This is a genomic window from Kitasatospora sp. NPDC001664, assembly GCF_053596675.1.
Map to the genome: position 1 here is coordinate 1 of NZ_JBSFGS010000037.1, position 54,380 is coordinate 54,380.

Here is a 54,380-nt window from a genome sequence, read left to right on the forward strand (position 1 = left end):
CGAGGAACCTGCGGTTCTCCCGGGCCATGACCTTGATGCTGGGGATGGCCTGCTCGAAGGCCTCGCCGAGAGCGCGGTCCGGCGGGAAGTTCGTCTTGCCGCCGAGCCAGTAGTCGTACATCCGCGCCGAGTGCGGGACATCGATGCGCAGGTCCACCCGCTCGATCGCCGGACCCTCCAGCCCGCGCTTCATCCACTCGATGTCGTCCGGCATCTCATCCACTCCTGTTCGACCCATTGCTTCGACCCCTGACGGGTTGTCAGGAGCGCATCCTAGTGGGCGCTTTCGAACAGCGGACACGGTGGTGACGAAGTGGTGGCCGGCGCTCGCCCCGGACCGGGGCCCCGAGCGGGTGGCTTCCTCTCCATCAAACGATTGATTGATGGCCCCGGTGCCCGTACGCTCACGGCCATGTCCCAGCACCGGAGTACGGCTGACACCAGCCGAGAGCGCATCATCGCGGCGGCGACCACGCTGTTCGCGGAGCACGGCTACGACGGCACCGCGACGCGGACCATCGCAGCGGCGGCCGGGTTGAACATCGCGACGGTGGCCTACCACGTCGGCAACAAGGCGGACCTGTACCGCGAAGTGATGCGGCTGGCGCACGAGGCGGAGCAGTCGGCCGTCGCGGACGCGCTGGCGGCGTTCGCGCGGGACGTGGCGGCTGACCCGGCCGCGGCCGCGGCGGCGTTCGCCGACCGGTACCTGGACTTCTGCCTGGAGCAACCGCACGTCCCGGCGCTGTGGATGCGGCGCTGGCTGGCGGACGCGGCCGAGTTCGCCGAACTGGAGGAGCTCTACGCCCGACCGCTGCTGGAGTCGGTGCGCGACGCCCTGACGGCGGCGCTGCCCGGGCTGGAGGAGGACCGGGCGGAGCTGACGGTGTGGACGGTGCTGTGGACCACGCACGGCTTCTGCCGGTCGGTGATCCGCCCGCAGGTGCCGCGCTTCCGGGCCCACCTGCGGGCCCTGGTGGTCAGGGAACTGGATCTGGGAGGGACACCGTGAGCGGCCCCGGGCCCATGAGCGGCCCCGGGTCCGGCCCCGGGTCCGGCCTCGGGCGCCGGGAGCTCGCGGCGTACGCGCTCGGGTCGGTGGGCACGGGCGTCTACTCGACGGTGCCGGGACTGCTGCTGCTCTACTTCATGACGGACGCGCTGGGCGTGCCGGCCGCGGTGGCGGGCCTGGTGGTCGCGCTGCCGAAGGTCTGGGACGCGGTGCTCAACCCGATGGTGGGAGCGGCCAGCGACCGCGAGGCACTGCGCACCGGCCGCCGGACGCGGATCCTGGCGGCGGGCACGGCGGCCCTGCCGGTGGCCTTCGCGGCGATGTTCCTGACGCCGATGACCGGCGCGGGCGCGGCGGCCTGGGTCGCGGTCGCCTTCGTCCTGGCGTCGAGCGCGTTCTCGCTGTTCCAGGTGCCGTACGTGGCGCTGCCGGCCGAGATGTCGGACCGGCCCGAGGTGCGGACCAGGATCATGGTCTGGCGGATCGTCTGCCTGACCGTCGGCATCCTGGTCGCGGGCGGGCTGGCCCCGGCGGTGGTCTCCCTGGCCGGCGGCGGCCGGGCCGGGTACGCGGTGATGGGCCTGGTGGTGGCGGCGCTGCTGCTGGTGACGCTGCTGGTGCCGACCCTGGGCGCACGCCGGGTGGTGTCCCGGCCCGGCCCCGAACCGCTGGGCCTGACGGGCGCGCTGCGCACCGCCAGGGGCAACCGGGCGTTCTTCGCGCTGCTCCTCGCCTTCGTGCTGCAGGCCGCCGCAGTGGCGATCATGCTGGCGGCCGCGCCGTACGCGGCCACCTACTGGCTCGGCGGGTACCGGCTGACCTCGGTGCTGTTCGTCTGCCTGGTGGCGCCCAGCGCGGTGGCGGTCCCGCTGTGGGGGAGGGCCGCCGCCCGCTGGGGGCGGCTGCGGTGCCTGACCGCGGCGACGGCGCTGTTCGTGGCGGCCGCCGCGGCGCTGTGGCCGGCCGCCGGCCGTGGTGGAGCGCAGGTCGGCGCGGTGCTGGCGCTGTGCGCGGTGCTGGGGGTGGCGTACGCCGCCCTACAGGTGCTGCCGCTGTCGCTGCTGCCGGACACCGTGCACGCGGATGCGGCCAGGACCGGGCGGCTGCAGTCCGGCGCGTTCACCGGACTGTGGACCGCCGGTGAGACGGCGGGCCTGGCCGCCGGGCCGGGCCTGTTCTCGCTCGCCCTGGCCGCCGCCGGCTTCGTCGCCTCCACCACCGACCATCCGGTGGCGCAGACCGACACCGCGCGGGCCGGTGTCCTGCTCGGCTTCAGCCTCGTCCCGGCAGTCCTGATGCTGCTCTCCCTCCCCGCGCTGCGCGCCTACGGCCGGCGCCGCTCCACCGTCACCACACCCCTGTCGACCCCCGAAACGGAGCACGTCGCATGACCGCCACCCACCCCGGCCTGCCGCAGAGCGGCCGTCCCACCGAGGAGCTGCTCGCCGAGCTGCGCGCGCTGACCGCCGCCGACCTGCCCACCCGGGGCGGGAAGACCACCGCGTACACCTACGACGCGGGCCGGCCCGAGGTCCGGGAGGCCGCGGCGCAGGCGTACCTGGCGATGCTGGAGGTCAACGGCCTGGACCCGACCGCCTTTCCGAGCATCGTGGTGCTGGAGCGGCAGGTGGTCGGCGCGACCGCGTCCCGGCTCGGCGGGGACGACACCACCCCGGGCATCTTCACCAGCGGCGGCACCGAGTCGATCATCCTGGCGGTGAAGGCGGCGCGGGACTCCCGGCCGGACGTCACCGAGCCCGAGATCGTGGTCCCCGCGACCGCGCACGCCGCCTTCCACAAGGCGGGCCGCTACCTGCGGGTCAAGGTGACGGTGGTGCCGGTCGACCCGACGACCTTCCGGGCGGTGCCGGAGGCGATGGCCGCCGCGTGCACCGACCGGACGGTGCTGGTGGTCGCCTCGGCGCCCTCGTACGCGCACGGCGTGGTCGACCCGGTGGGCCGGATCGCCGCCGACGCCGCCGGGCGCGGCATACCGTGCCACGTGGACGCGTGCGTGGGCGGCTGGCTGCTGCCCTGGCTCGCCGAGGCGGGCGCCGCGGTGCCGGCCTTCGACCTCTCGGTGCCCGGGGTGACCTCGCTCTCCTGCGACCTGCACAAGTTCGGCTACGCGCCGAAGGGTGCCTCGGTGGTGCTGTTCCGGGACCAGCCGATGCGGCTGGCCGCGTACTACGCCTGTGCCCAGTGGCCCGGGTACCCGGTGGTCAACTCGACGGTGCAGAGCAGCAAGGGAGCCGGTCCGCTCGCCGGTGCCTGGGCCACCCTGCAGGCCCTCGGGGCGGACGGCTACCGGGAGTTGGGGCGCGCCGCGCTGGCCGCCACCCGGCGGCTGGTGGCCGGGGTCACGGAGATCGAGGGCCTGCGGGTGCTCGGCGAGCCGGAGGCGACGCTGGTCGCCATCGGCGCCGACCCGGACGCCCCGCTGGACCTGTGGGAGCTGGCGGACGAGTCCCGGGCACGCGGGTACTTCCTGCAGCCGCAGCTGAGCGTGGACGGGCTGCCGGCCAGCCTGCACCTGACCCTCACCGGGGTCAGCGAGCAGGGGGTCGACGGGCTGCTGGAGGCGCTGCGCGAGAGTGCGGCGGCGGTGCGCGGACGGGGGCCGGTGGAGGCACCGCACGACCTCGTGGCGCTGCTCGACCAGCTGGACTTCGCGGAGCTCGACGACGCGACCTTCGCGGCGCTGCTCCCGGCCACCGGCCTCGACCTGTCCGGCGACGGCGCCGCCCGGATGGCGGGCGTCAACCGGCTGCTGGACGCGCTCGCGCCGGTCCGGCGCGACCAACTGACGACCCGTTTCCTGTCCGCGCTCTACAGCCCGCACCTGGGCGGCTGACGGCTCCGCGCGGGTGGGCGGCTCGCCGTCCGCCCGCCGCCGGCACGCGTCCGACGGCGGCCGGGTCGCTCGCCGGGACCGTGGACGACCCGATCGGGTTTCGCGCGGCGCCGAGCGGTCACACGCACGTCATGGGCAACTACGTGATCACCGTTCCGGGAACGGTTCCGCACCCGCTGGAAGGAGCGGCGCGCAGCCGGCTGCTGGCCGTCGTGCGCGGCGCTGACCCGAGCGAGGTCGGCGAAGCGGTACCCGAGCTCGACGTCCTGACCCTGGACGAGTCCGAAGGGACGTTCGTGCTACGGCTGGAGGTCGAGGCCGACGACCGCGCCGCCGCGGGCACGGCGGCGACGGACCTGGCGGAGCGTGCCTTCGCCGCCGCGGGCTACCCACCGGGCACGGTGAGCATCGGTGCTCCGGTGGTCACCGGCATCGACGTCGGCTGAGGGTGTCCGCGGCTCTCGCGTGAGTGCGCGCCGTGCGGGTAGGCGATGGCCCTCAGCGGTGTGCGGCAGGAGAGGGGAATCGAACCGATGGCGGTCAGAGGGGTAGGCAGGGGCAGACGGCGGCCGGCGGGCAGGGGTGTCGACACGGGTGAGGAGACGACGGCCGGCCACGCGCGGGACGCGGCGGATCACGGCACGGCGCGGCGAGTCGTCGCGGACGGGGAGAGCGCGGATCGGGAAGGCCGGGCACCGGGCCGCGGGCGTCGGTGGGCGGCGGTCGCGGCCCGGTGGCTCGTCCTCGTCGCCGCCTTCCTGGCTTCCGTCGCCTTCGCCGCGGCGCTGGCCCGCGTCACCTTGATTCCCGTGCCCGGGGCGGTCGGCCAGGTGCACAGCAACCTTCGGCCGGGCGACTCGCTGCGCCACTACCTGCTGCACGCCACCACGCTCGACGCAGCCCGGCAGGTGGGCGGGAACGTCCTGCTGGGCGCACCGTTCGGGCTGCTCCTGCCGGTGCTCTGGCCGAAGGCCCGCGGTCTGTTCCGGGTCCTGCTGCGCACGGCGGCGTTGATGCTGCTGGTCGAACTGGTCCAAGGAGCGCTCATCACCGGCCGCGCCTTCGACGTCGACGACATCATCCTGAACACGGCCGGTGCCGTCCTCGGCTACCTCCTGCTGGGACGCAGACTCGTCCGGGTCGTCCGGCGCGGCCGGACACCGGACGCCCCGGCTCCGCGACAGCCGGGTCGGCTCGTCCCTCGCAGGCAACCGGCCCGTGCCGCCGCCGAACCGGGCGCGGAGCCGGGGCTGGGTTAGGGCGGCACCGTCACGTGCGGCGGCGGGCCTCCAGCTGAGGGGGGCGAAGGTGTGGGCCTCCTCCGGCCGGAGGGCCTCCTCCGGCCGGAGGCCCCGCCGGTCGGTCCGCGACCCGGGTCCCACGGTGGGTCTCCACGTCGCTCGGGGCGCGGGCATCAGCGCTGTCGACGGTCCGTCAGGCGCGGCCGGTGCCTGGAGGCGGGTCGTCGGTCAGGGTGTGGAGGAGGGCGATGTCGTGGTGGTCGACCTCGCGGAGTGTGTAGCCGGTGCGGAAGGTCAGTTGCCGGGCGGCTGAGAGGCAGGGGATCGTGCGGCCCCGGAGGGTGCCGGTGGCGAAGGCCTCACGGGGGTAGTGGAAGTAGCCGTCGTGGAGGTCGGACTGGCGGCCTGCGCCGGTGGTGTCGAAGTGGACCGGGTGGAGGTCGACCCAGCGCCGGCCGGGGGCGGCGAGCTCGACCCGGGCGGGGCGTTGGTCGGTCTCGATCCGGTAGCCGTGGGCGGCCAGTGCCGTGATGGCGGCGGCCTCGCGGGTGGCGTCGAGGGCGAGGTCGAGGTCGCGGTGCTCGCGGGTCTGACGGCCCACCAGGACGTCGACGCCCCAGCCGCCGGCGACCCAGCACGGGGCCTCGGTGGAGTGCAGGGCGTCGAGCACGTCGAAGAGGTCGGTGATGTTCATCTCCGCCATCCGAACCGAGATGCGGCCTGCACGCAAGCGAGTTGTGGCAGGGCGGTGGCTCGCGCGATCCGTGGCGGGGTGATGCGGCGGTGCGCGGCGGCGGTGCGGCACCCGGGCTGTGGGGTCACCTCCCGAACGCGGGCAGCCGTCGTCGGTCCACCCCCAGGGTGGTGTCGAGCACCCGTGACACCGTGCGGGACCGGTTCCGGTGCGGAGGTTCCGAGTGAAGCGGCCCACGATCAAGCCGTCAAGACTTCACGCCGGACCTGATGAATCGTCAGAGAGTCGGCAGGTGACGCCATTTGAGCGTTCAAGAGCCGAACGACCGACGTCTTGACGTGATTGGTTCAGACCTCTAGGTTCCCGGCTCAGGCAAGCACCGAGGCGCACCCCCACTGGCGCCACCACCTCCCGGCCGGCCCCCACCGAAGGAGCAGACCCATGCCGCGCCACACCGTTCCCCGGAGGCTCCCCCACGTCCTCCTGGCCCTGCTCGCCCTCCTGATCGGCCTCCTCGTCCCCGCCGCCCAGCGGGCCCGAGCCGTGCCGCTCGCACCGGACTTCAAGGTCCTCGCGCTCTACAACGGCACCTGGGACGCCGCCCACATCGACTTCGTCAAGGAAGCCAACGACTGGTTCCCCAAGGCCGCGGCGGCCAACAACTTCAGCTACACCGCCAGCACCAACTGGGACCTGCTCGCCAACGGCGGCGTCGACGCGTACAGCGTCGTCCTCTTCCTCGACGACGCCCCCCAGAGCGCGGCCCAACGCGCCGGCTTCGAGCGCTACGTGCGGGGCGGCGGTGCCTGGCTCGGCTTTCACGTCTCCGCGTTCACCACCAACGCCTCCGCCTGGGACTGGTACTACAACCAGTTCCTCGGCAGCGGCAACTTCCGGTCCAACACCTGGGGACCCACCACCGCCGTCCTGCGCACCGAGAACCCCGCGCACCCGGCCGCGGCCTCCCTGCCCGCGACCTGGACCTCCGCGGTGAGCGAGTGGTACGCCTGGTCGAACAACCTGCGGGCGAACCCGAACATCAAGGTCCTGGCCTCCGTCGACGCCTCCGGCTTCCCGCTGGGCACCGACCCCAACCAGTCCTGGTACAGCGGGGACTACCCCATCGTGTGGACCAACACCCAGTACCGGATGCTGTACGCCAACTTCGGCCACAACGCGATGAACTACGCCACCAACACCCGCACTTCGTCCACCTTCGCCTCCGCCACCCAGAACCGCCTGCTGCTCGACGCCCTCAAGTGGCTCGGCAAGGCCCCCGTCGCCACCGACCCCTGGAACAGCCTGGCCTCCCGGGCCAACGGCCTGTGCGTGGACGCCCGGGCCGCCGCGACCGCCAACGGCACCGCGGTCCAGCAGTACACCTGCAACTCCACCACCGCCCAGCACTTCCGCCTCACCGCCACCGACAGCGGCTACGTGCGGCTGGCCGCACGCAACAACCCCGACCAGGTCGTCGACGTCACCGGCGTCTCCGCCGCCGACAACGCCCCGCTGCAACTGTGGACCTACGGCGGCGGCGCCAACCAGCAGTGGCGCCCGGTCACCGAAGCCGGTGGCGGTCAGCACTTCGTCGCCCGGCACAGCGGCAAGTGCCTCACCGTCGCCACCACCGCCGCGACCAACTCCGTCCAGCTCGTCCAGCGCACCTGCGACGACTCCGCCGCCCAGAGCTTCCGCCTCACCGCCCAGCCCTGACCGGCGGCCTCTCGGGGCCGGGCCGGGGCGGGTACACCACCGCTCCGGCCCGGCTGGTGCGCGCCGCTCAGCGGAACTCCGGGTCGGCCGTTGCCCGTTGGAGGCCGGGGCTCGGAGCCGGGCCGAGCACCCGGGCCAGCGCGGTGCGCGAGGATACGCCCAACTTGCGGTAGGCGTTGCCCAGATGGGACTCGACGGTGCGATGGCTGAGGAAGAGGCGCTCGGCGATCTGACGGGAGCGCAGTCCGGCGGCCGCCAGGTCGGCGACCTCGCGTTCGCGATCGCTGAGCGGGGAGCGGACGGTCGGGGGCCCGGGGGCGGCCGCCGGGTGCGGGCCGGGGACCGCGGTGAGGTGGGCACGTAACCGTCCGGCCTTCTCCAGGACCAGGGCCGCCCCGCAGGGCCGGGCGAGTGCCTCGGCCCGCTCCACCATGCCCAGTGCGGCGGCCGGGCCGCGCACGGCAGCCGTCACGGGCGCCGCGGCGATCAGGGTCCAGGCGTGCTGCACGGGCAGCCCACCGGTGCGGAATCCCTCCGCGGCGCGCTCGAACAGCTCCAGGGAGCGGGTGTGCTCCCCGCGTGCCGAGCAGAGCTGGGCGGCGGCCCGGTGCACGCAGGCCCACTGCAGCGGCAGGCCGAGCCGCTCGGCGTCCGCCTCCGCGTCGGCGAGCAGCTGCCCGGCGTGCTCCGCGTCGCCGTCGGCCAGAGCGGCGAGCGCCATCAGGGCGAGCAGCGAGGGCCGGAAGGCCGGCTGCACGTCCGGCAGGCCGGCGCCGCCACCGCCGTCCAGCAGCGTCCGCAGGCAGCCGGCGGCGTCCCCGCCGAGCAGTTGGGCATGGGCCAGCAGGCTGATCGCCGAGGTGGCCCACCAGCCCCGGCCCAGCGCGACGGTGTCCACCGCCCGCGCCGCGAGCGCGACCGCCTCGCCGGCGTGCTCCTGCCCCCGGGACCAGACCAGGGTCATGGCGCGCATCGCGGTCGCCAGCGTCACCACGTCCGGCGCGCCGACCGCCCGGGCCAGCTCCTCCGCCTCTGCGGCCCGCCGCTCCGCCGCGTCGAGCCGGCCCGCCCACTGGTCGATCATGGTCAGACCCAGCAACTGGTGCGCGCGGATGTGCTTCTGGGCACCGCCGGTCGCGGCGTCCAGGCCCCGCAGGAGGTGGCGCCGGGCGTCCGGGAAGCGTTCGAGGTACAGCTCCGCGCAGCCGAGCAGGGTGAGGGTGTCCGGCGTGTGGCCGGCGACCCCGTCCGGCAGCGCGTCCACCAGCGCGGCGCAGCGGGCCACTTCGGCCGCTCCCCGCGCGGTGTCGCCGGAGAAGACGTCGCAGAAGGCGATCAGTACGCGCAGGGCCGTCGACGCGGCGGGCCCGGCCTCGGTCCGCGAGCGGGCGGCCTCCCGCAGCAGCGGGCGGATCCGGTCGTGGGTGCCGCGCAGGACGTGCACCAGCCCGTACTCGTAGACCAGTTCGGTGGCCTCGACCGACAGCACGGCGGGCAGTGGCCGGGGCAGCAGGGCCATCCCGGTGCGGGCGATGGCCTCCGCTTCCTGGTAGCGGCAGAGCAGGCGTTCGGCGGCGGCGCAGAGCGCGTACGCGCGGGGCAGGAGCCGGGACGGCAGCCCCGGGCCCGGGGTGCGGTTGGGTGGGGTGGTCGGTTCGTGGTCCGGTGCGGAGGGTCGGTGGCCGCTCTCGGTGAGGAGGTGGTGGGCGAGGGCGCGTGCCTCGGTCAGGCGTCCGGCGGCGATCAGGGCCCGGCCGTGCGCGAGTTCCCATGCGGCGCGCTCCGGCAGCTCCTGCTCGATGCCGGGGGCGGGCAGGGTGTCCAGGGCGAGGCGGAGCCAGCGGGCCGCGAGTTCGGGGGCCCGGGTGAGGGCCTCGGCGGCTCCTTCGGCGAGGAGGCGGGCCGCCGCGGGCCCGTCGGTGTGTGCCAGGTACTCGGCGTGCCGGGCCCGTTCGAGGGCCGGGGCTCCGCGCTCGACGGCAATCCGCAGAGCCTGCCGGTGGGCGTCCAGCAGCTGGGGCAGCTCGCAGGAGGCGTGCACCACCCGGCCGACGGCCGGATGACGGAACGTCAGTTCCCGTCCCTGGTCCGCCGGGCGGACCAGGTCGGCGCGGAGCAGCTCGGCGCAGGCCGCGAGACCCTCCCGGGCATCGAGCCCGGCGATCCGGGCCGCGTCGGTCGGCCGGAACGTCCGGCCCAGGACGGAGGCGGCCCGCGCGGTGGCCCGGGCCGGTCCGCTCAGCCCGCCGACCTCGGCGAGCAGTGCCGCCGCCTCGCGCGGCAGGGCGTCCTCGTCGTGGCCCGCGCGGTCCGGCCACAGGGCGGGGTCGAAACGGGCCGCGACCAGCAGGCGCAGGTACCCGGGGAGCCCCCTCGACGCGGCGTGCAGGGCCGTCACGGTGTCGCTGCCGCTCCCGCTCGCGGCCCCGTACCGGTCGCCGAGCAGCGCTGCCACTGCCGGCCGGTCGAGAGGGCAGGCCTCCACTCGGAAGACCGTGTCGGTCCGCACGCCGAGGTCGAGTGCCTCCACCAGGGCCGGTGGGCTCTGCCGGGGCCGGTGCACCAGGACCAGTACGAAGGCGGCGCCGGTGGTGCCGGGCGCGACCGGTGCCGGGGGAGTGGTGCGGACGGATGCCGACGGTGCGGATGCCGGGGCCGCCGCGACCGAAGCCGCACGGGCCAGCCGGAGGACCAGTTCCACCGAGGCCGGATCGGCCAGGTGCAGGTCGTCGACCACCAACAGCCCTCCGGAGGCGCGCTGTTGGAGCAGTTCGCACCAGGCGTCGAGGTCGAGGGTGCCGGAGGCCACGGCCGGCCCGACCGTGTCGCGGAAGACCTGGTGGTCGCCCTCGCCCGAGCGGGTCGCCCGCGCCCAGAGCACCGGAATCCCGCGTCGTGCCGCCCGGTCGGCCAGCTCGCAGGCCAACTGGGTCTTGCCCGCGCCCGGTTCGCCGGTGATCTCGACCACGGCCCCCCGGCCGCGCTCCAGACCCTCCAGGGTGGCCACCATCTGCCTTAACTCGGCTTGCCTGCCGACGGTCTGACGGCCCGTCATCGACAACGCCACGACGAACACCCGTCCTCTCCGCGGCCACCGGCCGCTCCGGGCCGCCGCTCTCCCGGAGCGCCGCCTCCCCCTGCTCGATTCGTGCCCAACGTAGTGCGCGGCACTGACGGCGGTCCGGTGCGCCGTCCGTCCGCCCGGCCGTCTCCCCGGCCCAGGCTCCGTATCCGCTTGCGTAGTTCTACGGCTGCCCGGGGCCGGACCGCCGGGAAGACTGCCGTGTCGTCGGGCCGAGACCCGGTCCGACGATCCGTTCACCCCCGACTTGGGAGAGACCGTGAAGTTGCGATCCATGGCGACGGCGGCCGTACTCGGCGCCGTCGTCCTCACCGCGGTGCCCGCCGTGGCCATCCCCACCGCCGCGTACGCCTGTGACGGTTCCGTGCTGTGCCAGGACGAGGACCCGTACGACGACGGAAACGGCGGTGGCGGCTCGGGCGGTGGTGGCGGTGCTGGGGGCGGCGGTGAGTGGGGTGACCCCGGCGGCGACAGTGGCGGTGGGTCGGGCGGCGACTCGAGCGACCCGGGGGACGGCGGGGGCAGCGCGCCGGACGGCGGCGGGCCGGTGACGGAGGTTCCGGACGGCTCGATCGGCCAGCCGATCGACGCGACCCTTCCCCAGGTCGTGGTCACCGGATACGCCAACCTCCCGGTCACCCCTGCGGGCCCGGGCATTCCGGTGGCGTCGCCGAGCAGCGGTTCGGGCCCGCTGTTCACCATGTACCGGCAGGGCCGGGTGTGGGACGTCCGGGCGAGCAACTGCTACCGCAACCAGTCCAGTTCCGTCGAGGCCAAGTACAGCCGGGGGGTGACCTACACCGTCACCACCGAGACCAGCGCCAACATCTCCGGGACGGCACTCGAGACGATCACCGCCGCGCTGAACACCAAGCTCAACACCGCCATCACCGAGACCTACAACGAGGAGTTCACGCTCAAGCCGGGCGCGTCCTGGGCCGTGTACGTCGAGTACCAGACCAGCGTCTACGCGATCACCACGCACGACTTCTGGGGCAACTACTCGACCGAGTACGTCAACGTCACCCGGCCCACCGGCGTCGTGAGCGGCCGGGCCTGCTAGCGCCCGGCGTGGGTGGGGGATCGCGGCCCTGAGGGGTCGTCACCCCGGGTGGGAGCGGATCGCGCGAGAAGAACGGGCGCGGTCCGCTCCCACCGCGTCGGCGCGGGGGCCGTCGTCGAGGCGGAACCGGTCACGGTGTCCTCCCACCGGCTTCGGGCGGGCCGTGCCGGGCGAGTTCGGGTTCCAGGCCGTCGGCGAGCGGCGGGGGCACCGCCCGGCCGGTGTCGCGGCGCCAGCCGTCGAAGGCCCAGGCGGTCGCCGCGACCAGGGCCAGGCCGAGCAGCCAGCCGCCGAGCACGTCGCTGACCCAGTGCACGCCCAGGGCGATCCGGGTGAACCCCACCCCGACGACGCTGACCACCGCCGCCGTCCGGGCGGCCCGGAGCGCGCGTCGGCCGAGGACCGGGGTGAGGACCAGCAGCAGGACCGCGCAGCAGGTCGCGGCGGTCATCGCGTGGCCGGAGGGGAACGAGAAGCCCGGGGCGTGCGCCACCGGGTCGGGCAGCGCGGGGCGGGCCCGGGCGACGGCGGCCTTGACGGCCCAGCCGATCAGTCCGGAGGCGGTGACGGTGGCGGCGGCCCAGACGGCGAGCCGCCAGGCACGGCGGTGCAGCAGCCAGCCGACGGCGACCGCGACCAGCAGACGGAGCGTCAGCGGATCCCACACGCCCTCGCTGAGCACGCGCAGCGCGGTGCGGGCGGCGGGGTGGTCGCGCACGGCGGTGTGCAGACGCTCGGCGGCGGCCGCATCGAGGCGGTGCAGCGGTGGCCAGTTGGCCTCGATCAGCACCAGCAGCAGCGCGGTGGGCACCGCCGCGACGCCGAACGCGGCGACGGCGGCGAACAGGCGCTCGCCGAGCCGCAGGTCCGCGCTGTGCAGGTCCGCGCTGCGGAGGGACGGGCGGCGGTGGCGGAGCAGGCGGCGGATCACGGCAGGCTCCGTTCCGGGTCGGGCAGGACGGGGTCGGGGCGTCCGGTGCGGTCGGCCTCCAGCTGGGCGGCGAAGGCGAGGCCGAGGAACAGGGCGATCGCAGTCAGGTAGGACCAGACCAGGAGCGAGAAGACGGCGCTGAGCGGCCCGTAGACGGCGTCGAAGGAGCCGCTCAGGCGGAGGTAGAGGGTGAGCAGCCAGGTCGCGGTCAGCCAGAGCACCAGGTACGTCCCGGCCCCGAACGCGAGCCAGCTGTAGCCGGGTTGGTTGCGCCGCGGGGCCCGCCGGAAGATCACGGCGGCGGAGGTCAGGGTGAGCAGCAGGCCGACCGGCCAGCGCAGCAGCGTCCAGACGGCGGCGGTGCCGGGACCGAGGCCGAAGACCTCCTGGGCGGCGGCCGCGACCTGCGGGCCGGCGACCAGGACGAGGAAGCCGGTGCCCAGGGGCAGACCCGCTCCGGCGGCCATCAGCAGGCTGCGACCGTACTTGTGGTGGAACGGGCGGTCCCGTTCGATGCCGTAGATGCGGTTCGCGCCGCGCTCGATCTGGGACATCGCGGTGATCAGGTTGGTGAGGGCGAACAGCGCGCCGAACCAGAGCGCGACGGTGCCGCCGGGGTGCGCGCGGCTGCGGTCGAGCACGTCGCCGACCAGGTCGGCGCTGGACTCGGGGACCAGCCGCTCGATGCACGCGGCGACCAGACGGCCGACCGGGCCGCCGTGCAGGGAGGAGGCGAGGCCGACCACGGCGATGGCGAACGGCACCAGGGCCAGCACCACCTGGAAGGCGAGGGCGCGGGCGTGGCTGAAGCCGTCGGCGTAGCGGAAGCGCAGGAAGGCGTCACGGGCCAGCGGCCACCAGGCCCCCCGACGGAGCGTCAGTACGGCTTCGTCGGCGGACAGGTGCTCACGGCCGCGGCCGACCGGGCGGGCGGTTCCCATCAGTGCTCCTCCGTTCGGCTGGACCGGTGGTCGGCGGGAGCGCGGGTGGTCTCCTGCGCGCCCCCGGCGTTCTCCGTGGCGTGCGGGGCCGGGCCGGGCACCCGGACCGTCAGGGCGGCCGGACGGACCGTCAGGGCCAGGACGCGGCCGTCGCCGACCGGATCGCCGTCGCACTCGCGTGGACGGGGACGGTCGGCGGTGAGCTCGATCCGGCGGCCGCGGAGATGCTCTACCGGAGCGGTCGGCCCGGCGTCGCGGCGGGCACCGGTGAGCAGGGAGCGAGCGGCGGCGGCCCAGCCGCGCAGACCGTGCGGCTGCACCAGGACGAGGTCGAGCAGGCCGTCGTCGGGCACGGCGTCGGGCAGCAGACGGACGCCGCCCTGGAGGGTGCCGACGTTGCCGACCACGGCCATCCGGACGTGGCGCCGCACCGGGGTGCCGCCGTCGACGGAGACGGTCAGCGCGAAGTGACGGTCGGTCAGGTGCCGGACCGCGCCGAGCAGGTAGGCGGGCCAGCCGAGGCGCCGCTTCAGGCCCTGGCGGGTGGAGCCCATGACGGCGGCGTCCAGGCCCGTCCCGGCCATGGTGGCGGCGGTCCGGGCGGTCAGGCCGTCGCCCTCGACCCGGATCAGGTCGATCCGGCGGTCCGGTCCGCCGAGCCCGGCGGTCAGCGCCCCGGCCGGGTCGGTCGGCAGGCCGAGGTTGCGGGCCAGCAGGTTGCCGGTGCCGCACGGGACCACCAGCAGGGTGGCGTCCGTACCGGCGAGCGCGTCGGCGCAGGCCGTCACCGTGCCGTCGCCGCCGCAGGCCCCGACCAGCCGGGCCCCGTCGGCGACCGCCCGGGCCGCGGCGGCCCGGCCGGAGTCCTGCGCCGAGCCGGGAAGCAGGCGTGGTGGGAGGTGGCCGTGTGCCGTGACGGCGGCGGCGAGCTGGTCCAGGAGCGCGTCGTCCACGCCCACCGGGTTGTAGACCAGCGCGACGGGGCCGCCCGCGCGGTCGTCGGCCGGTGGGGCGGAGCGGTGCCCAGGGGCGTCGGGTACGGCGGAGCGCCGCTCACCGGCGGACAGGGCCCGCGACACCACCCAGAGCGCGGCCGCGCCGTTCAGCGCACCCGCCACCACGTCGGTGGGGTGGTGCATGCCCCGGTACAGCCGTGAGGCGGCCACCAGCAACGGCACGGTCCAGGCCACCGCGCACACCACGACCCGCCACCGCCCGCCCCCCGCCGCGCGCAGCGCCAGCAGCCCCAGGCCGCCGTACAGCGCGGTCGCGGCGCCGACGTGCCCGGACGGGAAGCTGGAGGTCGGCAGGGCGCCGTCGAGGCGGAGCACCTCCGGCCGGCTCCGGTCGACCAGGTGGGCGGCGGTCACGAAGACGGTGGCCTGGAGCGCCACCGCCCCCGCCAGCAGGGCCGCGCCCCGCCACTGACGCAGGATCAGCACCACGGCGGCGGCGACCGCCGTCACCGCGACGATCGCCGGAGTGAAGGCGAGCGTGGACAGCCAGGCGGAGGCGGTGGTCAGGGCGGGGGAGCGGTGGGCGGCCAGCCAGGCCACCACTCCTCGCTCGCCCGGGTCCCACCACCCGCCCGGCGGGTGGGTGATCACCAGCCCGGCCACGACCAGCACACCCGTCTGGACGGCTGCCGAGCAGGCCACCACGCCGGCCACCGTGCGGGCCGGTGCGCCGATCCGAGCGGAGCGCTCCTGAGTCCTCGTCATGGACGGCGTGTCCCCCGATCTGCGGTTTTCATCCGCTTCCGTTCGCGGCCGGCGTCGCCGGCGGGGTGACGGCGGCCACGGCCCGGCTCCTCGCCCGCCCGGGCGTCGATCGGGCGCGAGCGGGTAGCCGGAGATCCGTCAGCGCCACCAGCGCCCCCCGTCAGGACGGAGCAGACCCCGATGACCACCCAGATCGAAGCCGATCCCGCGACCCCCGTACCCGCCCCGGCCTCCTCGGCGGCCGCCCGCGGACCGCTGCTGCGCCGCCGCCTGGAAGGGCTGCTCGGAATCGCCGCGACCGAGGGGAACCTGCTCAGCCCGCTGCGCAACGGCGACGAGATCTTCCCGGCGATGCTGGAGGCCGTGGACGGCGCCCGGCACACCGTCGACCTGATGACCTTCGTCTACTGGCGCGGCGACATCGCCCGCCGGTTCGCCCGGGCACTGGCCCGCAAGGCGTCCGAGGGCGTGCGGGTGCGGCTCCTGCTGGACGGCTTCGGCAGCCGGCTGATCGAACCGGAACTGATCGACGAGATGGAGCGGTCGGGCGTCCGGATCTCCTGGTTCCGGCGGCCGGTGCGCCTGTCGCCGTTCAAGCAGAACCACCGCTGCCACCGCAAGGTCCTGGTGGTGGACGGCCGGACCGCGTTCACCGGGGGCGTCGGCATCGCCGAGGAGTGGTGCGGCGACGCCCGCCACCCGGGGGAGTGGCGGGACACCCACGTCCGGGTGGTCGGCCCGGCGGTGGACGGCATCGCCGCCGCCTTCGCGCAGAACTGGGCCGAGTGCGCCCCCGGCACGCTGTACGACGAGGCCGACCGGTTCGAGGCGCACGAGCAGCCGGGGGGTGCGGTGGTCCAGGTGGTGCGCGGATCGGCCGCGGTCGGCTGGCAGGACCTCCAGACCCTGATGCGGGTGGTGATCTCCTCCGCCGAACACCGGCTGCGCCTGGCCACGGCGTACTTCGCGCCCGACGACTACTTCGTCGACCTGCTCTGCGAGGCCGCCGGACGCGGCGTCGAGGTCGAACTGCTGGTGCCGGGGCGTCACATGGACAAGCGGGTCTGCCAGTTGGCGGGCGAGCGCCACTTCGGGCGGATGACCGCGTGCGGGGTGACGGTGTGGCAGTACGGGCCGACGATGATGCACGCCAAGGTGCTCACCATGGACGGTGAGATGTCGGTCATCGGCTCGGCCAACTTCAACCGCCGCTCGCTGGACCACGACGAGGAGGTGGTCCTCGCCGTGGTGGACCAGGAGTTCACCGCCCGGCTGGACCGGGACTTCGACCAGGACCTGAACCGCAGTGAGGCCGTCACCGCCACCCGCTGGCACCGCCGCGGCCCGGCCCGCCGTGCCCTGGAGGCGGCCACCGCGCCGATCCGGCACTTCCTCTGACGGGAGGGAGCGGTCCGTCGGCCGGACCGGTGTCCGGATCGGGCGGGAGGGTGAACCGGGGCATCGGTGCCGCGATCGGGGGCAGGAGGAAGGACGTCCGACCGGCCCGGCACGTTGGAGGTTCCGCCCATGATGCTCCTGCTGTTGCTCGCGTTGATCGCCGCCGCCGCCGTCGAGGTGGCCACCGCACCGTACGGGCGTCACCGCGGCGCCCACCGGCTCGTCCCGGTCGAGACCGAGCGCCGGGCCTTCCCCCGTCACCGGCGCCGGGCGGCAGCGTCGGAGGGGCCGGAGACCGGCGGGGCGTGATCGGCGGCCCGCTCCGATGTGTGCTTCCGCGCGGACGGGGCAGCCGCACCTCGAGACGGCGGCCGGGCGGCGAGCGCGGCCGCCCGGCCCGTCCCGAGGGGGAACGTTGAGAGCTTCGCGGACCGTTCTGCAGCGGCTGGACGTACGGGTGCTCAGCAGCCCGTACCCGGAGGTGGTCCTCGCGGGCCGGCTCGCCTACGACCCCGTCGACCCGTACGCCGTGTACTTCGGCGTGGCGGACGCCCACCCGTTCGGGGGCGGCGAGCCGCCGGTGTGCTGGACCTTCGGGCGTGACCTGCTGGAGCGCGGCCGCCGCGAAGCGGTCGGGGAGGGTGACGTACTGATCTCTCCCGCTGCGGACGGCTCGCTCCTGATCGAGCTGCACGGCTGCGCCGGGAGCGCGGTCCTCGCGGTGTCCGGAGCGCAGGTGGAGGCCTTCCTGGCCGACTGCTTCGCGCAGGTCCCGGCCGGCACCGAGAGCGCGCACCTCGACCTGGAGGAGTGCCTGGCCCGGCTGCGGGTCTGAGGGCGGTGGCCCGGGGTGCCCGATGTCCTCCTGCCGGATGCGACCGGTGCGCCCGGGCCCAGGCCCGTCAGGGGGAGTCGGGGTGACGGTCGGCGGTGGGGAGTTCGAGGGTCCAGGTCTGGCCCAGCAGGCCTTGGCCGAAGCCCTCGTGGGGCTTCTCGTCGGTGAGGCGGAAGCCGAAGTGCTGGTAGATCCGGCGGGCGGACAGCAGGTTGTCGGTGGTCCAGAGGGTCACCCGCCGGTAGGCGGAGGCGCGGGCGAAGTGCAGGGCGGTCTCGACCAGGCGGGTGCCGAGGCCGAGGCCCCGGGCGGTCGGGTCGACGAGCAGGACGCGGAGTCTGGCGGTGCCCGGCTGTCCGTCGCCGACGAGCATGACGCAGCCGGCCCGCTCGCCGTCGACCTCCGCGATCCAGGCCTCCTGCGGTGCCGAGGGCGGTGTCGTCGCGTAGTCCGCGACGATCCGGGCGACCAGGGTCTCGAAGGCGGTGCCCCAGCCGAACTGACGGTCGTACAGCTCGCCGTGGGCCATCACGATCCAGCCCAGGTCGCCCGGGTGGTCGGCTCGGCGGAGGGTGACCCGGGGGTCGCGGACCTGTTCCATGAAGACTCTCCGTCGCGGGATCGGCGTGCTCCGTTACTGACACGAGTGTGTCAGTGGCCCTAGACTAGGCCCGTGCCTCCGACCGCCGCAAACCCCTCCCCGCGTCAGACCGAGCTGCTGGAGGCCGCGTACCGCTACTCGCTCCGCCACGGTCTGAACGACCTGTCGCTGCGCCCGCTGGCCGAGGCGATCGGGTCCAGCACCCGGGTCCTGATGTTCCTGTTCGGGACCAAGGACGGGCTCGTGCGGGCGCTGCTGGAGCGGGCCCGCGAGGACGAGCTCGGGCTGCTGGCCGAACTCCGCCGGCCCGAGCGGCCGGTCGGCCTCGCCGAGGCCGCGCGCGGAGTGTGGAGCTGGCTCGCGGCGGAGGAGCACCGGCCGCTGCTGCGCCTGTGGGCCGAGGCGTACGCCCGCTCGCTGGTGAACCCCGACGGCCCGTGGGCGGGATTCGCGCGGAGCACCGTCACCGACTGGCTCGACGTGCTCGCCGACTGCCAGCCGACCGCCGAGCGGGACACCGAGGAGGGTGCCGTCCGCCGCACGCTGACGCTGGCGGTGCTGCGCGGAGCGCTGCTCGACCTGCTCGCCACTGGTGACGAGCAGCGGGTGGGCTCCGCCGTCCACCGGCAGCTGGGCCTGCTGCAGCGGGACTGACGGTGCGTCAGCCGCCGCTCCCGGGGCGGCCGGCGGCGGGGCCCACCCGGCCCCCGTCGCCGACGGGGGAGACGGCGGTGAGGTGGTCGAGCGTGCCGGTGACCCGGAGCAGGCGCTCCAGGCGGGCGGGGCGGTCGTCCAGGTGGAGCTGCACCGAGGCCGTGTCGGTCCGGCGGCGGATCATCAGCAGGACCGACAGGCCGGTGGAGTCGACGGTGTCGAGCCCGGCGCAGCGCAGGTGCAGGTGCTCCAGAGCCGGCCGCTCGGCGAGGCGGGCGGTGACCTGGTCGAGCAGCAGGTCGGCGCTGTCGTGGTCCAGGTCGCCGTGCAGCTCCATCCGGAGGACGTGGCCGGCGTCGACCGTGGTCAGGCGGAGCGGGGTGAGGGGCGAGCTGGTCATGCGGTCTTCCCGGTGGTGGCGGTCGGTTCGTGCGTCAGTCCCCGCAGACCGTGGCCGAGGATCCGGGTGGCGCGGGGAAAGTCCTTGAGCTCGTCGGCCAGCAGGACGAGGGCGGGGGGCAGGGCGGCGGCGGGCACACCCCTTCGTACCAGGATCCGGGTGGTCCAGGCGAGGAAGGCTCCGAACAGGTCCTGGTCGTCGAGGTAGAGCGCGGTGGCGAGGAAGTCGACGATGTGGGCGAGGTCCTCGGCGGTGCGCTCGCGCTGGAGGTCGCTGTAGGCGGCCACGGCCGGGAGGGCGGCCTCCAGGCCGGCGAGGACGGTGCGGACCAGCTCGGCCCTGCTCCGGGTGACCAGGGTGTACTCCTGGTCGGTCAGGTGCGGCAGGTCGTCCAGGGGTTGGTGGTCGGGCAGCGGGCGCGGCAGCGGCCGCGCGGCCAGCAGGTCCGCCGCCGCGCGGGCGTCCGGGGCCCAGGCGTCGGCGCCCAGCAGCTCGGCGTAGCGGCCGTCGGGGCCGAAGGCCGCGCCGCCGACCAGCACCGGGACGCCGACGGCCTGGCAGGCGGTGACGGCCGCGTGGGCGGCGGGCAGTCGGGTGGTGATCGAGCCGGACAGGGCGACCACGTCGGTCGGGGTGGTGTGGAGGTGGGCGATCAGCCGGGTGGAGGGCACCTGGGCGCCCAGGAAGTCGACCTGCCAGCCCCGCAGCCGGAGGACCTCGGCCAGCAGCCGGGCGGGCAGCGCGTGCCACTCGCCGTCCACGCAGGCCACGGTGACCCGGCCGCGCGCGGGGGTGGGCGGATCGGGGGTCCGCGCGGCGAGGGCGGCGACGGCGCGCTCGTTGACGGCGGTGGCGGCGTGCTCCTGGGCGACGCTGATGGTGTCGTCGGCCCACCGCTCGCCGATCCGGCGCTGCACCACCGCGATCACGTCCAGCAGCAGGTGCTCCGGGGCCAGGCCGTCGGCCAGGGCGCCCAGCACCAGCGCGGCGGCGGCGTCGGCGTCCTTGGCCAGTACGGCGTCGAGCAGGGCGTCGGCCAGCCGGTCCGGGCGCGGGGCGGCGGGCCGGGCGGAGGTGCTGGTGGTCACGCGGTGTACCGGCCCCGGGTGTGCCCGTCCACCGCGGTCAGGTGCCGGGCCGGCGGTGCGGCGATGACGACGACGGCCATGTCGTCGTGCCGGCGGTCGCCGAGCCACTGGGCGGCCAGCATCAGGACGTGCTCCACGACGCCCTCGGCCGGCATGCCCGCGCACCCGGCCAGCGCCCGCCGCAGGCGCTCCTCGCCGAACTGGGCGTCTCCCATCGGCCCGCCCCGGGCCTCGGTGATCCCGTCGGTGTACAGGACGCAGAACTCGCCCGGTGCGAGGGCGACTTCGGCGGTCCGGGCGACGACCCGGGGGAGCACCCCGACCAGGTTGCCGTGGGTGTCGGCCTCGTGGACGGTGCCGTCCGCCCGGACGATCAGCGGCGCGGGGTGTCCGCCGCTGGTCAGCCGCAGGTCCACCACGCCGCCCCGCCGGACGGCGGAGGCCAGCACCACCGTCGCGAAGCGGGTGTGGTGCGAGGTGAGCAGCGCGGTGTTCAACAGGTCGAGCATCCGCTCGTGGTCGTCGGCCAGCGGCAGCAGGGCGTGCAGGGTGTTGCGGATCTTCCCGGTCAGCACGGCGGCCTCCAGGCCCTTGCCGCAGACGTCCCCCATGGTGACCAGGGACGCCTCGCCCTCCACCACGGCGGGGTGCACGTCGTAGAAGTCCCCGCCGACCCGCTCGTGGTCGGCGGACGGCCGGTACCCGCCGGCGAAGTCCACCCCCGCGACCTGGTGCAGCACCGGCGGCAGCAGCTCGCGCATCAGGATCTCGCTGATCGCGGCCTGCTCCGAGTACAGCCGGGCGGCCGACATCGCCGCTCCGGAGCGGGCGGCGAACAGGCGGGCGAACACCTCCTCGGCCTCGGAGAACGCGGCGCTCTCCGAACGGCGCAGCAGCACCAGCGCGCCGGCCGGCACGCCGTGGCCCGGGAGCGGGGTGATGACGATCGAGCCGACCGGGCCGAAGCCCTCCGGGAGCATCCACTCCGGGGCCGAGGCCGGGTCGATCCAGCGCGAGGGGACGGGCGGGAAGCCGCGCAGGGCCTCGCCGAGGCCGGGCACCGCGTCGGGGTCCACCGCGTGCTGCGAGGCGACGGGGTCGCCGCCGCGCAGGCAGCTGACCACCGGGAGCCACGCACCCTTGGCGGGGGCGAGGACCAGGGCGGCGTCGGCGAGGTTCTCCGCGGCCAGCCGGGCGGTGGTGTTCATGCAGCGTTCGAGGTTGAGGGAGGAGAGTAGGGCGCTGGACGCCCTGGCGAGGAAAGCGGTCCGTTCCCGTTCCATCCGCAGCGCCTCCCGGGCGAGCCGGCGGTCGGTGTCGTCCACCAGCCACCAGGCCACCGTGCCGTCGGCCCGCACGCTCGGGTGGGCCTCGAAGGTGCGGCCGTCGATCGGACCGGAGGGCGGGCCCTCGGCGCCTCGACCTGCGGTCCGTCCTCCGGTCCCATCGACGGTCCGGCCCAGGGCGCGGTGCGCCTCGTAGAGCCAGGCGGGGACCGCGTCGGCCAGTGGCGTCCCCGGGGTGGAGAGCGGCAGCAGCAGGCCCGCGGCGTCGTTGCGCTGGGTCAGGGTGTCCTGCGCGTCGGCGACCAGGGCCGGGTACGGCGCGCCCGACCAGGGGAAGTGCCGGGTCTCGGTGGTCTGCGAGGGGATGGGTAGCAAGTGTCGAAGACCCGCTGGGCGGATCCCTCACCTCATCAAGTCGACGGAACAGTTGTCGTCCGGCAACAATCCCCCATCCCGGCGTCCGCTGGCAACCCGGGCCCCGCCCCGGGCGGAGGCACGGCAACATTTTCCGCTCGGCAACATTTTCGGTGTGGAAGAATGCGGGAATCGTCACGGAAGATCCCGACCTGAGGAGCCGAGGTGTTCAGGCGGTGCGCACGTCCGCAGCCGCGGCACCGTCCGCGACCGGCCCGGCCGCAGCGGCGCTGGCGGCCCGGAACGCGGTCAGCCCGGTCAGCAGCGCCCGGCGGTCGGAGGGCGACATGACGGCCAGGATCTCGCCCAGGGACGCCTCCCGCGCCGCGCGCAGGTCGGCCACGAAGCTCCGCCCGGCCGGGGTGAGGCGCAGCTCCAGCTCGCGCCGGCTGACCGGGCTGGCCCCGCGCTGGAGGAGCCCGACCGCCTCCAGGCGGTCGCACAGCCGGCTCACCGAGGACGGGCGCGAGGCCAGGATCTCGGTGAGGGTGCGCAGGTTGATCCCGTCGCTCTCCGCCAGGACGTAGAGCACCCGCAGCTGCGACACCGACACCGGGGTCGCGGCCAGGTCCCGGCCGCCGCCCCAGAGCACCTCCAGCAGCTCGGCGACCGACGACAGCGTGGTCGCCGCGTCGACGGGGCCCGGAAGCGGGGAGGCGGGGTTCATGGACCCATCCTGACACCCTCCCGGACGACAACGACATCCCGACGCCGTATCAACCGACCTTCAGAAGAACGAGGAGCACGAGTGACGACCGGCCCGGCCACCGCGGAGCGCGCCCTGCGCACCGCCGCCCCCTACGCACTGCTGGACGCCCTGCGCGACGTCCTGACGCGCCACTACCGCGTGCGGACGGCCGAACTGCTGCTCGCCGACTACAGCCTGACGGTCCTTCAGCGGGTGACGGACCTCCCGCTCACCGCCGCGCCGGTGTCGGTGCACACCAGCGCCCCGGGCCGGGCCTTCGGCTCCCAGCAGCCCTTCGCCGAGACCGGGCCCGACCGCACGCTCCTGCACCTGCCGGTCACCGTGCGGGGCGACCGCCTCGGCGTGCTCAGCCTCGACCTCGACCCCGGCCACCCGGCCCCGGAGCTGCGGGACGAGCTGCTGGAGATCGCCGAGATGCTCGGCCACCAGATGGTGGTCGCCGAACGCGACACCGACCTCTACCTGCAGGCCCGCCGCAAGGACCGCCTCACCCTGGCCGCCGAGATGCAGTGGCAGCTGCTGCCGGCCCGCGCCTGCGCCCGCGAGGAGTACGCGATCGGCGCGCAGCTCGAACCCGCGTACGCCATCCACGGCGACAACTTCGACTGGTCCGCCACCGAGGACCGCCTCACGCTGACCATCACCAACGGCATGGGCGAGGGCATCGACGCCTCCCTGCTCACCAACCTCGCGGTCAACGCCCTGCGCAACGCCCGCCGGGCCGGCATCGGCATCGCCGACCAGGCCGCGCTGGCCGACCAGGCCGTCTACGCCCAGCACCGCGGCGAGGCCCACCTGTCGGTCCTGCTGCTGGAGTTCCACCTCGACACCGGCCTGGTCGAGGTGGTCGACGCGGGCTCGCCGCAGCTGCACCGGCTGCGGGCCGGCGCCGTCGAGCACGTGCCGTTCGAGGCCCAGCTGCCCCTGGGGCTCGCCGACGACACCCCCTACGAGGCCCAGCACGTCGAAGTGCGGCCCGGCGACCGGCTGATCTTCGTCAGCGACGGCGTGCACGCGGTGGCCTCGCGGGCCGGAGAGATCTACGGCAAGGCGGCGCTCGCCCGGGCCATCCAGTCCACCAGGCTGCTGCCGGCGGCGGAGGTGCCCCGGGCGATCCTGACCGAACTCGCCGTCCACCGCGACGACGACCCGCAGGACGACGCGCTCATCGTCTGCCTCGACTGGTACGGGCGGCCCGCCGCGGCCGGCGAGGCGGACTCCGGCTGACCCCGGCCGCCTCTGGCCTGGTGCGGTCCGCCCCGGCCGGCCGCGGCAGGTGACGGCCGGTCAGGGCGCGCCCCGGAGAGGTCAGTAGGATGCCGGTCATGGCTCAGGAGACGACAGGCGGGGCGCCGATCCCCGCCGCCGGCGGGACGAGCGTCGTGCGGGCGCAGGCGGAGCTCGACTGGGAGACCGCGGCGGCCTTCACCGCCGAGGTCCAGGCCGTACTCGACTCCGGGGCCGGGCCGGTGGTCGTCGACCTGGCGGCGGTCCGGTTCATGGACTCCTCGGTCCTGCAGACCCTCCTGCTCGCCCGGCGGCGGATGACCGCCGAGGGCCGGGCCCTGGTGCTGGCCGGGCCGCTCCACCCCACGGTGCGGAGGCTGTTCGATGTCGTCGACCTCGGCGACCACCTCGCCTTCGCGGACGACCTGCCCGCCGCACTGGCCGCCGTCGAGGGTGCCGGGCGCGGCACCCACCACCCGAACGGGTGAGGCGGGGGAGCGTGCCGGTGCCGACAGGGCCGAAGCCGGGCGGACCGGTGCCCGCCGCAGGGTCGGTGCCCGCCGCCGGGGCGGTGGAGTCCGCGGCCCAGGCCCGCGCCCTGGTCGGCCGGGTGCTGCACGGCACCGTCGCGGCCGGGACCCAGGTGGAGGCCGACGCCCTGCTGGTCACCACCGAACTGGTCGTCAACGCCATCCGGCACGCCGGCGGGGTGACCGCCTTCGCCGCCGCCCTTGATCCCGGTGCGGAGGTCCTGCACGTCACCGTCGAGGACGCGGACCCCCGCCACCCGCGCGGCGCCGCCGCCGACCTGGACGACCCCACCCGGATCGGCGGCCGGGGCTGGCCCCTGGTGCGGCTGCTCGCCACCACGGTCGACGTGCGGGCCCTGCCCGGCTGCGGCAAACGCATCCACATCACCCTCACCTTGTGTCCCGGGCCGGACCGGAATGCCGGACGGGTCCGGGGGTAGGCGAGCCTCCGACCGCCCGCGGAGACCTCTCTCTCGCTGCTCCCGCGGGGACGCTCACCGATCCGAGGTCACCGCGATGCCGTCTCCCCGTCCGTCCCCGTTCGCCGACGACGGTGCCCGGGGCGACCGGAGAGCGTTTTCGGACCTTGCGGTGCGGACGGCCTCGCAGGCCCGGCGGGCCGTCAGCCGGGTGCTGGTCGGGGCCGGGCCGGTGCACGCCACGGCCGAGGCGGACGCCCACCTGGCCGCCACCGAGCTGGTCACCAACGCGATCCGCCACGCCGGGGGCGTCACCGGGTTCGAGACCCGGATCGAGGAGTGCGGCGGCCTGCTGCGGATCGCCGTGGAGGACGCCGACCCCCGCCACCCGCGCACCGACCGGGCTGCCCTGCACGACTTCGGCACCCTCGGCGGGCGGGGATGGGCGATCGTCCGGGAACTGGCCGCCACCTGCACCGTCCAGACCCTGCCGGCGGGTGGCAAGCGGATCACCGTCACCCTGCCGCTCACCGACCGCACCGCGACCTGACCCCCACCCGCGGTGGGTCGGGCCCGGTTCACGGCGGTGCGTGGCGACGTCCGCTTCGGGCGGCTGCGGAAGATCAGTGGGTTTGGGGATCGCAGATCGGAGAAGACGAGTGCCGACGCTGTCGTACCCCGAGTGAGGAGAAGCACATGGGCATCATCGCCTGGATTCTGATCGGACTGTTCGCGGGCCTCATCGCCAAGGCACTGATGCCGGGCAAGGACCCCGGGGGCATCATCGTCACGATCCTCCTCGGCATCGCGGGCGGCCTACTGGGCGGCTGGCTCGGCAAGGTCCTCTTCGGCGTCGACTCCATCGACGGCTTCTTCGACCTCTCCACCTGGACAGCGGCCGTCGCCGGATCGGTCATCCTCCTCATCGCCTACCGCCTGGTGACGGGCAACAAGCACCGCAGCCGCGCCTGAACCCCGCAGCCCGTCCGGCGGCCGCACCCCTCGTGGGAGGGGCGCGGTCGCCGGACATCCGCAGAGCGACGAGCACGCCACCGCCCCGACCCACCGGCTGCCCCAGGAAGGCCACCACCATGACCCACCGCCGCCTCATCGAGCAGATCCGCGCCAACGGCCACCACACCACCGACCAGGAGACCGAGAGCGTCCTCGCCGCCGTCCTCACCGCCCTCGGCGGCCAACTGGCCGGCGACGAACGCTGCGCCCTCGCCGCGGTCCTGCCCGAGCAGGACCGGGCCCTGTTCGCCGCCCAGATCCCCGCGCCCGAGGCGGTCGCCGGGCCCGCCTTCGTCGAAGCGGTCGCCCGCACCCTGAACACCACCCTCGCCACCGCCCGTTGGGACACCACCGCAGTCCTGGCCGCCCTCGCGGACCTCGCCGGAGAGCAGCTCACCGACCGCCTCCTCGCCCACCTCCCGCGCGGCTACGCCCTGCTCTTCGGCCGCGCCGACCTCGCGGCCGCCGCCTGACGGAGACGCCGACGGCCATCCCGTACGCCGCCGGCCGCCGGGGCCACCAGGTCGTGCGTGCCGGGGAGGTCGGCGACGTGGCCGACCGACTCGCACACGGCCGAGGAGCCCCGGCGACCGGCCGTTGGCCCTGGGGCGGCGGCGATCTGAGCCTTCGTCACCCGATGGTTGATCCACCGCGTCGGCGGGGCTAGGGTCTTCGACGGCATCGCGTGTCGGTCACCGTCCGGGTGAGGCATGGAGGTGTCGGGACATGCCTTCGGAGGCATTCCTTGTCCGTCGAGTTGAACCACACGATCGTCCACGCCCGGGACAACCGGGAGTCCGCTGACTTCTTCGCGGAGCTGCTCGATCTCGAGATTACCGCCGAGTGGGGCCCGTTCATCGCGGTGGCCCTGGGGAACGGCGTCACCCTGGACTTCGCCACCATCCCGGTCGAGAGCATCACGCCGCAGCACTACGCCTTCCTGGTGTCCGAGGAGGAGTTCGACGCGGCGTACGCGCGGATCCGGCAGCGCGGCACGGAGCACTACGCGGACCCCCATCGCAAGCAGCCCGGCGCGGTCAACCACAACGACGGTGGCCGCGGCGTGTACTTCATGGACCCGGCGGGTCACGCCATGGAACTGATCACGGTGCCGTACGGCGGCTGGGCCGCGTAGCCGCAGGACCTCGGCCCGGAGCGGGGTTGAGGGTCCGTCAGTGCGATGCCCGCCCTCAACCCCGCAGTGCCGGACGCGGTCGCCGTGGCGACGGTTCGCCCGCGCGGCCCCGCAGCGCCGGGTGCACCCATCTGGGCCCCGGGCGGTTCCGAATTCCCGGGTGAGGAGGCGCGGGTGGCGTTGCCTCGGACGGAGGCGGTCCTCATGCTCACGTTGGTCCTGATCGGCCTGCTCGGCGGCCTGATCACCGCGGTCTCGCCGTGCATCCTGCCGGTCCTTCCCGTGGTCTTCCTCGCGGGTGGCCCGGGCAGTGCGTCCCCACCACCGGCAGCCTCGAAGGACGCGGCGCCGACGGAAGCCGGGGCGGTCGTGACCGCCGCCACCGAAGCTCCGTCGGCGCCCCGCCGCAACCGCCGCCCGTACGCCGTCGTCGCCGGACTGGTCCTGAGCTTCAGCTTCTTCACCCTGCTCGGGGTCACGATCATCTCGGCCCTGGGCCTGCCACAGGACGTCCTGCGCTACACCGGGCTGGCACTGCTGGTCCTGATCGGCCTCGGGCTCGTCTTCCCGCCCGTCGAGCGGCTGCTGGAACGGCCCTTCTCCCGGATCCCGCAGCGCCGGGTCAACAGGGAGGGCAGCGCCTTCGTCCTCGGGCTGGGTCTCGGGCTGCTCTACGTGCCCTGCGCGGGCCCGGTGCTCGCCGCGATCACCGTCGCGGGCGCCCGCGGGGAGATCAGTGCCGGCATCGTCGCGCTGACCCTGGCCTTCGCCGTCGGCACCGCGATCCCGCTGTTGGTGTTCGCGCTCGCGGGCCGCCGGGTGTCCGAGCGGGTGGCCGCGTTCCGCACCCGCGCCCGCAAACTTCGGATCGCGGCGGGCTGCCTGATGATCGTGCTGGCCTTCGCCCTCGCCTTCGACGTCACCACCGCCCTGCAGCGGGCGCTGCCCGACTACACGGCGACCGTGCAGAAGCGGGTCGAGGACAACGACACCGCCCGGCAGAAGCTCTCCGGCCTGTTCGACGACTCCAACAAGGACCTCGCCCGCTGCGAGGACGGCGTCGACGAGCTCCGCTCCTGCGGCGCCGCCCCGCCGCTGGCCGGCATCGCCAAGTGGCTCAACACACCGGGCGGGGCACCCGTCGACCTGGCCGCGCTGCACGGGAAGGTGGTCCTGATCGACTTCTGGACCTACTCCTGCATCAACTGCCAGCGCAGCCTGCCCCACATCGAGGCCTGGGACCGCGCCTACCGCGACAAGGGCCTCGCCGTCATCGGCGTCCACTCACCGGAGTTCGCCTTCGAGAAGGACGCCGGCAACGTCGCCGACCAGGCCCGCAAACTCGGCGTCAGCTACCCCGTGGCGCTCGACAACGACCTGGACACCTGGGACAACTACCGCAACCGCTTCTGGCCCGCCAAGTACCTCGTCGACGCCCAGGGCACCGTCCGCTACTTCACCTTCGGCGAAGGCCGCTACGCCCAGACCGAGAACCTGATCCGCGACCTCCTCCGGCAGGCCGACCCCACGGTCCAACTGCCGCCGGCGACGGGCCAGACCAACGACGAGCTCGCGGCCGACCGCACACCGGAGACCTACCTCAGCACCACCGGCATCCGCGGCTACACCGGCACGCCCGGGCTGGTCCAGGACAAGGCGACCGTCTACGCCTTCCCCGCCGACGGCGTCCCGCCGGGCCGGCTCTCCCTCGCCGGGACCTGGACCACGGGCTACGAACGGTTCACCGCCGGCCCCGACGCCCGCCTCGCCTTCACCTACCGCGCCAAGAACGCCAACCTCGTCCTCGCCGGCGAAGGCACCGTCACCGTCCTGGTCGACGGCAAGCAGACCGGGACCCTCCAGATCCACGGGACCCCCACCCTCTACCGGCTCACCGACGACGCCACGGCCCGCCAGGCGCAGCTCGAACTCCGCCTGACCCCGGGCCTCCAGGCCTTCGCCTTCACCTTCGGCTAGAACGGATCGTCAGTACTGGCGGGACTGCTTCCACCACACGCCGCCGCTCGCGGTGGTGGCGAGGAGGTAGACGGTCGCGGCGTAGGCGACCAGGGTGGGGCCGTAGCGGGCGACGAAGCCGTTGACCTCGGCGCTCCAGCCGCCGGCCCACCCGCCGGTCGAGGCGACCGAGGACAGCCGGAGTCGGTGGGTGCCCTGCTCGCGGACGGCCATCTGACCCCAGACGCTGTTCGCCATCGCGATGGCGGGCTGGGCGTCGGTGAGTACGCCCGGCAGGATCTCCTGCCCCCACCAGCCGCCGTTGCCGTAGTGCTGGCGGATCACGTTGACCTGGTTGTCGGTGCCGCGCCAGGCCAGCAGGATGATGTTCGACGAGGGTGCAACGGAGAGGGCGGGCGAGGAGGGGCTCGTCGCGTTCGGGACCGCCACCGGGAGGTCCCAGAGGTTGTTCTGCCCGTTGAAGAAGACGCTGTAGACGTTCGCGCTGTCCTGCCCGCGGTAGGCGAGCAGGAGTCCGCGCGCGGGCAGCGCCGTCACGGCGACCGGCAGGTTGTTGGGCGTGCGCACGTCGTTGGGCACCTGGTACCAGGCGCTCGGGTTCAGCAGGTTGCCGGTGACCTGGATGTGGGAGTAGAAGACGAACCCGTTGGTCCCGGTGTGGAAGACCCGGAAGTAGGAGCTGTTCCCGCCGTGGGTGTCGAACACGACCACCGGGCTGACGTTCGTCTGGGCGCCGCCCATCTGGATGGGAGTCCCGTGGTTGATGGAGAGGTAGATGTTGTTGTTGCTCCATCCGCGCCAGACCTGGACCAGCGCGTTGCCGTTCGGATCGCGGGCCTCGGACATGTCCCCGTCCGAGTAGACCGGCGCGTTGTCCTCGATCTCCTGGCTCCAGCCGTTGCTCTCGCCGGGCTCCGCGGCGGACGCCGTCGAGCTCGCCAGGAGGACGGACGTGGCGGCGACGAGCGCGACCGGGAGCAGGCGCCAGGTCTTCGTACGGGTCTTCAAGGTGGATCCCCTCCAAGGGAGTTGCAGGCCGATCCGCCGCTTCGAGGCGGCCTCGGCCAGGTGGTGGCTGATGGTGCGTCAGCACCGCCGGCGGCTCCACTGTCGCGCCCGGACACCGGCGGGCACGTCAGTCAGGTGACCCAAGTCACCGGAATTCAGTCAGATCCCGCAGGTCAGACGGTCGCGACGGTGACTCCGCCCCAGCCTGGACCGGGGCCCGATCGTTCCGTTGTTCCGTCGTTCCCGGGCCACCACGGGGTAGCGTCCTCGGCATGGACCTTCACACCACCGTTGAGCGCGCCCAGCGCCTGAAGCAGCTGCACGCCGAGCACAAGCCGCTGGTGCTCCCCACCGTCTGGGACGCCTGGTCCGCGCGGACCGCGGCCGCGGCCGGTTTCCCGGCGCTGACGATCGGCAGTCATCCCCTCGCCGAGTCCCGCGGGGCGGAGGACCAGGAGGGGCAGAGCTTCGAGGAGGTGCTGGCGGCCGTCCGGCCGATCATCGCGGCGGTCGACGTCCCCGTCTCGGTGGACCTGGAGTCCGGCTACGGCCAGTCGCCGGCCGACCTGATCGCCGGGCTCGTCGAGGCGGGCGGGGCCGGCCTGAACGTCGAGGACACCGTCCACTCGGAGGGCGGGCGCGTGCGGAGCACCCGGGAGCACGCCGACTACATCGCCGGTCTGCGGGCGGCGGCCGACGACGCGGGCGTCCCGGTCTGGATCAACGGGCGCACCGACCTCTTCGTCCACGCGGAGAGCGCCAAGGCCGTCCTGGACGAGGCGATCGAGCGCCTGCTGGCGATGGAGCGGGCGGGCGCCGACAGCGTCTACCCCGTGCGCATCCAGGACGACGACGAGCTGCTCGCGGCGGTCACGGGCGCGGTGTCGGTCCCGGTGAACTCCACCGCCCACCCGGTCAGGCACGACATCGAACGCTTCCGCCGCCTGGGCGTCGGCCGGATCACCTACGGCCCGCTGCTCCAGCTGGCGCTGACGGACGCGATGAGGGGGATGCTCGGACCGTGGTCGTCCTGAGCCCGGCCGCCCGGGCGGTCCGCTGAATCCCGCTGCCCGCCGGTGGGGTGAGGGGCCGTCAGGCCGGGCACAACCCCACCGGTGGTGCCCGGCCCCGGAGCGGGGCCGAACGACGACGACAGCTGGGAGCAGGACATGCCGAGCACGGGATACCCGCCGAAGTCGCGGGTCTCGACCGCACAGACGCCGGTGGCACCGGCTCCGCCCGCCGGGGAGCAGGCCGCGCCGGCCGCCCCGGACCGGGTGGAGTCCGAGGCGGCGGGCACGCAGCCGGCCGCCGACGAGCGGGACTGAGGGTACGCGGCCGGCCCCGGCGGAGGGCTGCGGTTCTCAGGCCTTGAGGAAGTCGAGCAGGTCCTGGTTGAAGCGCTCCTTGTCGCCGGGGACGACCGCGATGCCGTGCGAGCCGCCCTCGTAGACCTTGAGCACGGCGCCGGGGACCAGGGCGGCGGTCTTGCGACCGGTGGCGTCGATCGGCACGACCTGGTCGTCGTCGCCGTGGACGACCAGCAGGGGGATGTCGAACTTCTTCAGGTCGTCGTGGAAGTCGGTGTAGCCGAAGGCGTCCACGCAGTCGACGCCGCCCTGGACGGTCTGGGCCATCGCCATGTACCAGAACGCGTCCTGGTTGCCCTGGGTCGCCTTGGTGCCGGGGCGGTTGGCGGACAGGAAGCCGACGGCGGTGTCCTTCCAGAACTGGGAACGCTCGTTCAGGATGCCCGCCTTGATGTCGTCGAAGACGGAGCCGGGCACGCCCTCGGGGTTGTCGGGGCCTTGGACCATCAGCGGCGGGATCGCCGAGAGCAGTACCGCGGACTTGATCCGCGAGGTGCCGTGGCGGCCGATGTAGCGGGCGAGTTCGCCGCCGCCCATCGAGTGCGCGACCAGTGTGACGTCCTGGAGGTCGAGCTCGGTGAGGAGGTCGTCGAGGTCGTCCGCGAAGGTGTCGAAGTCGTAGCCGTCGTAGACCGGGGTGGAGCGCCCGTGCCCGCGCCGGTCGTGGGCGATGCCGCGGAACCCGGCGTCGGCGACCGCCTTCAGCTGGTCCTGCCAGGCGTCGCCGTTCAGCGGCCAGCCGTGGATGAACACCACCGGGCGGCCACTGCCCCAGTCCTTGTAGAAGATCTCCACACCGTCACGTGTCGTGCAGTAGGGCATGACTGACTCCGAATCGGGATGTCGGGGAGGACCCACGGAAACGCGGTGCACCGACCTCGGACGTGCGCCCGGCCAGGGGGTCGGGGTCCGGCGGAAGGGCGGTCCGGTGCGCGTGCGGCGGTTCAGGCGGGACGGCACTCGGTGCACGCACCAGCCAAGCCCACCGGGCCGGGGTCCGCATCCGGCACACCGGAGCGCTCCACCGCCCGGGTGACGGCCGGGCCCGCTCACCGGTTCGGTGGGGAGGACACAACTGCCCGCCGGGCCCGCCTCGAACCGCGCCTGCGGGCCTACGCGTTCACCATCGGCCGGCGCATGCTTTGATGGGCCGATCCGCTGATCGGATGCATCGGACCGACCGGTGGCCACTGAGGGGATGCGGGACCGGAACGAGCCGTCGGCAGCGGCCGGCCCGGCCCACGGCACGGGGGAGCGGGAGATGAAGCGGCGCTGGGTCAAGGTGCTGGTGGTCGTGGTGGTCGTCCTCACGGCTCTGTTCGTCGCCGCGGACCGGATCGCCCTGCACTACGCGGAGAAGGAGGCCGTCGCGCTCGCGCAGGAGCGTTACGGCTACGGGGCGGGACCGACCGACGGCTTCACCGAGGTCTCGATCCACGGATTCCCGTTCCTCACCCAGGCCGCCGACCTCAGCCTCGACCACGTGACCGTGACCGCGGGGAACTTCACCCTCGACACCACGGCCGGCACCCAGGGCGACCACCTCACCGTGCGCAGGCTCGACCTGGACCTGTACGACCTGGCCGCGTCGTCGCTCACCGGGCGCAGCGCGGGCGCCAACCTGGTCACCGGCCGCCTCACCATCGGCTACGCGGACCTGTCCGGCGCGGTGTCCCGGCTGGTCGGTGCCGGCAGCGCCCTCACCGTCGCGCCGGCCACCGGTGCCGGCAGCGGGGAGGAGGCGGCCCTGCGCATCACCGGGACCTGGAACGGCCGGCCGGTGGACACGGCGGCGAGCGTGGCGGTCGCGGCCGACGAGCTCGAGCTGCGGGTCCCCGTGCTCGGCGGCCTGAGGTACGCCTGGCCGGTTCCCCTGCCCCAGAACATCAACCTCACGGCGGTCCGCTCCACCCCGGAGGGGCTCCAGCTGGAAGCCGTCGGACACCAGGTCGTCCTGGGACGGTGACCGCCGTCGCGGCGCGAGCGAGCCGGGCTGACCCGCCGTCACTTCGCCTGCGCCGCGCTCCCGTCCGCTCCGGGCGGGGGCGCGGCGGGTGAGCAGGCGTCAGGGGATGATCAGCGTCTGGCCCGGGTTGATCAGGTCCGGGTCGGGGATCCCGTTGGCGTCGGCGATCTGCTGGTACCGGTTCCCGTCGCCGTAGAAGCGCTGGGCGATGGCCGAGAGGCTGTCACCGGGCTGGACGGTGTAGGTCTGCTGCTGCACGGGCTCCGGCTCGGGCTCCCGGACGGGCTCCGGGGCCACCCGGTCGGCTCCGGCGACGCGGGTCCCCGTCTCCCACAGCGTCCCGCCCGCCTGGCTGGTGACCACGAGGTTGCCGTCCTCGGCGAGGCTGACGTAGGCGCTGTCGTGGCCGTCGGTGCCAGCCGCCCACCGGACCTGCCCGGCGCCGTCGTAGAGGACGAAGTTCCCGTCCCCCTGCATCCTCGCCTCGGCCCCGCCGCTGCCGTCGGTGGCGGAGGCCCACAGCACGGCGCTGGTGCTGAGGTCCGCCAGGACGAGGTTCCCGTCCTGCTGCAGGGTGAACCGGAACCGCCCGTTGCCGGACAGCAGCTCCTGGTCCACTGCGAGAACCTCGCCGGGCTTGAGGACTGAGGACATGGTGCACTCCACATGGTCGAGAGGAACTGGGCAGCCAAGCGATCACGGCCGCGGCCGTCCCCTGCCCGGCAGTGGCGCCCCCACACGCGGACCGGCCCGGGTTCACCCGCACGAGCGCCCTGGCCGCACCGGTTGACGATCCCGGCCCGGTGCCGGGCCACCGGGAGGGGTGTACTTGTCACGTCCCTGCCGAGGTACCACAGTGTGCTTCCATGAACACCATCAGTGGGGGCGGGGGGCCGGATTCGCTGACGCTGCCGCCGGAGTCGGTCGACGCGCTGGGGCAGCGGGTGTGGGAGATCGTCGCGGGGCACCTGGTGGCCGGTGGTGAGGGGGCTCCGGTGGCCTCGGCGGGCGCGGCGGCCGAGGCGGCACGGCTGGGCTCCGAAGCCCTGCCCGAGGCCGCGGCCGATGATCCGCTCGTGCTGGTGGACGAGGTGGGACGGCTGCTGCGAGAAGGCAACGCGCACCCGGACCACCCGGACTTCCTGGCGTTCGTGCCCTCCCCGGGGACGGTGACCGGGGTGCTGGCCTCGGCGCTGGCCACCGGGTTCGCGGTCCCCACCGGATGGCGGTTCAGCGGCGGGGTCTCCAGTGCGATCGAGTCGGCCGCGGTCCGGTGGCTGGTCGAGCTGCTGGGGCTCGCCCCGGGTACCTCCGGGCTGTTCGTGTCGGGCGGCTCGACCGCCAACCTGACCGCCCTGACGGCGGCCCGCGACGCGCTGGTGGGGACGGAGGCGCGCGGCGCGAGCGCCTACTTCTCGGACCAGACCCACTTCTCCGTCCCCCGGGCGCTGCACGTGCTGGGCATCGGCGAGGACCGGGTCCGGGTCCTGCCCGCCGACGCGCACCGCAGGATCCCGTTGGGGGTCCTCGCACGGCAGGTGGCCCGGGACCGCCGGGACGGCCTGCGGCCGTTCCTGGTGGTGGCCAACGCGGGCACCACGGCCACCGGCGACGTCGACCCGCTCCCCGAACTGGCCGCGTTCTGCCGCGCCGAGGGCCTGTGGCTGCACGTGGACGGCGCGTTCGGAGCCCCCGCCGCGCTGACCGCGCGCGGGCGCGGCGTGCTGGCGGGCCTGGAGGAGGCGGACTCGCTGAGCGTCGATCCGCACAAGTGGCTGTTCCAGCCCGCGGGGACGGGATGCGTGCTGCTGCGTGACCCCGCCCGGCTGACCCGGGCGTTCGGCATCGGGCTGCCCGGCTACCTGGACACGGGTGCCACCGGTCAGGAGGGGGACGGGGTGGACTACCTGCACTGGGGGGTGGAGCAGACCCGGGAGTTCCGGGCGCTGCGCCTGTGGCTGTCGCTGAAGGTGTTCGGGGCGGACGCGTTCCGCGCCGCCGTGCAGCGGGGCCTGGCGACGGCGGAGGACGTCGCCGCGTACATCGCCGCCCGTCCCGGCCTGGAGGTGGTGACGGGCCCGTCCCTGGCCGTCGTCACCTTCCGCGGGCTGCCGCCCTCCACCGGGCCCGGTCCGACCGGACAGGACGCCGACGCGGCGGTGGAGGCGGTCTGCCAGGACCTGCGCGCGGAGGGCACTGCCATGGTCGCCGCCGTGACGGTGGCCGGCCGCCGGGTGTTCCGGCTCTGCACGATCAACCCACGGGCGCGGCCCGAGGGCGTCCGGGCCGTGGTGGACCGGATCGCCGCGCTGTGGGCCGCCCGGACCGGAACCCCGCGACAGCGGTCGGGAGCCGTACGGTGAACCGCGCGCCCCGCGGCGGCCCGTACGCCGCCGAGCGCCTGGACGCCGACGCGCTGCGGGCCGAGGCGGTGCGGTCGACCGGTCTGGCGGACTTCGGCGCCCCCGGACACGGCCCGGCCCTAAACCTGCTCGTCTCCTCGCTGGAGTCGGAGGCCCGGCTCACCCCGGTCGGCCGCGCCGAGGCGCGGGAGACCCTGCTGCGCGCGCTCCGGACCCGGCTGCGGCTGCACGCCGTGCCCGTGCCACCCGTGCTGCCGCAGGCGCCACCCGTCGTTCTGATCGGCCTGCCGCGCACCGGCAGCACCCTGCTGCACCGTCTGCTGGCCCACCATCCGGCGCTGCGCGCACCCCGCCTGTGGGAGCTGCTGGCGCCGCTCACCCCGCCCGGTGCCGGAACGGCGGACCTGGTCGCGGACGCCGAACGGCACGTCGCCGAGCTGTCCCGCACCGCCCCCGAGCTGGCCCGCATCCACCCCACCGGGGCGAGGGAGCCGGAGGAGTGCGAGCACCTGATGAACACCGACTTCCGCAACAGCGTGCTGGGGATGCTCAGTTACCGGACCCCGTCCTACGCCCGCTGGCTCGCCGAGCAGGACCTGACGGCCACCTACGCCCTGCACCGGGCCCAGCTCGCCCACATCCTCGCCCGGCGCCCGGCCCCGGCCGGCTCCCGCCTCCTGCTGAAGAGCCCCTCCCACCTGTGGCACCTGCCCGCCCTCGACCGGGCCCACCCCGGCGCCCGGTACGTCGTCCTCGAACGCGACGTCGACGAGGCGGTCGGCTCGGTCTGCGGCCTCGTCGCCGCGGCCCGCCGCCGACGCAGCGACGCCGTCGACACCGTGGAGATCGGCCGGGAGATGACGGCGGCCACCCACGCCGCGCTGTCGAGGATGCACGCCTTCACCACCGACCCGTCGGTCGCCGACCGCTGCCTGACGGTCCGTTTCACGGACCTGGCGGCCGACCCCGACGGCACCGCCCGGCGCGTGCTGGAGCGGCTGGGGCTGACCGCCGACGGCGCCCTGCGCCGACGCTGGCACGAGCACCTCTCGTCCAACCCGCGCCCCGACCACGTCCACCCCCGCGAGTCCTGCGGCCTGCCGCCCGTCGGCCCACTCCCCACCGCACGGAGGCCACCCCATGACGACGGCCGCCCCGGGCCGCGGCCGCCCGCCCTATCCGTTCGACCGCGCCGACTGCCTCGCACCGATGCCGCACACCGACTTCCTGGCCCTGCCGGGCCTGGCCGCCGTCACCCTGCCGAGCGGCTGCCCGGCCCACCTCGCGGTCCGGCACGCCGACGTCGTCCGCGTCCTGACGGACCGTCGGTTCAGCCGCCGGGAGATGCTCACGGCCCCCGGCGGTCCCCGGTTCACCCTGGCGGACCGTGACGAGCCCAGCCTGCTCGGCCTCGACCCGCCGGACCACACCCGGGTGCGGCGGCTGTGCGCCCGGGCGTTCCGCCGCGACGCCGTCGACGCCCTCGCCCCCACGGTGGAGGCCCATGTGCGGCGCCTGCTGTCGGCCCTGTCGGCCGCCGCTCCCGAACCGGTCGACCTGCACGCCGCCTTCGCCCTCCCGCTGGCCGAGGCCGTCCTCGGCGACGTCCTCGGGGTCGCCGCCGCCCACCAGGCCGCGACCGCCGAGTGGGCCCGGCACAAGCTCTCGCTCACCTCACTGCCCCCGGAGCAGGCCCGGGCAGGTCACGAGGCGCTGCGCACCCACTTCGACCGGCTGCTGTCCGCCCCGCCGGACGAGGGCGCCCTCGTCCCCGGCGGACTGCTGGACCGCCTGCGGGACGCCCACACCGCAGGCGAGTTGAGCCGGCCCGAACTCCTCGCCACCACCGTCAACCTGTTCGTGGCCGGACACGCCACCACGGCCGCCACCCTCACCAACGGCGTGCTGGCCCTGCTCAACCACCCGGACCAGTGGCAGGCCCTGTGCACGGACCGCACCCTCCTCGGACCGGCCGTCGAGGAGATCCTGCGCTTCGACACCATCGCCGACGTCGGCCTGCCCCGCCTGGCCGTCGCGGACGTCACCCTCGGGGCCACCACGGTCAGGGCCGGCGAAGCCGTCGTCCCCTCCCACGCACACGCCGGACGCGACCCCGCCGTCTTCACCCGGCCCGACACCTTCGACATCACCCGTGCCCCGGGCCCGCACCTGGCCTTCGGACACGGCCCGCACCGCTGCATCGGCGCCGACCTCGCACGGCTGGAACTGCGGACCGCGATCGGCGCGCTCGCCGACCACGCCCCGCACCTGCGCCTCGCGGAAGCCGCCACCGACCTCCCCTTCCCGGGCGGGAACCTGATCGGCGGAGTGAGCCGCCTGCCGGTGCACTTGCACGCCCCGTGAGCTGACCTGGTCCGAACGTCGCGCGGCGTCCCGGTTCCTGAACCAGGGTCAGCAGTACGCCCGCCGGCGCTCCGTCCCGCTCAGAGCCCGCCCAAACGGGAATCGGGGTGCAGCGGCCAGGACCGCAGGGCCGCCACCTCGTAGACCGTCAGCTCGGTGCCCGTCGGCCGTGGCGTCCGCACCGGTGGACGCTCGGCCCGGAGCCGGTACCCCAGGCGGTACGCCGAGGCCGTGGCCACCAGTGCCGCACACACCGTCAGGAAGATCCCCACCCGTTCCCCCTCGGGGACAGAGTCCGTCGTCGGGGTCGGTCTTCCCCTGCGGCCGTCGCAGGAATCCCGAGGGCCAACTCCGATGATCAGCAGAGCAGTTCGGAGGCGGTCCGGCGGGACCTGGTCACGGCCGCGGCGGGGAGTCGCCGAGCAGGACGGCGATGCCGTCGAGCAGCCGGTCCAGGCCGAACGCGAAGAGCCGGTCCAGGTCGAAGTCGTAGCCGTCGACGGTGTACCGCTCCAGCAGCGGGAACCGGCCGCTCGCCAGCACCGCGCGCAGCGCCGTCTCCTGGGTGGCCATCCACTCCGCGGCGTCGAGGCCGGTGTCGGCCTCCGCCGCGTTCTCGCTCTCGACGTTCATCGCGATGCCGCGCACGTAGGTGAGCAGCGTCAGGTGGGCGGTGAAGACCGTCCACGGGTCGAGGCCGCGGCCGTCCAGGGCGGCGAGCACCCACTCGGTGAACGGCAGGGCGTTGACGGCGAGTTGAGGGCGGGTCATGGAGAGCGCGGGCGCCAGCCACTGATGCGCGCGGAAGGCGTCCCAGAGGGTCCTGGCAGCCACCGCGAGCGGCTCGCGCCAGCCCTCGGGCCGCTCGGCGGGGAGGGCGCGGTCGGCGAAGACGGCGTCGATCATCCGCACCAGCAGGTCGTCCTTGTCCGCGACGTGCCGGTACAGCGCCATGGGGGAGACGGCGAGGTCGGCCGCGACCCGCCGCATGGAGAGCGCGGCGAGCCCCTCGGCGTCGGCGATCGCCACCGCGGCGGCCACGATCCGCTCCGCGGCGAGCGCGACCTCCGGTGCGGCCCGCCGGAGCCGGGCCGCGGGCGGGCGCAGCGCAGGTGGCCGCTCCGGGCCCACGACCACCGTGCCGACACCCGGGACGGCGCGGACCAGCCCGGCGTTCCGGAGCTCGGTGAGCACCTTGGTCGCGGTCGCCATCGCCACCCCCCACTGCCGGGTGATCTCCCGGGTGGAGGGCACCCGTTCGCCGGGAGCGAGCTCACCCAGCTCGATCCGGCGTCGCAGCTCCTCGACGATTCCTCGGTAACGCGCCCCGTCGTTCCGGTCCACCGCATCCCCTCCGCACTAGTGCACCTACGCTGCCCGTCAGCCTAGCCAGCGCCGCCCCGGGGCTGGTCCACCAATGCTCTCCGCACTAGTGCACTCCACTCAACTTGCCTTTTCTGCACGGCATTTCTCGCTTGCTACGACTAATGCGTACAGCGTACATTCCGAGTCATGGGGAACACTGACATCCTGATCTCCGGCGGCGGCATCGCCGGCCCGGCCCTCGCCCACTGGCTGCACGCGGCCGGTTTCACCGCCACCGTCGTCGAACGCGCGCCGGCCCCGCGCCCGGGCGGCCAGACGGTCGACCTGCGCGGCGCCGGACGCACCGTCATCACCCGGATGGGGCTGATGGACCGGGCCCGCGAGCTGAGTCTCGACCAGAAGGGCATCGCCACGGTCGACGCCGCAGGCCGGATCACCTCACGGCTGCCCGCCGACGCCTTCGGCGGCGAGGGCATCGTCTCCGAGATCGAGATCCTCCGCGGTGACCTCGCCGGCCTGCTCCACGAGTCCACCGCGCCCTACACCGAGTACCTCTTCGACGACACCGTCACCGCCCTCGCCCAGGACGGCGACGGCGTCACCGTCGACTTCGAACGGGCCGGCACCCGGCGGTTCGCCGCGGTGATCGGCGCCGACGGACTGCACTCCGTCGTCCGCGGCCTGGCCTTCGGCCCGGAGTCCTCCTGCGTCCGGCCGCTGGACATCCAGCTCGCCTGGTTCACCGCCGAGACCGACCTCGACCTCGACGGCTGGTACCTGATGCACAACGCCCCCGGCGGACTGGTCGCCTCCGCCCGCCCGGGGCGGCTGCCCGGCGAGGTCAAGGCCGGCCTCGCCTTCCGATCGCCCCCGCTCACCTTCGACCGCCGCGACCTCGCCGCCCAGAAGGAGACCGTCGCCCGCCGCTTCGCCGACGTCGGCTGGCAGACACCCCGGCTGCTCGACGCGATGCACCGCTCCACCGACTTCCACCTGGACTCCCTCGGCCAGGTCCACCTCGACAGCTGGACCCGGGGCCGCGTCGCCCTGCTCGGCGACGCGGGCTACAGCCCCTCCCCGCTCACCGGCCTCGGTACCAGCCTCGCCCTGGTCGGCGCCTACGTCCTGGCGGGCGAACTCGCCGCTGCGCCCGGAGACATCGCCTCCGCCTTCCGCGGCTACGACCGGATCATGCGCCCGTACGTCGCCAAGGCGCAGCAGCTCCCGCCGGGCGGCGCCGGCGGCTTCGCCCCGAACAGCGCCCTGGCGATCCGCCTGCGGGCGATGTCGATGCGGTCGATGAACCGCTGGCCGATGCGGCAGCTCCTGGCAGCCCAGTTCGCCAAGGCCGGCGACATCGACCTTCCCGAGTACGGCCTGCCGGTGGCCCGGTGACCCCCGGTCGATCGTCCGCCGGCCTTCGCTGCTCCTGATGTACCGCCAGAAGGGGCCCGAAGCAGAGCAGTTACCGATCCCGGGGCCCGGGCCGTGCTGCTGCGGCTATGCCGGTTCGGTGCGGTCGGTGCCCGGCGGGTACTCCCCGTACCAGGGGCGGATGCGCAGGTACCGCTCCATCATGACCGGCCCGAGGTGCACCTCGATCCCGTAGCCGGGCCGCCCCGGGAAGGGGAGGTTGTACAGGAAGCCGGTCACGATGACCTCGATCGCCCCCGGGACGCACCGCAGGGTCTCCTCCTCCAGGAAGGCCAGGACCTGCCGCCAGTCGGGCCCGTCCGGCTCCCCCTCTCCCAGGTAGGAGCGCACGGTGTCCTGGACGACGTCCCAGAAGAATACGTACGTGAGCACCTCGTGCTCGTTCTCCAGGTGGCACTCGTAGGCGCCTTCGAACCCGGGGACCCGGGCCACCAGGTCCTCCACCAACCGCACTCCGGCGGCGTCCTTCTCGTCGGTCGTCCGTTCGGGCGTCATGAGACGCAACGCTAGCGTGGCGCCGGACGCCGCCTCTTCCAGGTGAGGGGGACGGCCGGTCGGGTGGTCGACGGACGCCGGTCGACTCGTGACGTACGACCTCCTGACCGCTCGTCAGCTGGTCACGACCATGGCCCGGCCGGCCCGGCCGCCGCCACCGTCGCCGACTGCAACAACGGTGCCAACGGCTTCGTCGACATCCCGGACAACCTCTCCGGCACCGTTGCCCGGTCCGCCGATCTCGGCAACGGCCGCACCGTGACGCTCCAGTACGGGAACGTCGCCGGCGCCCAGCGCGGCTGGGCCAAGCTCAGCGGGGCGACCCAGCCGAGCGACCTGGTCTGGATGGACTGGACGACCAACGGCGGCACGTCCTGGCTGCAGTGCGGCCCGTTCAGCTCGGACCAGGGCTGGGTCCAGAGCAAGACCAGTGCCGCGAAGGCGACCGACCCCTCCAGCCAGTACATGTTCCGGGCCTGTGCGCGGAGCTTCTCGCCGTACGACGTGGGCCGCTGCACCACCTGGTGGTAGACCGTCCACCCGGCACCACCCCGGCCACCACCGCGGTGACGGCCACCAGGCCGCCCGCGACGATCAGGGCGGCCCAGGCCGCGGGGCCGAATTGCCGCAGTGGGTGCCGTGATTGGTGGGACGGTGCGGCGAATGGATTCGGGCCCTGAGGCGCGGTGAAGGATTCGCGCTCCTGCGCGGCTCGGCCCTGCGGGCTGCCCGGCAGATCAGGTGATGGCGTGTCCACTGGTGGTTCCCCCTTGCTGGTGCGCTGCCACTGCTTGTGCGGCTGTGCGAGCGTGTGATGGGCTCCCGGCCGCAGGTGTTGGGTCCGTGCCACCCGCGCGCCTCGCACCGGCAGCGCCGGGGCGGTCACCGCCCGGCCGAGGCCGGGCCCGGCACCTCGGGGCGGTCGGCCGGAGACCGGACGGACCCCTCTGGGCCGGGAGCTGTTCAGCCGTCATCGCGTCCTTCCGGCACGGTTGCTGATGTCGGCGAGCGTGGTGACGGTCGTCAGGCGGCGAGGCCGAGGCCGAGGGTGACCGCGGCGGGGGCCAGGTACAGGATCGGGAACACCACGGTCTTGTAGGAGCGCGCCCTGAGGTTGGTGATGACGGCGCCGAGGAAGTAGAGGACCAGTCCCACAGCGGCCGCGATCCCGAGGGCGGGCACGGCCAGGCCCACCAGCAGACCGGCCGCGCCGGCGAGCTTGGCGAGCGCCAGCGGAGTCCACCAGGAACGGGGGACGCCGTAGTCCACCAGCGGCTGGGTCACGAACTCCGCCCGGCGCGCCAGGGACACACCGGAGAACCCGATCCACAGGGCGGTGACGACGGAGAGGACGACGTGGGCGACGGACATGGCGTGGCTCCAAGGTTGGTCGGGCGGGAGCGGGAGAGCGAGGTCGTCCTCCCTGCTCGGACATCTCACCGACACGCCCCAGCCGGGGAATGTGACAGGCGGCGAGGAAATTTCTTCTCCGCAGCAGCCGGTGAGTGGCACCGCGGCGCGGTTGGTGCTGATGGCGGCGGTCGGGTCCTTGCCCTGGTGAGCGGAGTGCGCCGCCGCAACTTGCGGGTCTGCTGAGGTCTCCCCGGCCTATCGGCCGCGCAGGTCGGGGGAGGGTGCGGTTGAGCTCAGTCCTGCTCGCGGTTGGCGAGCCATGCGGCTGCCCAGCCTGCCGTGACCAGGGGGAAGGTGTAGAGGATCAGGCCGGCCAGCGCGAGTGACCAGAGCCAGGGCGCTCCCCAGGACTGCCCGCCGACTGCGGCGCCGGTCAGGGGGAGTACGGCGGTCCCCGCTGCGGCCGCCACCACCAGGGCGGTCACCGCTCGGGCCCGTCCGAGGAACATCCCCAGGGGGACGGCCGGGACCGAGCCGAGGACGATCATCCCCACCAGCAGCCCGACGAACGGGCCCACGGCGGCCAGTGCCGCCCATCCGATGACCGACGCCCACGCGAACGCCATCTGTCCCCCACCGCTGCCCGTGGCCGAGCTCCTCACTGACGCCCCCTCATCCCATCGGTTCGGAGACGGCATCATGCCACATGCTTGAACGTGTTCAAAAGGGCGAGGCCCTGCTTGCTCGGCCCTGCATGAGGCTCATTGCCCACCACGGCAACCGAACGGTGTTCGCACCCTGCCGGGCTGCCGGGGTCTGCTCTCCCTTCCCGGCCCGCCGTGGCTCCGCCCAGCCCGGGCTGGGTCGGGTGCCCGGAAGGATTTCCGGAAGCGGGCTGTAACGTTCCGCCGCTCCCGGGGTTCTGAGAGATGGAGAGCGTTCGAGGGGGAGATGAGAGATGGCCGGCAACCGCGCGCCCGCCGAGGCCGGGGACGCCGGGTTCCTGGAGCTGACGGCCGGTCGGGCAGTGCAGCTGTACCGCACGGCGTGCCTGCTGACCGGTGGCGACTCCCACCTGGCCGAGGACCTGGTGCAGGAGACGCTGGCGCGGATGTACACGATCTGGTGTCGGCAGAACTCCTGGCTGTCCGGCCGCTCGCGGATCGAGGACCCGGGGGCGTACGCCCACCAGGTGCTGGTCCGCGCCTTCCTCAACCACCGCAGACGCAGGTCGAGCGGCGAACTGCCCGTAGCCGACCTCCCCGAGACCGGCGGCGGGCACGGGGACAGCGCGCTGCGGCTGACGCTGCTGGACGCACTGGCCCAACTGCCGCCCAAGGACCGTGCGGTCCTGGTCCTGCGGCACTGGGAGGACCGCAGCATCGAGGAGACCGCTCAGGTGCTGCGCTCCTCCCCGGGGGCGGTGCGGACCAGGACCACCCGGGCGCTGGCCAGGCTGCGCGCCCTGCTCGGCGACTCGATGGCCGAGCTCGCCGACCACTGATCCCGTCCCGCTCAGGACCACGACCACCGTGACGAGGACCCCGTATGTGCAGTGACCACACGTTCGAAGAGGACCTGACGCACGCCATGGCGCGGGCCGGCGAGGCGTTCCACACGGATGCCTTCCGCCTGGAGGCGGCCGGGCTGGCCCGGGGCCGGCGGCTCTGGCGCCGTCGCCAGGTCGGCCGGGCGGTCGGTGCCGCGACCGCGCTGGCGCTGGTGAGCGGGGGCGCCTACCTGTTCGCGCAGCCGGGTGTGCCGGCCGGCGCGCCGATCGGCCCGGCGCTCGGCCCGAACCCGTCCGCGACCGCGCCGTCCGGTGCGGCCACCCCCAGTGGCGGGGCCGGCCCGACCGGACGGGGTCGCACCTCGGGGCCGGTGCCGGTGGCGACGGAACGAGTTCTGGCGGCGCTCAAGTCGGCCCTGCCACCGGGTGCGTTCAGCGAGGTGCACGGCGTGGAGGAGCAGGACGTCCCCAGGGACGGGGCGTGGATGCAGACGCGGTTCGACGACGGTGCCGGCCTCGGCCAGATCTCCGTCTCCGTGACGCGGTTCGCCCGGCAGGTCCAGGTCGCCGAGGGCACCTACGGCTGCCGGCCCAAGTCGGTGGAACCGGCGGCCGTCTGCCGGATCGAGACGTTGCCGGACGGTTCGGTGCTGAGGATCCATCAGGGGCTGGAGTACCCGGACGGCCGGGAGGACACCAAGTTCTGGAGCGCGCTGCTGGCGGGCAAGGACGGCCGGGTGGTCGAGATCGACGAATGGAACGCCCCCGAGTCCAAGGGCGCCCCGGTCAGCCGGCCCACGCCGCCACTGTCGGTGGCCCAACTGACCGCCGCCCTGCAGTCCCGGGCCTGGGATCCGGTGGTGGCCGACCTGCCGACGGCCGGCGAACGGCGCAGCGCGGCGAGCGCGAGCCCCGGCCAGGCCGTGCTGCCGTCCGCGTGGGCCGCCGCCGTCGCCGGCTCCCTCATGCCGCCCGGCCTCATCGGCGTCCCCGCCGGCCACGGAGCCGACGGCCGGGCCAGGCTCACGGTCAAGGGCGGCGAGAACAGCGGCCTGCTGGACGTCCTGGTCGAGGACCACCGGGCCGACCTTCCCGGCTACGGCGACCGGTACCGGGCTGCAGAGGTCCGCGACGGCCACCGGGTGCTGGTGTCCAGCGGCAGCGGTTCCGCGCCGCGCTGGCGGGTGGACGTGCTGCGGCCCGACGGCCGACGCGTGCTGTTGGAGGCGTACGCCGGCAGCGGGCCCGAGCTGCACGAGGGGCAGGCCCTGTTGGACGCCGAGCAGCTGATCACCATCGCCGTCGCGCCCGGCTGGGCAACTGGGTGACCCGTCGCCGGGCCGGACCGAATCCTCACCCGCCGTTGTCCTGGAAGGGTGCACACAGCGTGCACAGCGGAGCCACGATCGGGATCACCGCCGTCATCGCCGCGATGGTCGCTGACGGGTATTCAGCCAGGTACGGATGAGCGGGCGCGGGCTGGTCCTGCCGGTTGGCCGTGATGTCCTGCGTAGCCGGTCAACACGGCGTGCTGCCGCACCACCCCGACGCGCTCTTTCCCGGCGGGCGTCGGGCGTGCACGATGGGCGTCGAGGCCCGCCGGGTCGGCCGGGCGGCCACGACGAGGGAGGGACGCGGGCATGGGAGACCACGAGAAGCCGGCGCCGGATCCGGGCCAGGGCACTCCGCCTCCCGGCAACGCGGACGGCCAGGTACCGCCTCCGCCACCCGGCGACGGCAAGCACAAGAAGTAGTGGAGCGGCAGGGGACGGGCGAGGTGGCCGAGGCCGGCGACACCACTGGTCAGGGCGGGATCGCGTCATGGCGGGCGCGGCTGGACGAGCGGATGGCGAGCGCGGGCACCTGGCCCGGGCGCTCGCCCTGGATCCGTGAAGCCGTCACCGCGTTGCCGCGCGACAGGTTCGCCCCCTCGCGGTTGTGGGACTGGGACGGCCAGGCCTGGCAGCCGGTCGACCGGGACAGCAGCCCTGACCGCTGGGCCGGGTTGCTCTACGCCGACCAGCACGCCCCGGCCGTCACCCAGATCACCGCGAACCTGCCCACCTCCAGCCTCTCCGCGCAGGCCCTCGTCGTCGACATGCTCGACTCCCTGCAACCCGAGCCCGGGAACCAGGTACTGGAGCTCGGCACCGGCATGTCCGCCTGGAACGCCGCGCTCCTCACCTGGCGCACCGGTCCCAAGACCGTGACCACCGTCGAGGCCGACCCCCGGCTCTCGGCCGCCGCCACGGTCCGTCTGGAGCACCTGGGCCTCCACGTCACGGCCGTGACCGGCGACGGCAACGCGGGATGCGAGGCCGGCGCCCCCTACGACCGGGTGGTGGCCACCTACGCCGTCGAGCGCGTGCCGTGGGCGTGGATCGCCCAGTGCCGGCCCGGCGGCCGACTCGTCGTGCCGTGGGGTCGGCTCGGGCACGTCGCCCTCACCGTTGCCGAGGACCACACCCACGCCCAGGGCTGGTTCCAGGGCCTGGCCCAGTTCATGCCCGACCGCACCGCCCCCAGCCACCCGCACCGCGCCTATGCCGAGGTCCGCGGCCACCGGGAGCCGGACGGCGAACGCCCCCTCCGTCGTGATCTGACCCCGCTCGGTGCGGACTGGGGGCTGCGATTCCACCTCCGGGTCGCGCTGCCCGAGGTCGAGCTGACCACCGCGGCCGACGGGGACGGCACGTCGGCGTGGATCCACGACGGCCGGTCGTGGGCGAGCCTGTCCACCACGGCCCACGGGGTCTTCGCCCATCAGGGCGGGCCGCGCCGCCTGGCCGACGAACTCGAATCCGCGTGGGACCAGTGGTCCGTGCTGGGCAGCCCGAGCGTGTACGACTACGGCATGACCGTCACCGCGGACGGGCAGTGGGTGTGGGCGCTGGACGCCGAGACCGGCCCGAGATGGCGCACGACGCCCTGAGCAGGCGGCCGGGACCTGGCGGGCCGCTCAGGTGAGCCGGGGTCGCCCCCACCTGGCTGCTTCGAGTACTTGTGCGGTGTCGCTGGCCCACCGGAAGCGGTCCTCGTCCTCGTCCCGTTCGAGGATGCCCGCCGCAGTGAGCTGGAGCAGCGACTCGTGGAGGGCGTCTCCGACCGGGTTCGCGGTCCAGAACGCCCACTTCATCGACGAGAAGTCCTGGTCCTCCGCGAAGATCCCGAGCGTCCGGCCCAGCAGGTACGCGGCCCCGTCGGAGTCGACCCAGTCAGCGAGCTCGTTCGGAAGGTCCATGCGGCGATGGTGGCAGACCCACCGCGTTCACCGCGCGGCTGTTCTTCGCGCTGCTGTCCCGGGTCGGGTGTGACGGCTCGTCACGTGCCGGCCCGGTTCGGGTGCACCTCGTCGGCCGGCTCTACCGGTGACCCCCACCGCGAGGTCCGCGCCGACCTCGGCTCCTGCGGCTGTCCCCACAGCACCCCGTGCGCTCACGATCACGCCTGTTGTCCTGAATCACCAGTTGATCCACGCCGCATGAGCAGTCGAGCTCAGCTACGTCAGCGAGCGGTCGAGTACGCGCCGTCCGATCCTCAGCACATCTTCCCGATCTCCCATGCCCGAGCCCGCTCTCCGGTGCTCTCGGGGCGGATCCGCTCGGCCAGGCAGTTTCGGTGGGCTATGACGGTGTGGCTTCCTGGACCGTCATTGCTCCGCGAGTCCAGGACAAGCGCGCCTCCGCCTGGGGCCACCGTGACCCGTTCACCGCAGAAGTCGTAGGCCCGGACCAGCGACTCCAAGTCGGCAGGGCGGATGCTGAGCCGCACTGACACCGGCGGATGCCAGCGGCGGACCTGCTCGATGACCGCATCGATCTGCGAACCGACGGGTGGAAAGAGCGCGAGCAGTTCGTCATGGCTGCTCGTGGTTCGGGAGAACTGCTCGATCATGTCGACAGAGGCCGAGAGACGGGTGTTCTCGTAGCCGACGATCTCAACGAGCACGCCCCATGGGTGATGGCTCAGGACGTTGGCCCGAACCCTCTGACCAGGCATCAGCGCCAGACTCTCCGGCTCGAATCTCTCCATGAACCGCTTCCTTGTCCTTACCCTGCCGGGCCGCACCTGGTGGTGCTCAGGCGGGTTCGACGGCGTAGGAGTCGATCTCCGCGCACAGGCCCCGCGACGCGTCATCGTATTGGTCGCGGTTGAACTGGAACGGACCGAACGTCGTGCAGTCGCGGCTCCTCCGGCAGGCTGCTCGAAGGAATCCCAGTGACCACGGGCGCCCAGGTCGGCCTGCGTACCCGCGCGGAGAGAGCCGGCACCTGTCAGCAGTCCGGTGGCGTCCGGGCGCCAGGTGCGTAGTCGACGGTGGTCGTTGCCCGGGCGGTGGCTGGTGCCCTCGCAGACGAACCCCGGCTGCGGTGACGCATGTGTAGGCGGCCTGGACGCTTGGCGGTCGACCTGCGGGAGCGCCGACGGCAAGGCCGCCAGAGCGTTTTCGGCATGAGCGGCGACGGCAAGGGCCTCTGTCTGGTCGACGAAGGGCCAGAAGCTCTGCCTCAAAGGGCAGTTCTGCGTCGTGGAATGGACGCGGAGTTATTCGTGTGGCTAGCGTCCGAGTTCGCGGTGCACGGTTCGGCGGACCGGTCGACGAGCCGGCCACAAGGGTCAATTCGCTCCGGGCACGGCCCGGTGTAGCGACTCCCATGAGAAAACACCTGAGAGGAACCATGAAGAGTTCGACGAGGAACACCATCACCGCAGGCGTGGGAACGCTGGCATTCGCGGCCGTGTTCGCGGCGGCGGCACTGCCGGCCTCCGCGGCCACGTACAAGGGCCGGGCTACCTCCTACTCGCCCGGGCTCAACGCGTGCGGGACGGTGGATTCCGCCGGGGACTTCATCGTGGCGGTCAGCCCCCAGATGTTCCACAACGGATCGGTGTGCTTCGCGACGGTCAGCATCACCTACAAGGGCCGCACCGCGACCGCGAAGGTGACCGATCGGGCACCGGGTGCGGGCATCAACGACCTCGACATGTCCCCGGGGCTGTTCAAGTACTTCGCCGGCCAGAGCCAGAACGCGATCTCCGGCGTGAGTTGGCATTTCAAGGACTCCAAGCCCACGCCCGGCGGGACGTCGAAGGCGCCGACGCCGAAGCCCACCATGACGCCGAAGCCGCCGACGCCGAACCCGACCAGGACGACGAAGGCACCCACGCCGAACCCCACCAGGACCACGAAGGCACCCACGCCGAACCCGACCAGGACGACGAAGGAACCCGCACCGAATCCGACCCGGACTCCTTGAGTCCCAACAAGCAGGGACCATGCGCCGGGTGCTGGGTCGCCCCCCGGAAGAGTTGGCGATCGAGCACGCCAGCCTGACTGGGAGGCGTGCGGCCTGGCAGTTCAGTTGCCGGCGGCCTGTTCTCCTGGCTGCCGACTGCCGACTGCCGACTGCCGACTGCCGATGCAGTGCTTGCCGTCTTGGTCCCGGACGGTTGAGCCATCCGGGGCGGTGGTGGGGGTGGGCCGGGTCCGGGACGAGCTCGCGGACGTGCCCGCCGGGGGGACGGCCAATTCTCGTTTCCTGCAAAACCGTTGGTCGCGGGGGCGTACCTCGCACGGGGCGGCTCCCGGAACTCTGGTGTCGTGGAGGTCCGATGGGGGTGTACTGGTGGCCTGCCGTGTCAGGGGGCCGTATGTCGCAGACCTCGGATCCAGGACCGCCCGCGCCGCACGGTGATGCGCCGGAACCGTCCCCCGGCGACCCCGATCCGGACGAGGAGCTCACCCCGGGCGCCTGGCTGACCGCCCAGGAGGTCGCCGTGTTGTGGTCCGTGCGGGAGGACTGGGTGCGACGGGTGGCACACCTGGCGGGGGTGCGCAGCCACACGGTTCCCGGGCCGACCTACGGTACGTACGGGGCGGGCCAGGACCACACCTACTACCACCCGAGGACGTGCCGCTGGCGGCGGTGGCCATCGCCGAGGGACGCGTCGAGGTCGAGTCGGTCTGGCGCACCGACACCCCTGACGGCCGGCGGGCGGAGTGCTGGAGGAGGTTCCGTCTGCGGTTGGCCATCACCCTGGTGCTGGTCTGGTCGTCGCGCAGCTGCTGGTACGCCGGCACAGCGATCTGCTCGACCGGCTGATACCGCGTGAGCGGGAGGTCCTGGAGCTGATGGCGGGCGGCCGGTCCAACTCCGGCATCTCCGCCGAGCTGGTCGTGAGCGAGAGCGCGGTCGCCAAGCACATCAACAGCATCCTCACCAAGCTCGACCTGCCCAGGGCCGACGCCGACCACCGCCGCGTGCCGGCGGTGCTGCGGTTCCTGGGCGTGGTGACCGCGTAGTGCGCGACCACGCCCGCATCCCCGCGTGTGGTTCACGGCGCGGGCCCTCGCCGCCGGAGCACTCCAGCGAGACGGCGACCGCGACCGCGAGCCGACCTACGACGGGCTGCGAGCCGCCGAAGTCGCCGACAGCACGGGCGGGTGCCGCTCCGCCGCGGAGGCGGACAAGACCGGCGACGTCCGTCACATGCCGTCACCGGACGGCTCGTTCCTCGGTCCGGCCTCCTCCCCGATTGCGGTTCCGAACGACTCGCGGGGACGCCTCCGCGACGGCGTGGCCGGCCTTTCGGGGCGGGCCAGTCGTGCCGCAGGGGCCCGTCCCGGGGCGCCCGGACGCTACCGGCCCGGCCGGAACCCGTCGTCGAAGTCACCTTCGACGGCCTCCGGTGCAGTCACCGCTACCCTGCGAGCGCAGTCCTTGCTGTCCCGCCAGGGCAGTCCTTGCTGCCCCCCCCCCCCGCGACGTCCCGTCACCTCGCGGTCGGCCCTGCGGTTTGCCGAGGTGGTGGGCTCCCGGCCGGCCAAGAGTGCCGCCGAGCATGAAACGGCCTTCCCCGTAGGGGAGTTGGCCACCACCGAAGTCCTGTGAGGCCGTCCGCACGGCTGGGTCCGCCGACCCGTCCGGCCAGGTACCACGGGGTGAAACGCCTTGCGCCGTAACGGGGTTCGCGCACGGTGGCCGAATCAGCCATTCCCGTTCCGGCCACCGTGGTCTGGACCAGTGGCGGCTAGGTTGGCCGTGACAAGGAGAGGCGGCCGCCGGCCAGCCGGTGCCGCCCTGGCGAAAGGTGCCCGACATGCAGGTGAGCGTCGACCGGGACCGCTGTTGCACCTCCGGCATGTGCGTGACGAACGCCCCCGCGGTGTTCGAGCAGGACGACCGGGACGGTCTCGTGAGGCTCCGTCAGACCGTCCTGCTGCCGGAGCAGTTCGACGACGCCCGACTCGCCGCCGAGCTCTGCCCGGGCCGGGCGATCACCGTCACCGGGGGCGAGCCCGTGCGGACCGGGGCCTGACGGACCTCCGCCATCGACCCCGCAGGCCGCGCCGGGAACCTTCCCGGTCCCCAGCCCCACGAGAACACCCGCGACGTGAGGAGACCCCCGCTGTGACCAGCGCACCCACCACCCCTGTCCTCGCCCTGCCGGCCCCGCACTCCGGCGGCTGTCCGTTCGGCCCGCCGCCCGCGTACCCCGAGGCCGCCGCCACCGGGCCGGTGACCAGGGCCAAGCTGCCCGACGGCGACCTCTGCTGGCTGGTCACCGGCTTCGCCGAGGTCCGCACCGTACTGTCCGACCGCCGGTTCAGCGCCGACATCCGCCACCCGACCTTCCCGCTGCTGATCGCGGGCGCTCGCGAGCTGATCACCGACAATCCGGACTTCCTGCGACTGGACGACCCCGAGCACGCCCGCCAGCGCCGCATGATCACCGGGGAGTTCCTGGTCAAGCGGGTGGAGGAGCACCGCCCGGAGATCCAGCGGATCGTGGACGGGGTGCTGGACCGGATGACCGAGGGCCGGACCACCGCCGACCTGGTCACCGACTTCGCGCTGCCGGTGCCCTCACTGGTGATCTGCCTGCTGCTCGGCGTGCCGTACGAGGACCACGAACGCTTCCAGGACCTGAGCCGCACGATGGTCAGCCGGGAGGCCACCGTGGAGCAGCTCCGGGTGGCCCAGGAGGAGGTCCGCGACTACCTCCGCGGCCTGACGGACCGCAAGCGCGAACACCCGGAGGACGACGCCCTCAGCCGGCTCGCCGCGCGCGACGACCTGACCCCGGACGACGTGGCCGGCATGGGCGTGCTGCTGCTGATCGCCGGGCACGACACGACCGCGAGCATGATCTCGCTGGCGACCGCGCTGCTGCTGGACCACCCCGAGCAGATCCCCGCCCTGGCCGATCCGGCCACCCTGCCGGGTGCGGTGGAGGAGCTGCTGCGGCTGCTGACCATCGTGCACACCGGCCTGCCCCGGGTGGCGCTGGAGGACGTGGAGCTGGGCGGCGTCACCATCCGGGCCGGGGAGGGCGTGATGGCGCTGCTCTCCACCGCCAACCGGGACGAGACGGTGTTCGGTGGCGCCGGCCGTCGGGCGACGGACGAGCTGGACCTGGAGCGGGACGCCCGGCGGCAGCTGGCGTTCGGTTTCGGCGTGCACCAGTGCCTGGGCCAGCCGCTGGCCCGCGCCGAACTCCAGATCGCCCTGGAGACGCTGTTCCGCCGGCTGCCGGGGCTGCGGCCGGCCGGCGAGCGCGAGTTCCGTACCGACTCGTTCATCTACGGCATGCGGTCGCTGCCCGTGACCTGGTGAGCGGGGCCTGACGGAGAACTCCGAGTGGACTACCGGCCCGCCCGCCACGACGTTCCATCACGGCGGGCGGGCGGGCTTGCCGGTCGAGGCCGAGCGCGGCGAGCCACTCGGAGCAGGGCCTCGGTCAGCTCGGCCCACCCCGGTGGGGTCGAGCCCCGGTGAGACGGTCACCTGCCCTCCGACACGCGCTCGTGGTCGGTCCGCCGGCTGTTCCGGACGGATGGTGGATGATCAGGGTGTGCTGGTGCAGACAGAGTTGATGCCGACCTCCGAGCCGGAGCGGATGATGGTCAGGTTTCACACATCCGTCGGCAGTGCCGTGGCGGTGTGGCGCGGCGACCCGTTCGAGGTGGCGGGCCGGCACTACATCGAGTGGACCGTCAGGGAGGAGATCCTCTGGGGCCTCAACACCCGACCGACCCCGCTCACCGAACCGGGCATCCGCGAGCACGCCGGCCACGTGGTCCTGCGCGGTCGGCTGGAGCTCGTCGAGGAACCCCTCGCGGTTCTCGATCTGGGTGACTCGCCGGTGTGGTTCGAGATCGGATCGCCACCACCGCCCGACGGAATCGACGGCACCTGGGTGGAGATCACCGTCGCAGCGGACAAGGTGGAGCTGTACCCCTACCGGCTCTGACCGGTCTCACCCACCCGGCAAGAACGCCCCGGCCGGGGCGAGCCCGGGACACCACCGCCGAACCCACCAGGTGGTGCGGCGGCGCGACGCCGTCTCAGATGTCTGCTGGCCGTCCGCCGAGAGCCGTTGTGAGTCCGGCCCGAGCCCGGAGATCGGCCGTCGCCGAGACGAGCCGATGGGCGACCGGCCCGATCCGCCCACGATCGCGGATCCGACGACACCCACCCCGGCGCCGACCAACGCGGCTACCCCTTGGTCCACGGAGCGAGCGTTCCCAGCGGACGCTCCGACCGAACCCGCCTCGGCCGACCGCATGGTCAGGCGGCCAGCGGTGACGAAGCTCCCAGGGCGGTGATGCGGGGGAGGAGCATGCCGGTACGGGCCACCCTGCGGGCAGCGCCGGTACCCACTGCCGAGGAGGTGCGAGGCACCCCGGCGTGTGCGGGGGCGTCCAGGTCGGCGCGCGGTGCCGCTGTCGCCAGCAACTGTCGCGCGTTGCGGTGGTGTTCGCGCGAGACGGGGTGACGGGAGTCGGGGCCCCTGCGGTCGGTCAGTCGGGGGTTCGGGTGAGGGTGCATTCGAAGCGGTAGGTGCCGCTCTGGACGGAGAAGGGCGACTGGACGCGTTTGGTGAGCGGGTCGCCGGGTGCCAGGGCCTGGATGAGGGTGGTGTCCGGAGGGTCTTGGAGGAAGTCGTGCTCCTTCACCCAGACCTCGATGTGCTGGGCGAACGCGACCACGGGGACCTGGCCTTCGAGTTTGAGCATCTCGCCGGAGTCCGCGTCGTCCCAGTAGGTGCTGAAGAAGTGGCCCGGCAGGCCGTCCGCCTGGAGCTGGAGGGTGATCTCGTCGCCGCCGGCCCAGTCGGGTCCGGTCTCGTCGATGCAGCGCAGGACCATCGGACCGGTGGGGGTGGAGCGCAGGTAGGTCAGGCCCGACTTCCAGCCCACCCGGAATCCGGTGTCGGTGAGGGAGGAGCGCATCAGGCGCAGCAT

The 54,380-nt window shown here is 73.9% G+C and carries 57 protein-coding genes and 1 pseudogene (1 of these 58 running past the window's edge); 36 read left to right on the plus strand and 22 right to left on the minus strand.

The features are described from left to right. On the minus strand, positions 1–214 hold a 214-nt coding region (locus ACWCYY_RS35185; RefSeq protein WP_449798382.1), incomplete at its 3' end, for an SAM-dependent methyltransferase. Positions 215–412: 198 nt separating this feature from the next. Between ACWCYY_RS35185 and ACWCYY_RS35190 the strand changes: the two genes are divergently transcribed. From ACWCYY_RS35190 to ACWCYY_RS35210, 5 genes are all read left to right on the plus strand, one after another. After that, complete coding sequence (locus tag ACWCYY_RS35190) at positions 413–1,012, plus strand: TetR/AcrR family transcriptional regulator (protein WP_380149819.1); 600 nt, start codon at positions 413–415, stop codon at positions 1,010–1,012. 14 nt (positions 1,013–1,026) lie between these two features. After that, on the plus strand, positions 1,027–2,403 hold the full coding sequence (locus tag ACWCYY_RS35195) for an MFS transporter (protein ID WP_380149821.1): 1,377 nt from the start codon (positions 1,027–1,029) through the stop codon (positions 2,401–2,403). After that, positions 2,400–3,866 carry a pyridoxal phosphate-dependent decarboxylase family protein gene (locus ACWCYY_RS35200; protein WP_449798383.1) on the plus strand — a complete coding sequence of 489 codons (1,467 nt, stop codon included), beginning with the start codon at positions 2,400–2,402 and terminating at the stop codon, positions 3,864–3,866. The genes ACWCYY_RS35195 and ACWCYY_RS35200 overlap by 4 nt, the downstream gene beginning before the upstream one ends. An 80-nt stretch (positions 3,867–3,946) precedes the next feature. Beyond that, positions 3,947–4,312 carry a hypothetical protein gene (locus tag ACWCYY_RS35205; RefSeq protein ID WP_345280519.1) on the plus strand — a complete coding sequence of 122 codons (366 nt, stop codon included), beginning with the start codon at positions 3,947–3,949 and terminating at the stop codon, positions 4,310–4,312. A gap of 363 nt (positions 4,313–4,675) precedes the next feature. Then, the gene (locus ACWCYY_RS35210; protein ID WP_345280521.1) at positions 4,676–5,125 is read left to right on the plus strand and encodes a VanZ family protein; all 450 of its coding nucleotides are present in this window, start codon (positions 4,676–4,678) and stop codon (positions 5,123–5,125) included. A gap of 175 nt (positions 5,126–5,300) precedes the next feature. Here the strand turns inward: ACWCYY_RS35210 and ACWCYY_RS35215 are convergent, their stop codons facing one another. Beyond that, on the minus strand, positions 5,301–5,801 hold the full coding sequence (locus ACWCYY_RS35215; RefSeq protein WP_449798384.1) for a nucleotidyltransferase domain-containing protein: 501 nt from the start codon (positions 5,799–5,801) through the stop codon (positions 5,301–5,303). A gap of 441 nt (positions 5,802–6,242) precedes the next feature. Here ACWCYY_RS35215 and ACWCYY_RS35220 point away from each other — a divergent pair, with 441 nt between their 5' ends. Next, positions 6,243–7,517: a ThuA domain-containing protein gene (locus ACWCYY_RS35220; protein WP_449798385.1), complete on the plus strand. Its 1,275-nt coding sequence runs from the start codon at positions 6,243–6,245 to the stop codon at positions 7,515–7,517. A 67-nt stretch (positions 7,518–7,584) separates the two neighbouring features. On the opposite strand, the gene ACWCYY_RS35225 is transcribed toward ACWCYY_RS35220, so the two are convergent. Continuing rightward, a complete protein-coding gene (locus tag ACWCYY_RS35225; RefSeq protein ID WP_449798386.1) occupies positions 7,585–10,572 on the minus strand; it encodes a LuxR C-terminal-related transcriptional regulator in 2,988 nt (995 codons plus the stop codon). Positions 10,573–10,858: 286 nt separating this feature from the next. Here ACWCYY_RS35225 and ACWCYY_RS35230 point away from each other — a divergent pair, with 286 nt between their 5' ends. Next, the gene (locus ACWCYY_RS35230) at positions 10,859–11,662 is read left to right on the plus strand and encodes a DUF6426 family protein (protein WP_449798387.1); all 804 of its coding nucleotides are present in this window, start codon (positions 10,859–10,861) and stop codon (positions 11,660–11,662) included. A 130-nt stretch (positions 11,663–11,792) separates the two neighbouring features. Here ACWCYY_RS35230 and ACWCYY_RS35235 read toward each other — a convergent pair whose 3' ends face one another. Genes ACWCYY_RS35235 through ACWCYY_RS35245 form a run of 3 tightly spaced genes read right to left on the minus strand, consistent with a single transcriptional unit; the run spans position 11,793 to position 15,255 of the window. Continuing rightward, the gene (locus ACWCYY_RS35235; protein WP_380149822.1) at positions 11,793–12,593 is read right to left on the minus strand and encodes a phosphatase PAP2 family protein; all 801 of its coding nucleotides are present in this window, start codon (positions 12,591–12,593) and stop codon (positions 11,793–11,795) included. Beyond that, positions 12,590–13,534: a YihY/virulence factor BrkB family protein gene (locus ACWCYY_RS35240; RefSeq protein ID WP_449798388.1), complete on the minus strand. Its 945-nt coding sequence runs from the start codon at positions 13,532–13,534 to the stop codon at positions 12,590–12,592. Before ACWCYY_RS35240 ends, ACWCYY_RS35235 begins: the two co-directional genes overlap by 4 nt. Next, the gene (locus tag ACWCYY_RS35245; RefSeq protein WP_449798389.1) at positions 13,534–15,255 is read right to left on the minus strand and encodes a diacylglycerol kinase family protein; all 1,722 of its coding nucleotides are present in this window, start codon (positions 15,253–15,255) and stop codon (positions 13,534–13,536) included. The genes ACWCYY_RS35240 and ACWCYY_RS35245 overlap by 1 nt, the downstream gene beginning before the upstream one ends. A 180-nt stretch (positions 15,256–15,435) precedes the next feature. Between ACWCYY_RS35245 and ACWCYY_RS35250 the strand changes: the two genes are divergently transcribed. The 3 genes from ACWCYY_RS35250 (at position 15,436) to ACWCYY_RS35260 (ending at position 17,488) form a co-directional block, all read left to right on the plus strand. Then, the gene (locus ACWCYY_RS35250; RefSeq protein ID WP_345288918.1) at positions 15,436–16,653 is read left to right on the plus strand and encodes a phospholipase D-like domain-containing protein; all 1,218 of its coding nucleotides are present in this window, start codon (positions 15,436–15,438) and stop codon (positions 16,651–16,653) included. Positions 16,654–16,782: 129 nt separating this feature from the next. Then, complete coding sequence (locus ACWCYY_RS35255) at positions 16,783–16,962, plus strand: hypothetical protein (protein WP_345288919.1); 180 nt, start codon at positions 16,783–16,785, stop codon at positions 16,960–16,962. 106 nt (positions 16,963–17,068) lie between these two features. After that, positions 17,069–17,488 carry an SsgA family sporulation/cell division regulator gene (locus ACWCYY_RS35260; protein WP_345288920.1) on the plus strand — a complete coding sequence of 140 codons (420 nt, stop codon included), beginning with the start codon at positions 17,069–17,071 and terminating at the stop codon, positions 17,486–17,488. A 67-nt stretch (positions 17,489–17,555) separates the two neighbouring features. Here ACWCYY_RS35260 and ACWCYY_RS35265 read toward each other — a convergent pair whose 3' ends face one another. After that, positions 17,556–18,089: a GNAT family N-acetyltransferase gene (locus tag ACWCYY_RS35265; protein ID WP_449798390.1), complete on the minus strand. Its 534-nt coding sequence runs from the start codon at positions 18,087–18,089 to the stop codon at positions 17,556–17,558. Positions 18,090–18,161: 72 nt separating this feature from the next. Here ACWCYY_RS35265 and ACWCYY_RS35270 point away from each other — a divergent pair, with 72 nt between their 5' ends. Then, positions 18,162–18,743, plus strand: coding sequence for a TetR/AcrR family transcriptional regulator (locus ACWCYY_RS35270; RefSeq protein WP_345288923.1), 582 nt, complete (start codon positions 18,162–18,164; stop codon positions 18,741–18,743). A gap of 7 nt (positions 18,744–18,750) precedes the next feature. Here the strand turns inward: ACWCYY_RS35270 and ACWCYY_RS35275 are convergent, their stop codons facing one another. The 4 genes from ACWCYY_RS35275 to ACWCYY_RS35290 all read right to left on the minus strand — a co-directional run bounded on the left by ACWCYY_RS35275 (position 18,751) and on the right by ACWCYY_RS35290 (position 22,598). After that, positions 18,751–19,143 (minus strand): STAS domain-containing protein, encoded by a 393-nt coding sequence (locus ACWCYY_RS35275; RefSeq protein WP_449798391.1) that lies wholly within the window; start codon positions 19,141–19,143, stop codon positions 18,751–18,753. Next, positions 19,140–20,231, minus strand: coding sequence for a cobalamin B12-binding domain-containing protein (locus tag ACWCYY_RS35280; protein ID WP_449798392.1), 1,092 nt, complete (start codon positions 20,229–20,231; stop codon positions 19,140–19,142). The genes ACWCYY_RS35275 and ACWCYY_RS35280 overlap by 4 nt, the downstream gene beginning before the upstream one ends. Then, entirely contained in the window at positions 20,228–21,823 is a 1,596-nt protein-coding gene (locus tag ACWCYY_RS35285) for a PP2C family protein-serine/threonine phosphatase (protein ID WP_449798423.1), read from the minus strand. Before ACWCYY_RS35285 ends, ACWCYY_RS35280 begins: the two co-directional genes overlap by 4 nt. Positions 21,824–22,100: 277 nt before the next feature. Then, on the minus strand, positions 22,101–22,598 hold the full coding sequence (locus ACWCYY_RS35290) for a MarR family winged helix-turn-helix transcriptional regulator (RefSeq protein ID WP_449798393.1): 498 nt from the start codon (positions 22,596–22,598) through the stop codon (positions 22,101–22,103). Positions 22,599–22,679: 81 nt separating this feature from the next. On the opposite strand from ACWCYY_RS35290, the gene ACWCYY_RS35295 reads away from it, so the two are divergent. The 8 genes from ACWCYY_RS35295 (at position 22,680) to ACWCYY_RS35330 (ending at position 28,942) form a co-directional block, all read left to right on the plus strand. Next, entirely contained in the window at positions 22,680–23,867 is a 1,188-nt protein-coding gene (locus ACWCYY_RS35295; protein ID WP_345288926.1) for a PP2C family protein-serine/threonine phosphatase, read from the plus strand. A gap of 98 nt (positions 23,868–23,965) precedes the next feature. Beyond that, positions 23,966–24,355 carry an STAS domain-containing protein gene (locus ACWCYY_RS35300; protein WP_449798394.1) on the plus strand — a complete coding sequence of 130 codons (390 nt, stop codon included), beginning with the start codon at positions 23,966–23,968 and terminating at the stop codon, positions 24,353–24,355. Positions 24,356–24,372: 17 nt separating this feature from the next. Then, positions 24,373–24,837: an ATP-binding protein gene (locus ACWCYY_RS35305; protein WP_449798395.1), complete on the plus strand. Its 465-nt coding sequence runs from the start codon at positions 24,373–24,375 to the stop codon at positions 24,835–24,837. Between the two features lie 151 nt (positions 24,838–24,988). Further along, on the plus strand, positions 24,989–25,366 hold the full coding sequence (locus ACWCYY_RS35310) for an ATP-binding protein (protein ID WP_449798396.1): 378 nt from the start codon (positions 24,989–24,991) through the stop codon (positions 25,364–25,366). Positions 25,367–25,512: 146 nt separating this feature from the next. Next, the gene (locus ACWCYY_RS35315) at positions 25,513–25,788 is read left to right on the plus strand and encodes a GlsB/YeaQ/YmgE family stress response membrane protein (protein WP_449798397.1); all 276 of its coding nucleotides are present in this window, start codon (positions 25,513–25,515) and stop codon (positions 25,786–25,788) included. A gap of 119 nt (positions 25,789–25,907) precedes the next feature. Then, positions 25,908–26,303, plus strand: coding sequence for a DUF2267 domain-containing protein (locus ACWCYY_RS35320; RefSeq protein WP_345288932.1), 396 nt, complete (start codon positions 25,908–25,910; stop codon positions 26,301–26,303). A gap of 272 nt (positions 26,304–26,575) precedes the next feature. Further along, the gene (locus ACWCYY_RS35325; RefSeq protein ID WP_449798398.1) at positions 26,576–26,965 is read left to right on the plus strand and encodes a VOC family protein; all 390 of its coding nucleotides are present in this window, start codon (positions 26,576–26,578) and stop codon (positions 26,963–26,965) included. 204 nt (positions 26,966–27,169) lie between these two features. Then, complete coding sequence (locus ACWCYY_RS35330; protein WP_449798399.1) at positions 27,170–28,942, plus strand: cytochrome c biogenesis protein DipZ; 1,773 nt, start codon at positions 27,170–27,172, stop codon at positions 28,940–28,942. 9 nt (positions 28,943–28,951) lie between these two features. On the opposite strand, the gene ACWCYY_RS35335 is transcribed toward ACWCYY_RS35330, so the two are convergent. Then, on the minus strand, positions 28,952–29,950 hold the full coding sequence (locus ACWCYY_RS35335) for a hypothetical protein (protein ID WP_449798400.1): 999 nt from the start codon (positions 29,948–29,950) through the stop codon (positions 28,952–28,954). Positions 29,951–30,222: 272 nt separating this feature from the next. On the opposite strand from ACWCYY_RS35335, the gene ACWCYY_RS35340 reads away from it, so the two are divergent. Next, the gene (locus ACWCYY_RS35340; protein ID WP_345288936.1) at positions 30,223–30,984 is read left to right on the plus strand and encodes an isocitrate lyase/PEP mutase family protein; all 762 of its coding nucleotides are present in this window, start codon (positions 30,223–30,225) and stop codon (positions 30,982–30,984) included. A gap of 135 nt (positions 30,985–31,119) precedes the next feature. After that, positions 31,120–31,278 carry a hypothetical protein gene (locus tag ACWCYY_RS35345; RefSeq protein ID WP_345288937.1) on the plus strand — a complete coding sequence of 53 codons (159 nt, stop codon included), beginning with the start codon at positions 31,120–31,122 and terminating at the stop codon, positions 31,276–31,278. Between the two features lie 36 nt (positions 31,279–31,314). Here ACWCYY_RS35345 and ACWCYY_RS35350 read toward each other — a convergent pair whose 3' ends face one another. Beyond that, on the minus strand, positions 31,315–32,142 hold the full coding sequence (locus tag ACWCYY_RS35350) for an alpha/beta fold hydrolase (protein WP_449798401.1): 828 nt from the start codon (positions 32,140–32,142) through the stop codon (positions 31,315–31,317). Positions 32,143–32,581: 439 nt separating this feature from the next. Between ACWCYY_RS35350 and ACWCYY_RS35355 the strand changes: the two genes are divergently transcribed. Then, the gene (locus ACWCYY_RS35355) at positions 32,582–33,286 is read left to right on the plus strand and encodes an LmeA family phospholipid-binding protein (protein ID WP_449798402.1); all 705 of its coding nucleotides are present in this window, start codon (positions 32,582–32,584) and stop codon (positions 33,284–33,286) included. Between the two features lie 99 nt (positions 33,287–33,385). Here the strand turns inward: ACWCYY_RS35355 and ACWCYY_RS35360 are convergent, their stop codons facing one another. Then, positions 33,386–33,940, minus strand: coding sequence for a LysM peptidoglycan-binding domain-containing protein (locus ACWCYY_RS35360; protein ID WP_345288941.1), 555 nt, complete (start codon positions 33,938–33,940; stop codon positions 33,386–33,388). Between the two features lie 212 nt (positions 33,941–34,152). Here ACWCYY_RS35360 and ACWCYY_RS35365 point away from each other — a divergent pair, with 212 nt between their 5' ends. The 3 genes from ACWCYY_RS35365 to ACWCYY_RS35375 are packed head-to-tail and all read left to right on the plus strand — an operon-like array spanning position 34,153 to position 38,013. Then, a complete protein-coding gene (locus tag ACWCYY_RS35365; RefSeq protein ID WP_449798403.1) occupies positions 34,153–35,649 on the plus strand; it encodes a pyridoxal phosphate-dependent decarboxylase family protein in 1,497 nt (498 codons plus the stop codon). Continuing rightward, on the plus strand, positions 35,646–37,040 hold the full coding sequence (locus ACWCYY_RS35370) for a sulfotransferase family protein (protein WP_449798404.1): 1,395 nt from the start codon (positions 35,646–35,648) through the stop codon (positions 37,038–37,040). The genes ACWCYY_RS35365 and ACWCYY_RS35370 overlap by 4 nt, the downstream gene beginning before the upstream one ends. Continuing rightward, positions 36,994–38,013 carry a cytochrome P450 gene (locus ACWCYY_RS35375; protein WP_449798405.1) on the plus strand — a complete coding sequence of 340 codons (1,020 nt, stop codon included), beginning with the start codon at positions 36,994–36,996 and terminating at the stop codon, positions 38,011–38,013. Before ACWCYY_RS35370 ends, ACWCYY_RS35375 begins: the two co-directional genes overlap by 47 nt. An 80-nt stretch (positions 38,014–38,093) precedes the next feature. Here ACWCYY_RS35375 and ACWCYY_RS35380 read toward each other — a convergent pair whose 3' ends face one another. Then, positions 38,094–38,285 carry a hypothetical protein gene (locus ACWCYY_RS35380; RefSeq protein WP_345288946.1) on the minus strand — a complete coding sequence of 64 codons (192 nt, stop codon included), beginning with the start codon at positions 38,283–38,285 and terminating at the stop codon, positions 38,094–38,096. A gap of 124 nt (positions 38,286–38,409) precedes the next feature. Next, positions 38,410–39,357 carry a TetR/AcrR family transcriptional regulator C-terminal domain-containing protein gene (locus ACWCYY_RS35385; protein ID WP_449798406.1) on the minus strand — a complete coding sequence of 316 codons (948 nt, stop codon included), beginning with the start codon at positions 39,355–39,357 and terminating at the stop codon, positions 38,410–38,412. A 168-nt stretch (positions 39,358–39,525) separates the two neighbouring features. On the opposite strand from ACWCYY_RS35385, the gene ACWCYY_RS35390 reads away from it, so the two are divergent. Next, positions 39,526–40,734: an FAD-dependent monooxygenase gene (locus ACWCYY_RS35390; protein ID WP_380149828.1), complete on the plus strand. Its 1,209-nt coding sequence runs from the start codon at positions 39,526–39,528 to the stop codon at positions 40,732–40,734. A 105-nt stretch (positions 40,735–40,839) separates the two neighbouring features. On the opposite strand, the gene ACWCYY_RS35395 is transcribed toward ACWCYY_RS35390, so the two are convergent. Beyond that, positions 40,840–41,268, minus strand: a complete 429-nt coding sequence (locus ACWCYY_RS35395) for a hypothetical protein (protein WP_449798407.1) — start codon at positions 41,266–41,268, stop codon at positions 40,840–40,842. 63 nt (positions 41,269–41,331) lie between these two features. On the opposite strand from ACWCYY_RS35395, the gene ACWCYY_RS35400 reads away from it, so the two are divergent. Further along, positions 41,332–41,799 carry a hypothetical protein gene (locus tag ACWCYY_RS35400; RefSeq protein ID WP_449798408.1) on the plus strand — a complete coding sequence of 156 codons (468 nt, stop codon included), beginning with the start codon at positions 41,332–41,334 and terminating at the stop codon, positions 41,797–41,799. A 492-nt stretch (positions 41,800–42,291) separates the two neighbouring features. Here ACWCYY_RS35400 and ACWCYY_RS35405 read toward each other — a convergent pair whose 3' ends face one another. Both ACWCYY_RS35405 and ACWCYY_RS35410 read right to left on the minus strand, forming a co-directional pair. Then, positions 42,292–42,639: a DoxX family protein gene (locus ACWCYY_RS35405; RefSeq protein ID WP_449798409.1), complete on the minus strand. Its 348-nt coding sequence runs from the start codon at positions 42,637–42,639 to the stop codon at positions 42,292–42,294. A gap of 275 nt (positions 42,640–42,914) precedes the next feature. Then, on the minus strand, positions 42,915–43,247 hold the full coding sequence (locus ACWCYY_RS35410) for a hypothetical protein (RefSeq protein WP_449798410.1): 333 nt from the start codon (positions 43,245–43,247) through the stop codon (positions 42,915–42,917). A 332-nt stretch (positions 43,248–43,579) separates the two neighbouring features. Between ACWCYY_RS35410 and ACWCYY_RS35415 the strand changes: the two genes are divergently transcribed. The 3 genes from ACWCYY_RS35415 to ACWCYY_RS35425 all read left to right on the plus strand — a co-directional run bounded on the left by ACWCYY_RS35415 (position 43,580) and on the right by ACWCYY_RS35425 (position 47,063). Beyond that, complete coding sequence (locus ACWCYY_RS35415) at positions 43,580–44,125, plus strand: SigE family RNA polymerase sigma factor (RefSeq protein WP_449798411.1); 546 nt, start codon at positions 43,580–43,582, stop codon at positions 44,123–44,125. A gap of 44 nt (positions 44,126–44,169) precedes the next feature. Continuing rightward, complete coding sequence (locus ACWCYY_RS35420) at positions 44,170–45,459, plus strand: hypothetical protein (RefSeq protein ID WP_449798412.1); 1,290 nt, start codon at positions 44,170–44,172, stop codon at positions 45,457–45,459. A gap of 425 nt (positions 45,460–45,884) precedes the next feature. Further along, positions 45,885–47,063, plus strand: coding sequence for a protein-L-isoaspartate O-methyltransferase (locus tag ACWCYY_RS35425; RefSeq protein WP_449798413.1), 1,179 nt, complete (start codon positions 45,885–45,887; stop codon positions 47,061–47,063). 27 nt (positions 47,064–47,090) lie between these two features. On the opposite strand, the gene ACWCYY_RS35430 is transcribed toward ACWCYY_RS35425, so the two are convergent. Both ACWCYY_RS35430 and ACWCYY_RS35435 read right to left on the minus strand, forming a co-directional pair. Next, the gene (locus ACWCYY_RS35430; protein ID WP_449798414.1) at positions 47,091–47,372 is read right to left on the minus strand and encodes a hypothetical protein; all 282 of its coding nucleotides are present in this window, start codon (positions 47,370–47,372) and stop codon (positions 47,091–47,093) included. Positions 47,373–47,668: 296 nt separating this feature from the next. After that, positions 47,669–48,163 (minus strand): hypothetical protein, encoded by a 495-nt coding sequence (locus tag ACWCYY_RS35435; protein ID WP_449798415.1) that lies wholly within the window; start codon positions 48,161–48,163, stop codon positions 47,669–47,671. A 647-nt stretch (positions 48,164–48,810) separates the two neighbouring features. Here ACWCYY_RS35435 and ACWCYY_RS35440 point away from each other — a divergent pair. From ACWCYY_RS35440 to ACWCYY_RS35465, 6 genes and pseudogenes are all read left to right on the plus strand, one after another. Next, positions 48,811–49,389: an RlpA-like double-psi beta-barrel domain-containing protein gene (locus ACWCYY_RS35440; protein ID WP_449798416.1), complete on the plus strand. Its 579-nt coding sequence runs from the start codon at positions 48,811–48,813 to the stop codon at positions 49,387–49,389. A 654-nt stretch (positions 49,390–50,043) separates the two neighbouring features. Then, entirely contained in the window at positions 50,044–50,235 is a 192-nt protein-coding gene (locus ACWCYY_RS35445; protein ID WP_449798424.1) for a hypothetical protein, read from the plus strand. Then, positions 50,184–50,435 (plus strand): annotated as a pseudogene (locus ACWCYY_RS35450) (response regulator transcription factor); the annotation flags it as partial. The gene ACWCYY_RS35445 and the pseudogene ACWCYY_RS35450, both read left to right, overlap by 52 nt. Before the next feature lie 797 nt (positions 50,436–51,232). After that, positions 51,233–51,451, plus strand: a complete 219-nt coding sequence (locus ACWCYY_RS35455) for a ferredoxin (RefSeq protein ID WP_449798417.1) — start codon at positions 51,233–51,235, stop codon at positions 51,449–51,451. Positions 51,452–51,543: 92 nt separating this feature from the next. Further along, complete coding sequence (locus tag ACWCYY_RS35460) at positions 51,544–52,749, plus strand: cytochrome P450 (RefSeq protein ID WP_345288968.1); 1,206 nt, start codon at positions 51,544–51,546, stop codon at positions 52,747–52,749. A 238-nt stretch (positions 52,750–52,987) separates the two neighbouring features. Beyond that, entirely contained in the window at positions 52,988–53,386 is a 399-nt protein-coding gene (locus tag ACWCYY_RS35465) for a hypothetical protein (RefSeq protein ID WP_345288969.1), read from the plus strand. Positions 53,387–53,936: 550 nt separating this feature from the next. On the opposite strand, the gene ACWCYY_RS35470 is transcribed toward ACWCYY_RS35465, so the two are convergent. Beyond that, positions 53,937–54,380, minus strand: partial view of an endonuclease/exonuclease/phosphatase family protein gene (locus tag ACWCYY_RS35470; RefSeq protein WP_449798418.1) — the 3' portion only. 1,590 nt of this gene lie beyond the right edge of the window; 444 of the gene's 2,034 nt are visible here — the last part of the coding sequence; its start codon lies off the right edge, out of view; the stop codon is at positions 53,937–53,939.

What these genes read in the sequence shown, in the direction of transcription:
- ACWCYY_RS35195 (WP_380149821.1), top strand. Translation starts at nt 1,027, where the DNA reads ATGAGCGGCCCCGGGTCCGGCCCCGGGTCCGGCCTCGGGCGCCGGGAG.
- ACWCYY_RS35430 (WP_449798414.1), bottom strand. Translation starts at nt 47,372, where the DNA reads ATGGACCTTCCGAACGAGCTCGCTGACTGGGTCGACTCCGACGGGGCC.
- ACWCYY_RS35245 (WP_449798389.1), bottom strand. Translation starts at nt 15,255, where the DNA reads ATGACGAGGACTCAGGAGCGCTCCGCTCGGATCGGCGCACCGGCCCGC.
- ACWCYY_RS35355 (WP_449798402.1), top strand. Translation starts at nt 32,582, where the DNA reads ATGAAGCGGCGCTGGGTCAAGGTGCTGGTGGTCGTGGTGGTCGTCCTC.
- ACWCYY_RS35190 (WP_380149819.1), top strand. Translation starts at nt 413, where the DNA reads ATGTCCCAGCACCGGAGTACGGCTGACACCAGCCGAGAGCGCATCATC.
- ACWCYY_RS35410 (WP_449798410.1), bottom strand. Translation starts at nt 43,247, where the DNA reads ATGGCGTTCGCGTGGGCGTCGGTCATCGGATGGGCGGCACTGGCCGCC.
- ACWCYY_RS35440 (WP_449798416.1), top strand. Translation starts at nt 48,811, where the DNA reads ATGAAGAGTTCGACGAGGAACACCATCACCGCAGGCGTGGGAACGCTG.
- ACWCYY_RS35315 (WP_449798397.1), top strand. Translation starts at nt 25,513, where the DNA reads ATGGGCATCATCGCCTGGATTCTGATCGGACTGTTCGCGGGCCTCATC.
- ACWCYY_RS35265 (WP_449798390.1), bottom strand. Translation starts at nt 18,089, where the DNA reads ATGGAACAGGTCCGCGACCCCCGGGTCACCCTCCGCCGAGCCGACCAC.
- ACWCYY_RS35275 (WP_449798391.1), bottom strand. Translation starts at nt 19,143, where the DNA reads ATGACCAGCTCGCCCCTCACCCCGCTCCGCCTGACCACGGTCGACGCC.
- ACWCYY_RS35345 (WP_345288937.1), top strand. Translation starts at nt 31,120, where the DNA reads ATGCCGAGCACGGGATACCCGCCGAAGTCGCGGGTCTCGACCGCACAG.
- ACWCYY_RS35330 (WP_449798399.1), top strand. Translation starts at nt 27,170, where the DNA reads ATGCTCACGTTGGTCCTGATCGGCCTGCTCGGCGGCCTGATCACCGCG.
- ACWCYY_RS35365 (WP_449798403.1), top strand. Translation starts at nt 34,153, where the DNA reads ATGAACACCATCAGTGGGGGCGGGGGGCCGGATTCGCTGACGCTGCCG.
- ACWCYY_RS35250 (WP_345288918.1), top strand. Translation starts at nt 15,436, where the DNA reads ATGACCACCCAGATCGAAGCCGATCCCGCGACCCCCGTACCCGCCCCG.
- ACWCYY_RS35350 (WP_449798401.1), bottom strand. Translation starts at nt 32,142, where the DNA reads ATGCCCTACTGCACGACACGTGACGGTGTGGAGATCTTCTACAAGGAC.
- ACWCYY_RS35300 (WP_449798394.1), top strand. Translation starts at nt 23,966, where the DNA reads ATGGCTCAGGAGACGACAGGCGGGGCGCCGATCCCCGCCGCCGGCGGG.
- ACWCYY_RS35320 (WP_345288932.1), top strand. Translation starts at nt 25,908, where the DNA reads ATGACCCACCGCCGCCTCATCGAGCAGATCCGCGCCAACGGCCACCAC.
- ACWCYY_RS35360 (WP_345288941.1), bottom strand. Translation starts at nt 33,940, where the DNA reads ATGTCCTCAGTCCTCAAGCCCGGCGAGGTTCTCGCAGTGGACCAGGAG.
- ACWCYY_RS35435 (WP_449798415.1), bottom strand. Translation starts at nt 48,163, where the DNA reads ATGGAGAGATTCGAGCCGGAGAGTCTGGCGCTGATGCCTGGTCAGAGG.
- ACWCYY_RS35255 (WP_345288919.1), top strand. Translation starts at nt 16,783, where the DNA reads ATGATGCTCCTGCTGTTGCTCGCGTTGATCGCCGCCGCCGCCGTCGAG.
- ACWCYY_RS35405 (WP_449798409.1), bottom strand. Translation starts at nt 42,639, where the DNA reads ATGTCCGTCGCCCACGTCGTCCTCTCCGTCGTCACCGCCCTGTGGATC.
- ACWCYY_RS35415 (WP_449798411.1), top strand. Translation starts at nt 43,580, where the DNA reads ATGGCCGGCAACCGCGCGCCCGCCGAGGCCGGGGACGCCGGGTTCCTG.
- ACWCYY_RS35290 (WP_449798393.1), bottom strand. Translation starts at nt 22,598, where the DNA reads ATGAACCCCGCCTCCCCGCTTCCGGGCCCCGTCGACGCGGCGACCACG.
- ACWCYY_RS35455 (WP_449798417.1), top strand. Translation starts at nt 51,233, where the DNA reads ATGCAGGTGAGCGTCGACCGGGACCGCTGTTGCACCTCCGGCATGTGC.
- ACWCYY_RS35215 (WP_449798384.1), bottom strand. Translation starts at nt 5,801, where the DNA reads ATGAACATCACCGACCTCTTCGACGTGCTCGACGCCCTGCACTCCACC.
- ACWCYY_RS35395 (WP_449798407.1), bottom strand. Translation starts at nt 41,268, where the DNA reads ATGACGCCCGAACGGACGACCGACGAGAAGGACGCCGCCGGAGTGCGG.
- ACWCYY_RS35240 (WP_449798388.1), bottom strand. Translation starts at nt 13,534, where the DNA reads ATGGGAACCGCCCGCCCGGTCGGCCGCGGCCGTGAGCACCTGTCCGCC.
- ACWCYY_RS35220 (WP_449798385.1), top strand. Translation starts at nt 6,243, where the DNA reads ATGCCGCGCCACACCGTTCCCCGGAGGCTCCCCCACGTCCTCCTGGCC.
- ACWCYY_RS35200 (WP_449798383.1), top strand. Translation starts at nt 2,400, where the DNA reads ATGACCGCCACCCACCCCGGCCTGCCGCAGAGCGGCCGTCCCACCGAG.
- ACWCYY_RS35375 (WP_449798405.1), top strand. Translation starts at nt 36,994, where the DNA reads ATGCTCACGGCCCCCGGCGGTCCCCGGTTCACCCTGGCGGACCGTGAC.
- ACWCYY_RS35340 (WP_345288936.1), top strand. Translation starts at nt 30,223, where the DNA reads ATGGACCTTCACACCACCGTTGAGCGCGCCCAGCGCCTGAAGCAGCTG.
- ACWCYY_RS35390 (WP_380149828.1), top strand. Translation starts at nt 39,526, where the DNA reads ATGGGGAACACTGACATCCTGATCTCCGGCGGCGGCATCGCCGGCCCG.
- ACWCYY_RS35420 (WP_449798412.1), top strand. Translation starts at nt 44,170, where the DNA reads ATGTGCAGTGACCACACGTTCGAAGAGGACCTGACGCACGCCATGGCG.
- ACWCYY_RS35225 (WP_449798386.1), bottom strand. Translation starts at nt 10,572, where the DNA reads ATGACGGGCCGTCAGACCGTCGGCAGGCAAGCCGAGTTAAGGCAGATG.